38 protein-coding genes (2 of these 38 cut by a window edge) are annotated in these 57,671 nt (G+C 69.8%); 22 read left to right on the top strand and 16 right to left on the bottom strand.

The features are described 5' to 3' along the window. Together ACYVLP_RS12275 and ACYVLP_RS12270 are read left to right on the top strand one after the other, a co-directional pair. Nucleotides 1–318: the 3' portion of a DUF309 domain-containing protein gene (locus ACYVLP_RS12275; protein WP_460627629.1), read on the top strand. The gene continues 6 nt to the left of window position 1, outside the view; only the last 318 of its 324 coding nucleotides appear in the window; the start codon falls outside the window, past its left edge; it ends in the stop codon at nt 316–318. Between the two features lie 156 nt (nt 319–474). Then, on the top strand, nt 475–1,167 hold the full coding sequence (locus ACYVLP_RS12270) for a DUF899 domain-containing protein (protein ID WP_460627628.1): 693 nt from the start codon (nt 475–477) through the stop codon (nt 1,165–1,167). Nucleotides 1,168–1,340: 173 nt separating this feature from the next. On the opposite strand, the gene ACYVLP_RS12265 is transcribed toward ACYVLP_RS12270, so the two are convergent. The 5 genes from ACYVLP_RS12265 to ACYVLP_RS12245 form a co-directional block, all read right to left on the bottom strand. After that, nucleotides 1,341–1,916 (bottom strand): nitroreductase family deazaflavin-dependent oxidoreductase, encoded by a 576-nt coding sequence (locus ACYVLP_RS12265; protein ID WP_460627627.1) that lies wholly within the window; start codon nt 1,914–1,916, stop codon nt 1,341–1,343. Between the two features lie 525 nt (nt 1,917–2,441). Further along, nucleotides 2,442–3,221, bottom strand: coding sequence for a hypothetical protein (locus ACYVLP_RS12260; protein ID WP_460627626.1), 780 nt, complete (start codon nt 3,219–3,221; stop codon nt 2,442–2,444). A gap of 1,957 nt (nt 3,222–5,178) precedes the next feature. Next, a complete protein-coding gene (locus tag ACYVLP_RS12255) occupies nt 5,179–5,487 on the bottom strand; it encodes a hypothetical protein (protein WP_460627625.1) in 309 nt (102 codons plus the stop codon). Nucleotides 5,488–5,927: 440 nt separating this feature from the next. Further along, nucleotides 5,928–6,197 (bottom strand): ribbon-helix-helix protein, CopG family, encoded by a 270-nt coding sequence (locus ACYVLP_RS12250; RefSeq protein ID WP_460627624.1) that lies wholly within the window; start codon nt 6,195–6,197, stop codon nt 5,928–5,930. A 64-nt stretch (nt 6,198–6,261) separates the two neighbouring features. Beyond that, nucleotides 6,262–6,837, bottom strand: coding sequence for a tyrosine-type recombinase/integrase (locus tag ACYVLP_RS12245; protein WP_460627623.1), 576 nt, complete (start codon nt 6,835–6,837; stop codon nt 6,262–6,264). A gap of 647 nt (nt 6,838–7,484) precedes the next feature. Here ACYVLP_RS12245 and ACYVLP_RS12240 point away from each other — a divergent pair. Beyond that, on the top strand, nt 7,485–8,897 hold the full coding sequence (locus tag ACYVLP_RS12240; protein ID WP_460627622.1) for an IS110 family RNA-guided transposase: 1,413 nt from the start codon (nt 7,485–7,487) through the stop codon (nt 8,895–8,897). Between the two features lie 100 nt (nt 8,898–8,997). Here the strand turns inward: ACYVLP_RS12240 and ACYVLP_RS12235 are convergent, their stop codons facing one another. Next, a complete protein-coding gene (locus ACYVLP_RS12235) occupies nt 8,998–9,354 on the bottom strand; it encodes a nuclear transport factor 2 family protein (protein WP_460627621.1) in 357 nt (118 codons plus the stop codon). 828 nt (nt 9,355–10,182) lie between these two features. Here ACYVLP_RS12235 and ACYVLP_RS12230 point away from each other — a divergent pair. The 5 genes from ACYVLP_RS12230 to ACYVLP_RS12210 are packed head-to-tail and all read left to right on the top strand — an operon-like array spanning nt 10,183 to nt 14,632. After that, a complete protein-coding gene (locus ACYVLP_RS12230; RefSeq protein WP_460627620.1) occupies nt 10,183–11,316 on the top strand; it encodes a hypothetical protein in 1,134 nt (377 codons plus the stop codon). 11 nt (nt 11,317–11,327) lie between these two features. Beyond that, nucleotides 11,328–12,389, top strand: coding sequence for an SDR family oxidoreductase (locus ACYVLP_RS12225; protein ID WP_460627619.1), 1,062 nt, complete (start codon nt 11,328–11,330; stop codon nt 12,387–12,389). Continuing rightward, the gene (locus ACYVLP_RS12220; RefSeq protein WP_460627618.1) at nt 12,386–13,648 is read left to right on the top strand and encodes an aspartate aminotransferase family protein; all 1,263 of its coding nucleotides are present in this window, start codon (nt 12,386–12,388) and stop codon (nt 13,646–13,648) included. The genes ACYVLP_RS12225 and ACYVLP_RS12220 overlap by 4 nt, the downstream gene beginning before the upstream one ends. A 4-nt stretch (nt 13,649–13,652) precedes the next feature. Then, nucleotides 13,653–14,126, top strand: coding sequence for a type II toxin-antitoxin system RatA family toxin (locus ACYVLP_RS12215; RefSeq protein WP_460627617.1), 474 nt, complete (start codon nt 13,653–13,655; stop codon nt 14,124–14,126). Further along, nucleotides 14,126–14,632 (top strand): flavin reductase family protein, encoded by a 507-nt coding sequence (locus tag ACYVLP_RS12210; RefSeq protein ID WP_460627784.1) that lies wholly within the window; start codon nt 14,126–14,128, stop codon nt 14,630–14,632. The genes ACYVLP_RS12215 and ACYVLP_RS12210 overlap by 1 nt, the downstream gene beginning before the upstream one ends. 305 nt (nt 14,633–14,937) lie before the next feature. Here ACYVLP_RS12210 and ACYVLP_RS12205 read toward each other — a convergent pair whose 3' ends face one another. From ACYVLP_RS12205 to ACYVLP_RS12190, 4 genes are read right to left on the bottom strand one after another with little or no spacing between them, the layout of a single operon-like run. Continuing rightward, nucleotides 14,938–16,038 (bottom strand): hypothetical protein, encoded by a 1,101-nt coding sequence (locus tag ACYVLP_RS12205; RefSeq protein ID WP_460627616.1) that lies wholly within the window; start codon nt 16,036–16,038, stop codon nt 14,938–14,940. Continuing rightward, nucleotides 16,031–17,020 (bottom strand): hypothetical protein, encoded by a 990-nt coding sequence (locus tag ACYVLP_RS12200; RefSeq protein WP_460627615.1) that lies wholly within the window; start codon nt 17,018–17,020, stop codon nt 16,031–16,033. The genes ACYVLP_RS12205 and ACYVLP_RS12200 overlap by 8 nt, the downstream gene beginning before the upstream one ends. Beyond that, the gene (locus tag ACYVLP_RS12195) at nt 17,017–17,409 is read right to left on the bottom strand and encodes a hypothetical protein (RefSeq protein ID WP_460627614.1); all 393 of its coding nucleotides are present in this window, start codon (nt 17,407–17,409) and stop codon (nt 17,017–17,019) included. Before ACYVLP_RS12195 ends, ACYVLP_RS12200 begins: the two co-directional genes overlap by 4 nt. A 3-nt stretch (nt 17,410–17,412) precedes the next feature. Further along, nucleotides 17,413–22,197, bottom strand: coding sequence for a CHAT domain-containing protein (locus tag ACYVLP_RS12190; protein ID WP_460627613.1), 4,785 nt, complete (start codon nt 22,195–22,197; stop codon nt 17,413–17,415). A gap of 506 nt (nt 22,198–22,703) precedes the next feature. On the opposite strand from ACYVLP_RS12190, the gene ACYVLP_RS12185 reads away from it, so the two are divergent. From ACYVLP_RS12185 to ACYVLP_RS12150, 8 genes are all read left to right on the top strand, one after another. Beyond that, complete coding sequence (locus ACYVLP_RS12185; protein ID WP_460627612.1) at nt 22,704–24,884, top strand: phospholipase D-like domain-containing protein; 2,181 nt, start codon at nt 22,704–22,706, stop codon at nt 24,882–24,884. Continuing rightward, nucleotides 24,881–28,114 carry a DUF6603 domain-containing protein gene (locus ACYVLP_RS12180; protein ID WP_460627611.1) on the top strand — a complete coding sequence of 1,078 codons (3,234 nt, stop codon included), beginning with the start codon at nt 24,881–24,883 and terminating at the stop codon, nt 28,112–28,114. The genes ACYVLP_RS12185 and ACYVLP_RS12180 overlap by 4 nt, the downstream gene beginning before the upstream one ends. Continuing rightward, the gene (locus tag ACYVLP_RS12175) at nt 28,111–30,531 is read left to right on the top strand and encodes a hypothetical protein (RefSeq protein WP_460627610.1); all 2,421 of its coding nucleotides are present in this window, start codon (nt 28,111–28,113) and stop codon (nt 30,529–30,531) included. The genes ACYVLP_RS12180 and ACYVLP_RS12175 overlap by 4 nt, the downstream gene beginning before the upstream one ends. 16 nt (nt 30,532–30,547) lie before the next feature. After that, entirely contained in the window at nt 30,548–31,669 is a 1,122-nt protein-coding gene (locus ACYVLP_RS12170; RefSeq protein ID WP_460627609.1) for a hypothetical protein, read from the top strand. Continuing rightward, the gene (locus ACYVLP_RS12165; RefSeq protein ID WP_460627608.1) at nt 31,666–34,308 is read left to right on the top strand and encodes a hypothetical protein; all 2,643 of its coding nucleotides are present in this window, start codon (nt 31,666–31,668) and stop codon (nt 34,306–34,308) included. Before ACYVLP_RS12170 ends, ACYVLP_RS12165 begins: the two co-directional genes overlap by 4 nt. Before the next feature lie 11 nt (nt 34,309–34,319). Then, nucleotides 34,320–36,467 carry a hypothetical protein gene (locus tag ACYVLP_RS12160; RefSeq protein WP_460627607.1) on the top strand — a complete coding sequence of 716 codons (2,148 nt, stop codon included), beginning with the start codon at nt 34,320–34,322 and terminating at the stop codon, nt 36,465–36,467. Next, nucleotides 36,464–38,584 carry a hypothetical protein gene (locus tag ACYVLP_RS12155; RefSeq protein WP_460627606.1) on the top strand — a complete coding sequence of 707 codons (2,121 nt, stop codon included), beginning with the start codon at nt 36,464–36,466 and terminating at the stop codon, nt 38,582–38,584. The genes ACYVLP_RS12160 and ACYVLP_RS12155 overlap by 4 nt, the downstream gene beginning before the upstream one ends. Nucleotides 38,585–39,466: 882 nt before the next feature. Then, complete coding sequence (locus ACYVLP_RS12150; RefSeq protein WP_460627605.1) at nt 39,467–43,135, top strand: DUF11 domain-containing protein; 3,669 nt, start codon at nt 39,467–39,469, stop codon at nt 43,133–43,135. An 18-nt stretch (nt 43,136–43,153) separates the two neighbouring features. Here ACYVLP_RS12150 and ACYVLP_RS12145 read toward each other — a convergent pair whose 3' ends face one another. Beyond that, nucleotides 43,154–43,378, bottom strand: coding sequence for a hypothetical protein (locus ACYVLP_RS12145; protein WP_460627604.1), 225 nt, complete (start codon nt 43,376–43,378; stop codon nt 43,154–43,156). Nucleotides 43,379–43,773: 395 nt separating this feature from the next. Between ACYVLP_RS12145 and ACYVLP_RS12140 the strand changes: the two genes are divergently transcribed. Further along, nucleotides 43,774–43,968: a response regulator transcription factor gene (locus ACYVLP_RS12140; RefSeq protein ID WP_460627603.1), complete on the top strand. Its 195-nt coding sequence runs from the start codon at nt 43,774–43,776 to the stop codon at nt 43,966–43,968. Between the two features lie 78 nt (nt 43,969–44,046). Here ACYVLP_RS12140 and ACYVLP_RS12135 read toward each other — a convergent pair whose 3' ends face one another. Further along, nucleotides 44,047–45,132 (bottom strand): hypothetical protein, encoded by a 1,086-nt coding sequence (locus tag ACYVLP_RS12135; protein WP_460627602.1) that lies wholly within the window; start codon nt 45,130–45,132, stop codon nt 44,047–44,049. Nucleotides 45,133–45,518: 386 nt separating this feature from the next. Between ACYVLP_RS12135 and ACYVLP_RS12130 the strand changes: the two genes are divergently transcribed. Beyond that, nucleotides 45,519–47,909: a LuxR C-terminal-related transcriptional regulator gene (locus ACYVLP_RS12130; RefSeq protein WP_460627783.1), complete on the top strand. Its 2,391-nt coding sequence runs from the start codon at nt 45,519–45,521 to the stop codon at nt 47,907–47,909. Nucleotides 47,910–48,025: 116 nt separating this feature from the next. Here the strand turns inward: ACYVLP_RS12130 and ACYVLP_RS12125 are convergent, their stop codons facing one another. Then, nucleotides 48,026–48,886 carry an NAD(+)/NADH kinase gene (locus ACYVLP_RS12125; protein WP_460627601.1) on the bottom strand — a complete coding sequence of 287 codons (861 nt, stop codon included), beginning with the start codon at nt 48,884–48,886 and terminating at the stop codon, nt 48,026–48,028. 227 nt (nt 48,887–49,113) lie between these two features. Between ACYVLP_RS12125 and ACYVLP_RS12120 the strand changes: the two genes are divergently transcribed. Further along, entirely contained in the window at nt 49,114–50,019 is a 906-nt protein-coding gene (locus ACYVLP_RS12120) for a class I SAM-dependent methyltransferase (RefSeq protein WP_460627600.1), read from the top strand. Between the two features lie 104 nt (nt 50,020–50,123). Then, nucleotides 50,124–51,470: an NAD-dependent succinate-semialdehyde dehydrogenase gene (locus ACYVLP_RS12115; RefSeq protein ID WP_460627599.1), complete on the top strand. Its 1,347-nt coding sequence runs from the start codon at nt 50,124–50,126 to the stop codon at nt 51,468–51,470. A 24-nt stretch (nt 51,471–51,494) separates the two neighbouring features. Here the strand turns inward: ACYVLP_RS12115 and ACYVLP_RS12110 are convergent, their stop codons facing one another. The 3 genes from ACYVLP_RS12110 to ACYVLP_RS12100 all read right to left on the bottom strand — a co-directional run bounded on the left by ACYVLP_RS12110 (nt 51,495) and on the right by ACYVLP_RS12100 (nt 54,869). Next, nucleotides 51,495–51,878, bottom strand: coding sequence for a VOC family protein (locus ACYVLP_RS12110; protein ID WP_460627598.1), 384 nt, complete (start codon nt 51,876–51,878; stop codon nt 51,495–51,497). Between the two features lie 68 nt (nt 51,879–51,946). Next, nucleotides 51,947–53,566 (bottom strand): S53 family peptidase, encoded by a 1,620-nt coding sequence (locus ACYVLP_RS12105; protein WP_460627597.1) that lies wholly within the window; start codon nt 53,564–53,566, stop codon nt 51,947–51,949. 241 nt (nt 53,567–53,807) lie between these two features. Further along, a complete protein-coding gene (locus tag ACYVLP_RS12100) occupies nt 53,808–54,869 on the bottom strand; it encodes a LacI family DNA-binding transcriptional regulator (RefSeq protein WP_460627596.1) in 1,062 nt (353 codons plus the stop codon). A gap of 166 nt (nt 54,870–55,035) precedes the next feature. Here ACYVLP_RS12100 and ACYVLP_RS12095 point away from each other — a divergent pair, with 166 nt between their 5' ends. Then, nucleotides 55,036–56,457, top strand: a complete 1,422-nt coding sequence (locus ACYVLP_RS12095) for a purine-cytosine permease family protein (RefSeq protein WP_460627595.1) — start codon at nt 55,036–55,038, stop codon at nt 56,455–56,457. Beyond that, nucleotides 56,454–57,671: the 5' portion of an amidohydrolase gene (locus ACYVLP_RS12090; protein WP_460627594.1), read on the top strand. It continues 420 nt past the right edge of the window; only the first 1,218 of its 1,638 coding nucleotides appear in the window; it begins with the start codon at nt 56,454–56,456; the stop codon falls past the right edge of the window. Before ACYVLP_RS12095 ends, ACYVLP_RS12090 begins: the two co-directional genes overlap by 4 nt.

Raw genomic sequence — 57,671 nt, 5'->3', positions numbered from 1 at the left:
GAGGAGCCCTTGCCGCCGGCCGAGACACTCAGGGCAGCTCGAGAGCTCGTGGACAACGGACGTCCCTTCGCCGCGCACGAGGTCCTCGAGGCACGGTGGAAGGCCGGTCCGGCCGAGGAACGCGACCTGTGGCAGGGACTTGCGCAACTCTGCGTCGCCGTCACGCACGCGGCCCGCGGGAACCGGGTCGGGGCCGATCGACTCTTCGAGCGGGCCGCAGTGAGGTTGGCAACGTTTGCGGCCACGGGACGCAGGGCCTACGGCCTTGACCTGGACGCGATCGTGGAGCAGGCGCGACGTCACGTCGGGAAGTTCTAGTCTGGAGCGGAGCGTCGTGCTGAGCCGCGGGTGACGTGCAGTCGCGGGCCGGCCTCGCGAAGGCGGCCGGGGCAGACCGGCCGACCATGGCTCATCCAAGCCGCTCAGCCCCGACTGCCTCACGCGGTCACCGACAGGCTGAAGGAGGATCAGGCCATGAAGACACCTCCGATCGTCTCCCCGCAGGAGTGGCAAGAGGCTTGGGAGCGAATGCTGGTGAAGGAGAAGGAGTTCACGCGGGCGCGCGACGCCATGGCTGCCCAACGCCGGCGTATGCCGTGGATGGCCGTGGAGAAGGACTACCGCTTCGAAGGGCCGGACGGGCCGGTGAGCCTTCTCGAGCTGTTCGCGGGCCGCCGCCAGCTGATCGTCTACCGCGCCTTCTACGCCCCGGACATCACCACCTTCGCTGAGGGCGGCTCCTACCCGGACCGTGCCTGTGTCGGGTGCTCGCTCCTCGCCGACCAGGTAGCGCACCCGGCGCATCTGAATGTGCGCGACACCACTTTGGTGTTCGTCTCGCGGGCCCCGCAGGCGGACATCGATCACCTGAAGGCCCGCAACGGCTGGGAGCTCATCCCGTGGTACACCCTGACCGACGACTTCGATGCTGACTTCGGAGTCGATGAGTGGCACGGCACGAACGCCTTCATCCGCGACGGGGAGCGGGTGTTTCGCACCTATTTCCTCAACAACCGTGGTGACGAGGCCATGGGCAGCACCTGGAGCTATCTCGACATCACCGCGCTGGGTCGCCAGGAGTCGTGGGAGGACTCGCCCGGGGACTACCCGCAGACCCCGGCATACCAGTGGTGGAACTATCACGACGCGTACGGCCAGGACGCGTAGCAAGCCCGCCGAACCCCAGTTGGTCCGTCGCGAAAGCGACGAAGGCCCGAATCCTTCACCTGCCACCAGGCACGCAGAAGGGCCTCTGACCAGGACGTCGACGCTGTGGCCTGCCCACTGGGCCCCCTGTGTGGCGGGGGAGATCGTGAGGTGTCCGTGGCCGCCCTTGCCTGCTACGTCTGCACTGGTGTGAGGAGGAAGAAGCCGAGGTCGCGGCCGCCGGCGCGTTTCTCGTACTCGGCGTAGCCGGCGTAGTACGTCAGTGCCGCGCCGCGAAGCTGTTCGCGCTCATTCCCGTGAAGGCGCCGCGCAACTACCTCGTGGTCGACACCGTCGACGTCGAACCGTGCGTGCGGGTCGGCGGCGAGGTTGAAGTACCAGCCCGGTGGCTTTCGGCGCCCCCAGCTCGAGGCGACCACGCCCCATCCGCCCTCCATCGGGACCGCGAGCAGCGGCACGGTGCGCGGGGCGCCTGACTTCGCGCCGGTCGTGGTCAGCATTCCGATGGGCAGACCAGAGAGGATTTCGGCGGCTGTCCGATGCACGCCCGGCATGCGGTCGAGCAGAAGGTCGAGATGATGCAGTGTGCGCTTGAATACCCATGTGCCGGCCTTGCTCGCCGCAAAGGCTCTCATACCGCGCTGAAAGCGGTTCGCCCGGTCGTACGTCCGCGCTATCACCGACTCATCGTACGTCCGGCGAACGTCCAACCCGAGGAATGCGGGAACGACGGCGGCGGTCTCGGCCATGGCGTTGTCGTAATTATGCGAGCAGCTTGCACTGCCTTTGTCGAGACGACCTCGACAGTGCCGTCACATACCCTGAACTACGACACCGCGGCGGATCGCCTGCGGTGTTGCCTTTCATGCGTCGCGGTTGCCTCGTGGCGGTGCTGTGTATGTGGAGGGGACCCGCGACTGCGACCGGTTCCATTAGGTGAGGTGAAATCAGGGTGCATACGCCGAGGGGTATGCCGCGCAGCTCAGGGCTCGTCGCGCAGCGTCTCCACCATCTCCCGCCAGACATTCCGCAATCCGGCATCCCGATCTGCGCCCGACTTGTTCTGCTCTCTTAGCGAGTTGTAGCCACCGAACCCGTATCGGCCAGCTCGTCCTCGCACACCGGAACGGCGAAGAACATGACGACCAGATAGCTCACACACAGCATCACGAGGCCAGCCGAGACCAGGTCTTTCGCGGTTCGACTTGCCGGTCTGGCGTGGGTCAGCCGCCCCGAGGGGCGGTGGCCGCCCGGGGTGCCGTCTGCCGAGGAGCTCACGTCCCAGGGCCCGAAGGGATGGCCGTGGCCAAGGCCACGAGCCGCTGCATGACCTGCTCCGTCTTGGTCTTGGTGCCGGTCTCGTCCTCGGGCGCTTCGGGTGGCAGGTCCAGTCCCGCGATGAACGCCTCGAGCGCCTGCTGGGCGAGCACAGCCTTCTCGACCTCGGAGACGATCGACAGCTCTAGGAAGTCGAGAGGGGCGATCGTCCACCGTTCCGCCCGGACCTTGAGCTCGGAGCCTCCCGGCCCTGGAACGCGGAACGCGGGCCAGCGCATCGCAGTCAGGGGCGGCAGCAGCCGAAGGGTGCTGAGATTGAGCTTGGCCCCAGCGCACCGGGAGATGAGGCGTCGCTGGTCGCCCGTCAGCAGATCAGACACGTCGGCTGCTCCGGCGACAGTGCCCGTCGGGCGATCCGCGGTGAGGGAGATCGCAAGGGTGCGACGCGGACCGGCCCAGTCCTCCTCGATCTTGAGCTCCGTCTTGAGGCTGCCCTCGTGCGACTTCGTGAAGCTCAGCCAGGCGCCGCTGAGCTGGGACCGACGTCCAGGTCGGAACTTGACCGTGACGTCGTCGGGGTCGTCCGGCGGCTTTTCGCGGGCGCGGATGATCACGTTCAGGTCGAGCAGCGGCGTGCGCGACCCGAGTCCGGGAGTGACGTCCTCGGCGAAGTAGATCCGCCACGGCTCCACGTCCCCCAGATTGAGGGCCTGCACTGCGGCGGCCGTCTGTTCCCTGCCAAGGCCCACCTTGATCTCGACATCGTCAAGTCGCATCGCCGTTCTCCTTCGCTGTGGCCAGCGCGCCGAGCAGAACACGCTCAGATGGTGACGAGACAAGGGACTGATCTGATACACCCGGTCCAGTCAGCATGCGGACCTGTCCGTGCGAGCCGGCCGGGGCCGGCCGCGACCGTGCCGCCGTTCACTGGCGGGCCAGCTTCACGACGACGATCGGCCGGCACCAACAAGCACATGGCAGACCTGTAGGCGGATGGGGCTGATGCCCTGAACGCGGCCATGAGAGTGCGATGTCCGGCAAACTTCCGGCATGACGTAGACCCGCAGCGGGGAACAGGACCAGCCGAGTCGGCGAGTCGTCGAGCAGCGCGTCCGGAACCGCGTCATCGAGTACCGCGAACTCGCCTCGTCGTTCGAGGCACAACAGCAGTACGAGCGAACCGTTCCGATCGCACACGTCCCCTATGAGGTCATAAACCAGTGGGAGGACTGGGTCTACAAGAACCCGAGAGAAGACACAGACCTCTCGGACGTCTACTCCAAGGCCGAGATTGAAGCCATGGGCCACTTCCATCGGCGTGGGAAGACGCGGCTTCAGCAGTGCCCAACAACTACCCGCCGCTCTGCGAGGTCCAGCCGCTACCCGCGTGGCGACATCTCCTCGATGCGGCTGCGGCTGCGCTCTCGGTCTTCAAGAGGCGGGGCAAGAGTCTGAGGATTGCGAAGTCGACAACTGACGCACATCGGCACGAGCGACTCGCGCGCCCAGCGGCAGAGATGTCGCACGAGCGTAGCCGCCCAGCGGATGAGCGGACATGCACCGTGCGTGGCTGCGCCGGTCACGGGACGTGCGGTCGCTGGTGGCGTGCGGGAGGATGAGGTGTCGTCGAGGGCGCGATCCGGGAACAACGGTGAACGAGTGCCAAGAGAGGGGGCGCGGTCCGATGGCGAAGGGACTGGGTGCGGTTCGCGCCGGTGGCATGGCCGCGCTCATTCTTGCGTGGGTCGTGGCCGGTGAGGTGAAGTTGGGCGCGGTTGTCCTGCTGGGGGTGTTCGTCGTCCATCCGGTGGTCGCGCTGGCGGCCGGCTTCGTCGCCTACGCCCTTATCGAGCTGGCGTTTTGCACGTGGGTCGACCGGCACTGGGACAGCTGGGAAGCGAAGGCCGGTCCACGCATGCGCAAGAAGATCGACAAGTGGCGCAGTGGACGCGTCATGGGTCACGTTGCGGAGTGGATCACGGGTGGCACTGGGATCGTGTACGCATTGCCTCGCTCATTGCCATGTTCGTTACCGACGCCGTGGTGGTCGTCACAATTGCGCGCATGCTTGGCGGTCAGAGACTTGGCCGAGGGCGCGTTCTCTGGACGTGCCTGGCTGCGGCGACGGCGTTCACCATCTACGCCGCCATTGGGATCTACGGGATCCTCGGAATCGAGCAAGCAGTGGAGTAACCGCCGATCGTGGCCGCCGAGCTCGACAAGGACCCCTACCCCGTATGCCGTCCGTGGGCTCAGCCAAACCACACTGAGCACGACAATCCAACGCTCCCACTATTGCGCTGTCATCGGCATGAGGGGAACTTGTCGAACGTCACGACACGAAGGCACCTACGGGTGGCCGCCCTCCAGTCGCGCTGGGGCAGCATTTCGGCAACCGCGAACCCACGCGCGCGGCCCCGCCCTGTCGGCACGACAGGCGGTGGTCGACACAGCCTGCTCGAGGCGCTCGCGGGTGAGCTCAGCCTCTTCACGGGTCGTGTCCTGCGGGTCCTGGCGGTCGCCGGCGGTCATGGTGTCCCTGTCGATCTAGCCTCGGTGTCTACCGTGTGTCAGGTATCTCCCTTACATACTTTCGGTACGACGATCGGCCGGCACCAACAAGCACAAGGCAGACCTCTACGCGGATGGGGCTGATGCCCTCACGCTGATGGTCGGGGGTTCGCCCGCAGAGCCACAGATGCGGATGGCCGCGCCAGGGTCGTGACCGCGTGTTCAGGACGCGCCATGCACGAGCTCAGCGCCCTGGATGACCTCGCCAGCGCCGACCAGTCGTGACGGCTCAGTCATCAGCGGCTCCAACATCCGCCCAACGGCCGGGCCTACGACGGGAAGCGCCGAAGTCGCCTGCTTCTCGGACTCCCACAGGTTGACGATTACGGTCCGCCCGTCACCCAGGTCGACCACGAGGCTGCCGAGAAAGCCCGGCTGCTCGGAGTGGATCCGGTCGAACTCAGCGACATCATCGACCGCCGCAGCCCGCTTCGCATCGTCCCAGGCGTTGAGCCTCACCACTGCGTACATCAGCCGAACCTCCGTGCTGGACACTTCCTTGCCACAGTACCGACGGCAGCACCCCCACTGTTAGGAGCGAGCGGACCGGGGCATGGTCGGGCGTTCGCCTCACGCTGATGAGCGTGCGTGAGCGACGTGGGAGGTAGGGCTCACGTTCGTTTGACCCGGAGCGGGTTCGTCGGTGACGACCCACGTGCCTGGAGGTCACCCCCTAGGGCAGGAGGTCCAGGTACTTCCTGCGGGCCGGCATGGCGTGAATCACCATCTCGTCGGCACTGGCGAAGACCAAGACCACGGTTTCCAGGAGGCGGGCCTGGTGTCGAACCCCAGGCGTAACTCCCGCTTGGGCGGTCCGTCTTCATCCAGAGGCTCGATCCACAGTGGCCACTCTGCAGCCTGGATCGCGTCTTCGCAGGAGAGGCCGTGCTTGAGCGCGCTCGGGTGAACCCTCACGCGGCGAAGTGGGCCAACGCGGCCCGGATGGCCTCGGACCTGCTCAGGTGGTTCTTGGCTGCCGCCTGGTCGAGAGCCTCCAGCTCCTCGGCTGTCAGCCGGACCGCCACGACCTGCATAGGTTCGGCTCCACGTCCAGGTCGTCCACGGCCCCGGCGCTTCAACTCATCGACGTCGTAGCCTGCTTCGGCTTCGTCGGCCCACTGCTGGATCTGCTCGTCGCTCACCACGTGTTTATCGTATGACGAAATTTCGTCGAGAGCCATCGGATCATGGTGGCCCCAAATCTCGCGGCAGGGTGTGCGCGCGCATCGGCATGTCCCGACTCCGTCAGGTGCCGGAGGCCATATACGCGGCGAGGATGTAGTTAGGGTGCCGGTCTAGGTTCTTGCGGGCTCGGTCGTAGCGCATGGTGGTGCGGGGGTCGGCGTGGCGCGCTGCGATCTGGACGGCGCGAAGGTCGACGCCAGCGTCGAGCATGGTCGTAACGAAGGTGTGGCGCAGCATGTGTGGGTGCGTCCGCGCGGCATTGACGCCTGCCTCTGAGGCGAGCTGGTGAAGGCGTCGGGTGGCGCAGTGTCGATCCATCCAGGTGCCACGGCTGGTGCGCAGAACGGGCCCGGATGATCGGCTGTCCACGGCCCGGTCGATAGCACGCGCCACGGCTGGTGGCAGCGGGGTGAGCACGACCTTGCCACCTTTGCCGAGGACGCGTGGGACGCGGTGGCCGTGTTCCTCCCCGAGGTCCTCGATGTTGGCGCCGCAGGCTTCGAAGATGCGCAACCCAAGGAGGCCGAGCATCGCGACCATGGCGAAGTCGTTGAGGTTTGCCGAGGAGCGGGCGGTCGCGAGCATCGCCTCGAACTGCAGGTGGGTCAGCCCGAGGGTAGGTGATTCGGCGGGCACGTTCGGGCGCCGGACGTGCTCGGCCGGTGAGTGCGGCGGGACGGCGTCGATTGACGCAGGTGCGATAGAACCCGGCCATGACCGCGATGCGGCGGCTGACGGTCGACGGTTTGTACCGGTGTGCTTCTTGCATCCACCGGATGTAGAGCTCGATGTGCAGGCGCTGGGCTGCGAGCGGGTCGAGGGTCCGTTCCCGGCACCAGGTCAGGTAGGCGCGCACGTCGGACTCGGTGCGGACACATGACTGACCGGAGCAGCGGGCCAAGTAGGCCGCGGCCGCCAGCCGCAATGGCTCGGGCACTGGCAGCAGGATCGGGACCAATATGTTCGAATCAGCAGTCATCGATGAGCGTGACCCCTGCCGGCATTGGCGACAAGATCCGCACCCCACGTGCGGGATGGTCGGACGAACGTCCTCCGCGCGGCATTTAGGTTGGATGTGCTCCTGGTGGTGGTCTCAACACAAGCGGCTGAGACACCTTGTGATCTCTTGCTTTTGGGTGGCCATCGCCGGGGGCCTCTGATGACGGGCGGTGTCCCTGTTCGGGAACTTGGAGCCTTCAACGGGACTCCTACTTGCAGAATGTCTGGGCGGTGCCGACCCGGAATCGACGAGCCATGTTGTCGACGAGTAGGAGGCACCTGCCGTGGGATGGACACTCGGGATCGATCTGGCCTGCCGCGCCGCGCATGTCGCGTCGCTGGCCGGTCCGGACGGTTCGCTGGCCTGGACCGGGCGCACGTTCTTCACCCGCGCCCATGACCTGGAGCAGCTGTGGCGTGACGTCGACGTCGAGCCCGGCGAGTTGACCGTCGTGATGGAACCCACCCGCAACGCCTGGGCACCGGTCGCGGCCTGGTTCAAGCGCCGCGGGGCCAAGGTGGTGCTCGTTCCCACGACGCAGTCGGCGGACCTGCGCTCGTACTACTCCAAGCACACCAAGAACGACCGGCTCGACTCCGCGCTGCTGGCCCGGCTCCCGCTGCTACACCCCGAGGGCCTGCGCGCGCACACCGGGGACGGACCCGCCGACGCGCTGCGCCGCACCAGCAAGCAGCGCTCATCGATCATGAAACGCCGGACCGCGGTCTTCGCCCGGATCGATGCACTGCTGGAGCTGCTCGGCCCGGACTGGTACGAACAGCTCGGCACCGACTACGGCAACGCCAGCCTGCACCTGCTGGCCCGGTACGCCGACCCGCACGACCTGATCCGGTTAGGCCCAACCCGCCTGACACGGTTCCTGATTCGCTACTCCCACGGCCAGTGGCGCGAACCCAAAGCGGCCGCCCTGATCCACGCCGCCAGACAGTCACTGGCCCTGTGGGAACCGACCGGGCCGGCCGGAACCAATGGGATGGACTTCGCCGCACTGGCCGCCGACATCGCCATCGAGGCCGAGCAAGCCCTCATGCTCACCAGCCAGCTCGACCGGCTCAAGACCCACCTGAGCCTGCTGTACACCCAGGCCGACCCCGACCAGATCGTCACCACCGCACCCGGTGTCGGGCCCATCCTGGCCGCGACCATCACCGGCCGCCTCGGGGACCCGCGCCGGTTCACCAGCCTGGCCGCGATCCGTTCCTACTCCGGCCTGGTGCCCAAGGTCAGCCAATCCGGCCAGGCCGAGCACCACGGCGGGATCACCAAGGCCGGCGACCGCACCCTGCGCCAAGCCGCGTACATGGCCGCCGACATGGCCCGCCGCGCCGACCCCCAGCTCGCGGCCCACTACGTGCGACTGATGAACGCCGGACGCCACCACGACTCCGCGATCTGCCACATCGCCACGATCCTGCTGACCAGGATCGGCGCCTGCCTGCGCACCGGCCAGCCCTACATCATCCGCGACCTGGACGGCACCGTCATCACCGAAGCCCAAGGCCGACGCATCGTCACCCAGCACCACCAGGTCGACCCCGCCGTGCGCGCCAAGAACACCGGGACACGCAAACCACAACGGCTCAAACACAGGACGAGCCGGGTGCCACAGAAGTCGCTGAGCGCTTCAACATCCCGGCCCGCCAACCCCCAGCCTACGAACCCGACCGCGGCTTGACTTCGCTTAGGAACTCAATTCCGTGCGTTGTGCCCAGTCGTTAGGGGGATTGTGGCCCACCGAGACGGTCCTTCGCACCGGACCGATCATGAGCGAACGCCTATTCGTGCGCGGGCATGAACACGGCGATGTCACCGTACGCGCGCATCGCGGCGATCCGGTCACCGGCGAGGTCGTAGGCGACGCAATACGGGATCCGGGAACTTCCGTCCTTGCCGGCGCAGCTTCCTTCGATATATGCCGTGCCGTCCGCGACGGACAGTTGACGAGTCTTCACGCCGGTCATGCGAGCGTGCAGGCCCATGATGCCCGCTTCGACCGCTTCCGGCCCCAGGAGCTCTTCGTCGCTCTGGATCGTGGTCCAGGTGACATCGTCGGTGAGGAACTGTTGGAAGTGACCACTTCCCATCGCTGTGAAGTATGCCTCCATGACCTTCGCGGTGTCATCGGCCGACATGGGCTCCTCCGGTCTCGTGGTTGGGCCAGGCTTCAGTCCCCATTGTGGTTCCCGTGACGCCCAGCTGGCAGGCCTCGATGGCTACCGACGGCGTTATGACCTGGACTGCTTAATGCCGCCTTCGCAAGCCGTTCGTGGCGGAGCGTGGCGGAACGGAGGAACCGACCTGGGGACGGTGTGCGGCTCCCCATCCGCTCATCGGCTGAGGGTACGTTGTCGAACGTCGCGGTATGAAGCCACCTACGGGTGGCCGCCCTCGAGTCGCGCTGGGGGAGCGTTTCGGCAACCGCGAACCCACGCGCGCGGAGCCCGCCCCGTCGGGACGACAGCCGTGGTCGACACGGCCTGCTCGAGGCTCTCGCCTATCAGCTCGGCATCTTCACGGTCCGTGTCCTGCGGGTCCTGGCGGTCGCCGGCGGTCATGGTGTCCCTGTCGATCCAGGCTCGGTGTCTGTCGTGCGTCAGATGTCTCCCTTACATACCTTCGGTACGACGAAGGTGACCGCGAGGTTGAAGTCGACGATCGCCCACAGGCCCAGGACGACAGCGAAGCCGATCACGTTGCCGATCGTGGACGCGGCGTCTCACGCCTCGCGGGTCACGGAGGGCGCGGCCAGGCACCCGCCGCCGACGCCCATCTCGGCGTTGTCGACGACGTCGTCGACAACGTGGTGCAGGTCCAGCGGACGTGGTCCCCCTGGTGGACACCGAGCAGCCGGCCTCCGGCCAAATGCCCGCAGCGGCGGTCGTCATGACGGGAGGCTGCGATGTATCTATCGGGGCCCGGACGGCTCCTCTATGCACGATCTGCCGACCCGAGGATGCGCGATGACACTGTTGGCGAACGAGCGTGCAGCGCTGCGCTCGTATCTACCCGGGCTTGACGAGTTCCTGTGCGGCGAGATGCTCACGGACCTGGAGAGCGCGGAGAGCAAGGGCATCGCCGCCTTTCGTGAGCACGGGGGGCCGGCGCTGCTCGTGCCGGCAGAGCACTCCGGAAGCGGCGCGAGCGCGATCGACGCAATGCGGGTGCAGCTCGCAATCGGCTCGCGCTCGCCGTCCCTGGCCATCGCGACGACGATGCACCATTTCTCCGTCGCCAGCCTGGTCGCGCTCAGCGAGGTGTCCACTGGCATGGAGTGGATGATTCTCGAGGGCGTCGCGACCAACAACCTGCTGATCGCTTCTGGCTTCGCCGAGGGTCGCCCCGGGGGCGCGATCCTGCATCCCACGATGCTGGCCACGATGGTAGACGGCGGCGTGCGGGTCAGCGGCGTCAAACGGCCGTGTTCGCTCGCGCGTTCCATGGACCTGCTGACGGCCAGCGTCCAGGTGCCGCGTGTCGACGGCAACGGCACCCAGCTGGCGGTCGCGCTCATCCCGGCGGCTAGCGAGGGCGTCGAGATCACCCCGTTTTGGAGCACCTTCGCCCTCGCCGGCGCCGAGAGCGACCAGGTCAGCCTCACCGACGTTCTCGTGCCGAACGAGCTGTTGGTGCGGACTGAGCTGCAGCCCGGAGAGCGGCTGGACGATGTGCAGACGACAGGTTTCGTCTGGTTCGAGCTGCTGATGATGGCGTCCTACCTGGGCGCCACCGCGGCCCTGGTCGAGCGGGTCCTGGACAACGAGCGGGTGCCCGAGGCCGAGCGAGCCCGCGTCGTCACCGATCTGCTGGGAGCCGTCGCGGCCGTCGAGAACATCGCCCGGCAGATCCCGGAGCGGCAGCGTGACCGCGACCTGCTGGCCGAGTCGCTCTTCGTCCGCTACGCCGTCCAGGGCGCGATCGCCCGGACCGTCCCGCAGGCGGTCGAGCTGCTCGGCGGGCTCAGCTTCATCAGCTCCGACGACACCGGCTACCTTGCCGCCGCGGTCAACGGGCTCGGCTTCCACCCGCCCGCACGTACCAAGATGGCGGCCCCCCTGCTCGGGTACCTGGCCGGCGCACCTCTCGAGATCGCCTGAAGAGGCATTCCATGCGAACCGCGCATCCGACAGTCCTGCTCACCGGGGCCTCCGGCGTCGTCGGCCGGGCCCTGATCGACGAGCTCAGCCGAGACCACCGGATCGTCTGCCTGCGCCACCGTCGGGACCTCGCCGACCCGCGGGTCGACCAGGTCACCGGCTCTCTGGACGAGCCCCTGCTCGGGCTGACGCCGCACGACTACGACCGGCTGACTGCCGGGGTCGACCTGGTGGTCCACGGGGGCGCAGCAACGAACTGGAAAGCCAGCGCCGAGACGATCAGGCAGATCAATGTCACCGGCACCCGGGCGATGCTGGCGCTGGCCGAACGCGCGCAAGCGCCGATGATCTACGTCAGCACCGCGTTCGTCGCGAACCCTCCTGGCGGTGCCAACGGTGAGTTCGCCAGCGCACGCGCCTACATCGCCTCGAAGGCCGAGGCCGAGCAGGCCACCCGCGACAGCGCCGTTCAAACGGTCATCGTCCGGCCCTCGCTGGTGATCGGCGACTCGCAGGACGGCCACATGGCTGCCTTCCAAGGGCTGCACCGCGTGGCCGGGCTGATCGCCCAAGGCCTGGTCCCCCTGATCGCCTGCGACGAGGACGCACTGGTCGACGCCGTCCCCCAGGACGTCGTCGCCGCGGCGATCGGGGAGCTGATCCGCGAACGGCATACAGAAGGGGAGCTCTGGCTGACAGCCGGCTCGACCGCGATGACGGCGGGGGACATCGTGGCCAGCTCGCTTCGGCTCGGGCACGCGCTCGGGCTCAGCCCGTCGGCACCGCGCTTCATCCCCGCCGAGGCGGTGAACCGGCTGTTGCTGCCGCTGATGGCCGACGCGATCAGCCCCGAGCTGCGGCAGATGTTCGCCGAGCTCCTGGAGATGACCTGGCTCTTCCAGCTGCCGGCCGCACTGCCGACATCCCTGCCCGGGCTGGGGCTCGGCGCCGCGGTGACCCGACAGCGGCTCCACAGCGCCTTCGACCTCTCCCTGGGCTTCTGGGCCGACGTCAAGGGTCTGCGGCCCGCCCGCGCCGACGAGGACGCGGACTTGCCCGAGCTGGCGTCATGACCCTCACTTCGGGTCCTCCGATCGTGGACGTCAGCGGCGACCTGCTAGCCACGTACCGCCGTCACCTGGGCGCCGGCCGCGCCGCCGTCGGGCAGTTCCTCGGCGGGATGGTCGAGGTCGGGTCGTCCGGTGCCTGGATCGAGGTCGCGGACGGTCGACGGTATCTGGACTTCGGCGGCTACGGGGTCTTCATCCTCGGTCACCGGCACCCGGTCGTGGTCAGAGCCGTGCACGAGCAGCTCGACCGCCACCCACTGGCCAGCCGCACCTTCCTCGAACCGGTCACCGCCGCGGCCGCGGCCGCCCTCGCGGCGACGACCCCAGAGGGCCTGGACCTCGTTCACTTCGTCAACTCCGGAGCCGAGGCTACTGAGGCGGCGCTGAAGCTCGCCCGGATCCACGGCTGCAGGTCGGTCATCACAACGTCGTCCGGCTTCCACGGCAAGACCCTCGGTGCACTGAGTGTCACCGCGAACCCTGTCTACCAGCAGCCCTTCCGCCCGCTGCTCCCCGGAGTCACCGAAGTCGCCTACGGTGACGCCGGCCAGATGGATGCGGCGCTCGCGTCGGTGCCGGAACGGGCCGTCGTCATCCTCGAGCCGATCCAGGGCGAGGGCGGCGTGGTGATCCCGCCCCCCGGCTACCTCCGCGCAGTAGCCGAGCTCTGCCAGACGGCCGGCGCCCTCCTCGTCATCGACGAGATCCAGACCGGCATGGGCCGGCTCGGCACGTGGTGGGGGGTCGAACCCGAGCAGGTCGTGCCTGACATCCTGCTGGTGGGCAAGGGCCTGTCGGGCGGCGTCGTGCCGATCGCAGCCATGGTGGCCACGGAGCGGGCGTACGCACCGTTCGCGAAGGACCCGTACCTGCACACGTCCACGTTCGCCGGCTCGCCGCTGGCATGCTCCGCAGCGCTGGCGACCATCGCGGCCATCCACGACGAGGACATCGTGCGGCGCGCGGAACGGGTCGGCGCCGAGCTTCTGGAGGGCATCCGGGCGATCTGCCGGCGGCTGCGACCGGCCGACCTTGTCGAGGTCCGCGGGCGCGGGCTGCTCATTGGCGTCGAGTTCTCCAACCCTGGCTCGGTGGGCGAGCTGGCCCTGCTGCTGGTGGAGCGCGGCGTCATCTCATGCCACTCGCTCAATTCCTCGCGGGTGCTCCGCTTCACCCCTCCCGCAGTACTCGATCGGAGCGAGATGGGGCAGTTCCTCGCAGCCTTCGGCGCGGCAGTCGCTGCGCTCGGAACCGAAAGGTAGACCCATGCCCAACGTCGCGATCCACCTCCACGCCCCGGATGTCGACCATCGACAGGCCTACGCGCGGGTCAGCGATTTCGCCAGCTATCCGAGCCTGGTCGAGACGGTTCGACAGGTGGTCGTCGAGGAGCCCGAGGCCGACGGCTCCGTCGTGTCCAGCTGGACGGTCGCCTTCCGCAGCGGCCTGCTGCAGTGGACCGAACGCGATGTGCTCGACCGGGTCGCCAACACCATCACCTTCACTCAGCTCAAGGGCGACTTTCACAGCTTCCGGGGGCAGTGGCGGATCAGCCCGGCCGCGAACGGTGGCACGGTCGTCGTCTTCGAGGCAGCGTTCGACCTCGGTATCGTCAGTCTTGAGGCGATCCTCAACCCGATCGCGGAGAGCACGCTACGCAGCAACATCCGGCTGATCGTGCAGGGCCTGCTCGGCGAGGTCGCCGAGGTCGTGCCCGCCCCGGGCCTCTCGGGGCCGTGATGTGGGGCGCCGAGCTCGCGGACGAGGGCGGCCCCGGGCTGTCCAGATCGCTGGGCCTCTACCGACAACTGGCGGCGGGGGTGTGCGTGGTCACGGCCCGCGGTGACGGCCATGCCGCTGCGCTGACCGGGATGACCGCCTCGTCCATCACGTCAGTGTCGCTGCGGCCCGCCCTGCTGCTCGTGTCGGTGGCCAACAGGTCGCGGACGCTTGCGGCGATCCGCTCCCGGCGCGCTTTCGGCGTGCACCTACTTCGTGAGGACCAGCGCGACCTCGCCCGCCGGTTCGCCGCACACGATGACCGCCAGGTCAGCGACCGGGCCGTGCGAACCGTCCTTGGTGTCCCCGTCTTGACGGACGTGCTCGCCTGGTCGGTCTGCCTCCTCGAGGCGGAGCATGCCCACGGCGACCACACCCTGGTCATCGGTGCGGTCGCCGCCATGCACATCGGAGTCGGGCGGCCCTTGCTCTGGCACGACCAGGCGTTCGCCGAGCTGGCCGGCTAGCTCGGACAGCCGGCTCAGCCATCGCCCGGCTGCTCGCATTGAACCGAGCGGCAACTTGCATGAGCAACCACGGCCCGCACGGCAACCGGGCTTCGGGCGACGGCGCATCCCACACGCCAATGCTTGCTCGAACTTCCGATGTTCAGCCGACCGGGCGCCGAGCATCCTCGAGCCGCGCCGCCGGATCGACGTCCACAGGTCGACTGGCCCCCTGGCTGCATCCTGCGGCCGATGACCAATGCTCGGGTCGGGGAAAGATTCCACTGCTGCGGCCCGGGGCCGCTTCTGGTTGGCTCATCGGCTCGTCAGGGGTCGATGCCATAAGTGGCCAGCGCCTCCTTGGCATCCGCTACGTCGTCCTCGTCGCGGGCAAGCTCAAGGGCCAGCAGGAGGCTCCGCCTACCGCGTTCAAGGTCCCCCGCCGCGAAGAACAGCTGACCCGCGTTGTAGTGATAGCTGTGGGTGGGCTGATCGAGAGAGACCAGCCGCTCGACCTGCGCTGGGAGATCCTTCGCTCGCCCGCGGGCAAGAAGCCCAAAGCAGTACGCGAAACGCCACACCTCGTCGCGAGGGCTGTCATCAGCGAGCTGGCCGAGGTCGGCCAGTGCCGCATCCGCCAGCTCAGTGTCGCGTTCCTGAACCAGCCTGAACAGGTGGGCGGCAGCGGCGGTGGGGGTCCCCTGCGCCTTCTGTCTTGCCAGGAGCGCTGCCACGTCGTCAGGCAACGCATAGGCAGCGCCTGCTCGGATCGCCTCGTCCATACGGCCGTTCACCTCATCGAGAGCGGCCCGGTCATTGAGCTCCGCGGCGCAGAACATCAGCCCGACCAGCAGTCCGATGGAGTAGGGGTATCGCTTCGCGGCCGCGTCGAGCAGCCCCCTGATGCGGGCAACGCGGTCCGTGCTTGGCTCTGCCCTGATGAACTCTGGAAGCAGGGTGCCCACCGTCTCGAGGTCGACGAGGTCCGCGGTCCGCTCGGCTCGACTCAGCGCGTCCGTGAACTCCTGCCGATGGCGTTCGCGCGCCGCCGCGAAGGCAGCCTGCTCCTCGTCTAGTCGGCTCAACTGGTCCTTGCCGATCTCCCGGAGCTCATCGGAGGCGCCCTCGGCCGCGAGGTAGAGGAAGTGGTACCTGCTCAGGGCAGCGAACCCGAGCGTGTCGTAGGCGGTGCCCAGACTCATGCGCGCGATGTCCGCAATCGGCTCTCCAGACGCGAGGGCGAGCAGCTGCTCCCACACCGCGGCCGCTACGCGAGTCCGGCCGAGCTCCGCATAAGCGAGCGCCAACCGGTTGACGAGCGTCAGGTCACCGGACTCCTCCGCCGCGCGACGCAGCTCTTCCAGGATGTCCTCCCGCTCCGAGTCGGAGGCGTCGCGCAGCCGATCCGTGAGTTCGTCGTCACTCATCGTCGGACCCCGCGGCACTCGAAGTGGCTTCTGACGCAACGCTGTCCTGGTCGGCATAGCGTGCGTCGGGCTCGGCGTACCCATAGGCCAGGAAACGCGACAGTGCCTGCCCACACTCGATCTCGGACGTGGGGCTCTGAGGTAGCGGCCAGCGTGTCGCCTGGTACAGCAGCGTTCGGTACAGGTCGAACGCGGCCTCGACCATGTCCCCGTACGTGTCCGCCCGTGGGACGAGCAACCCACGGTGCAGGACCCACGCGACGAGGACTGCGGCCGGCAGCGCCCACCACGCCCAGATGACCCACACCGAGGAGACCACGGCCCACATCCAGGCCGCCACGGCGGCGTCCAACCGCCCCCGCGCGGCCGAGACTTCTCCCTGGGCCTGCGTCGGCAGCAAGAGCCACAGCCGCGTCCACAGACGCACAGGGTCGAGGCCGTACAGGTCGGCCGGCCTCGTCTCATGTGCTCTCAGCAGGTTGCCCAGCCGGGTCGGCATCATGAGCTCAGTTCGACTGGGTCGCTGAGCGATTCGCCTCAGCAAGACCAGTAGCTCTTCGTCGCTGTCGCCATCGCCCCCCTGCTCAGCCAGGACGGTGAGACGTTGGGCGTCTCGCTCGGCATGACCTTGCACGCGGCTGACGAGACGGCTGCGTAGCGGGTTGAGCCAGGCGGGCCAGTAGCCCTCCATGAGCCGGAGGACGGGCAGCACGAACGTTTCGGACAAGAAGCCGGAGAGCAGGACGGCAACGAGCGTGCCGGCCAGGATGACCAGTCGGGAGCTCGTGGTGCCCGCCTCCAGCCAGCTGCTGACGCGGTCCGGCACCCCGCTGATCCCGCCGTGCCCGTATGCCCAAGCCAGCAGGCCAACCGCGCCGAAAGCACCTGCCCCGGCCACTCCGATGCTCGTCACCCTGCTCGCCGCCTTCGAGGCGAGCTCGTCAGCGAAGGTGCCCACGCCGGGGATGTCGGTGAGGCTCATCGTGGCGCCGGTTCCAGAGTGACGCCGTGTTGGGGGCACGTCATGAGCTGGCTCGGTGCAGTCACGTACTGCACGTATGCGCCGTCGACCGGGCAGGCATAGCGCGGGGGCAGCAGCAGGGCGCCGAGGCCAGGGGGCGACTGGGCGCCGCCGCCCTTCTCCACGACGTCCGCCATAGCGGGGGGCCCTCCACGCGCAATGAACTCGGTCACCCAGGCGCCAACCTCTGGGTATGCCTGAACCAGGGCAACGATTCCGGCGCCGTCCTCGGCCGGATCCACCAGGAGGCGGGCGAGCGCCTCGTCGAGCTCGTGCCAGTCGCTGTCCACCAGCTCGGGCAACCAAGGCCGCACGGCCCGGGCCGCCTCGAACAGCTCATCCGAGTTCATCGCTCACGCTCCCACGTACGTCAGGGCCGCCCAGTCGCCGGGCCGGCGGAACGGCGCCGACGACTGCCACAACGACCGGGCAACTTCAGGGATCCTTGCTGGATCGAAGTCGGGGATCCCGGGATGGCGTTCATGCAGCTCTTCGTATCCCGCTTGCCGCGCCCACGACTGAGCAGCGCACAGGGCTGCCGCCCCGTCCTGCCCGGCGCCCGAGCGCCATCGTCGATAGAAGTCCTCCAGGACGACCGCGGTGGCAAGCTCCGGGACGGACCACAACGATGCGACGACTCCGGCAGCACCAGCCTCCAGGAATGCCGCAGGCAACCCGACGAGCTCATCGGGCAGCTCGGTGCCGACGAGACCGCTCTCGCAGGCAGAGAGAACGGCCAGCCGGGCCCGCAGCTTGCTGCTCATGACGACCTGTGCGGTGAGCCGGGCGTCGTCGGAAAGGTCCAGGCCGCTCATCAGTGGCGTGTCCGGATCCGCCTCTCCATGACAGCAGAAGTGCAGCACGCGTGCCGAAGGTGCCACCTCGAGCACCCGGTCCAACCGCGCCGTCGCCCCGACCAGGCGCCACACCGGACCGGGCGACACGTACCGGCTGGCGGCGGTCACCTCAAACTCCGCATTCGGCAGGCGGACGTGACCTGTGGGCTCCGGATCCTCGACGGCCAGCAGTCCGCCCGGGCCAGCGGTGTCCGCCCTGCGCCGCGCCTCTTCGAACGTTCGTGCGTTGGGCACATACCGGACCGCGCGGTCATCCACGACGTACCGGGGGATGCCGTCAACCCGTCGCCACGCCGCGTGCAGAGGGAGCACCCCGAGCAGCCCGTTCGCCACGAGCGCGACAGCCTGTCCCTCGGCCAGCCTGGCGTGCACGGGCTCCATGACCGCCTCCCAGAGCCACTGGGTCGTTCCGTCGACAGCTCGCCACCAGGCCTGCCGATCCGTGGATCGACCGAGGTATGCCGCTCTCCACTCGGAGGCATGCACGCGCAGGGCATCCAGCGTCAAGGCGGGAAGGCTCATGGCCTGCAGGTCGTCGTCTGAGCCGACGACGAACGCGACTCCGGCAGGTGTGCAGGCGCTCACGTAGACCAGGCACTCGTCCGGCGACGCGACGCGCAGATCCTCAGCAGTGGGTGTCGAGCCGAAGCGCTCGTGGCCCGGCACGGTCCGGACCTCGGCGACGGCGTTCTCCAGGTCCCGTCGCGCTTGTGCGATCCGACCGGGCAGGTCGACGCGTGCGAGCTCGCCTTCGTCTGCCCGAGTCAGCGCCAGCCAGCGCTCCGCCGCAGCGGCATACTGCAGTGCGATCTCAGCATGGCCAGCGCTCGTGAGTGCCTCGAGGTCGAGCCGGTTGCGCTCGAGAGCTTCGGTCAGGATCAGCGCCCGGCCCTGCTCCAGAGCGAGGACTCCGCCGACCTCGTCGCCGGACTCGTGCCGGGCCAGCGACGCACTGCTTGAAAGGCCTTGGGCGGTGCTGATCCAGTCCGCCTTGGCATCCCTGCGCAGCTGGGTCCGCACGACGGTGTCCAGCGCCGTCAACCCGCGGCCCGTCGCGTCGACCGCTTCCGCCCATGCTCCTCGCTCCAGAGCCCAGCTGCTCCAGTGCACGGCGCACGTGATCGCCAGGGTTGGCGCGGTCTCGACGGACGCGGCCAGAACCTCACGGAACTCCAACGCGGCTCCGACCCGGTCGTCCTCGCCGCCGTCTCGCGCCCACCGCGCGACCATCGCCCTTGCCAGGTCGGCCCGCACCTTCAGCTGTTCGCGCCGATCCGTGCCGCGAAGTGCCGCCTGCAGATCGTCGATCCCGCGGTCGAGGTCGTCGGGATCACCATTCCCCCGTCGGGCCCGTTCGACCCGTAGCTGTCCGAGCCCGGCGCGGGCCGCCGCACCGACCTTTCCCGTCCGGGAGGCAGCGGCACCGAAAAGCGCTTCGGCTTCGTCCGCGTCCCCTTCGGCACCGTGCAGCGCATACCGAGTCGCCAGGCTCCCGGCCAGATTCACCTGTCCGTATGCCGCCAGGTCCGTGTTGTCGCCAGCGGCTCGTACGCCGCCCCGGAGCAGCGAGATCGCGGTGTCCAACCCGGCCGGACCTTGGGTCGTGGTGATCGCGCCGGCGAGAACGGACAAGGCATGGATCGCGCCCGACTCCGGGCGTGGGTCGATGGCCAGCGACTCAGTCACGGCCTCTCGTGCGCTCTCGAGATCCTCCGGCATGCCGCGGCGCCGATATCTCTCGCTGAACGCGTTACCGATCCCGGTAAGGGCTCGCGCCCGGACGGTGACAGGGGCGGCCTTCGTATCGAGAGCGTCCTGATAGGCCGAGATCGCCTCTTCAAGCAGGCCCGCGTCGCCCTGAGTCACCGACAAATCCCTCAAGACATGCCCGAGCGCGGTGAGACAGAGAGCCCTTTCTGCGCTTTCTTCACGCGCTGCAGCCACCGCGCGCCTTTGCAGGGCTTCTGCACGGCGAAGGTCATCGAGGCTACCCGCATGCTCGGCGCGGTGCCGGAGAAAGACACCCAAGCCCGTCAGACGTCCGACGTGATACCGAGAGTCTGCCGGGGTCAACGCCAGGGCACGCTGACCCAGGACAACCGCTTCGCTCTGCCGCGCCGGGTCGTAGGGCTCGGACTCGTCGAGGATGTTCGCCAGGTTCCACATGGCCAGCGACCGGTCCGTGTCGTCATGCTTCATTTCGTCCAGCAGCGCCCTCAGGCTCTCCTCTGCTCTCCGGAGCTGACTGGCATCACCATGCCCCAGAACGTTGGACTGGTTGATCAACGCGTCGATCCGCTCCTGACTGCCCGCGGGCGCCAGCGCTACTGCCTCGGCAAGGAGCGAGTCAGCGGCGTCCATGTCCGATCGACTCGCTCGAGCCCGGGACCGTTGGGCGTAGGTCACACCAAGCTGGTTGGCCAGGGCCGCCCGATCACTCGGCGAGGCATTGGCCGATGCCGCATCCGCACGGACGGCCTCCCCGACCCGGACTGCCTCGTCGAGCAGGTCAGTGTCATCGGTGGTCTCCCATCGACCGAGCAGTGCTGCGACCTGAGCGGCGGCGGACTTGACGCGGTCGGGCGGAGTCGGTGGCACGAAACGGTCACCGACGCGCCACGACTCGAGGATGTCAGCGCGTTCGGTGGCCGCGCCGGCGTTGACGTCGTCGCCCTCGGCCCACATCACCTGCACCAGCTGATGGAGGTAGGCAATCGCAAGCGATGCCGACAGGCCAGGGTGGGCTGCGGTCATGCCTGCGAGCTCGCGGGGAGTTCTGGCGCCCAGCAGCTCGAAGAGCACTGCCCTGAGGCTCTGGTCGGCCGCCTCGAACTCCGCGACGGCCTGCCGGACGCCGATCTCGCGACAGCGCACGATGAACTCGCGACGACGATCCGTCAACGCCGCGGCGTTGGTGTCGCCGGAAAGGCGCGCCAAGCCTGCCATTTCGCGCAGATGCTGCTCGACGTCGGGGTCGAGCAGCCGAGGGTGCCGCGCAAGCAGTGCCGCCACCGAATCCCAGCTCTCGGTCGACAGCAGAAGAAGAAGCGGCTCCTGCACGTCGGCCGCGACACCTGTCGACGACCCCGAAGCCTCGGCTTGGTCGCCGTCCGCAAGCCGCGCTCGCAGACCCGAGGGCAGGCGGAGCAGGGCGAGCTTGTCCTCGTCGGATCCAGAGCGAGCACGTGTCGCTACAGCCGTGCCCAGCTCGATGGCGCGGCCTAAGGACTCCGGGTCGCCTTCCGTCTCATACCGATCGGCGAGCAGGGCGGCAAGGTCCGCGAGCCACCGGGCCTTGGTCGCCTGGGTGCCATCGAGAACCCGATCCAGGACGGCGATGGCACGGTCCCTGTCGGCGGCGTCGCCACGGAGTCGGAACCGCTCGCTGTAGACCTCGGCGAGTCCGGGAAGCAGGACGTCTGCCGACTCGGTGTCGAGATCGCCACGCTCCGCGGCTTCGCGCCAGAGCGGAACCGCCCGGTCGAGATCCGTTGCGTCGTGAGACTGCTGGTACCGCAAGGTCGAGGCCATCCCCGCCTGGAAGAGCACGAACGTCGGCACGCGGCGGTCCCGCTCGGCACTGCGACTCAGCAAGCTGTCCCAAGCGGCAATGCAGGCGTCCCACGCGGACAGGTCGCCCCGCTCGACGCATGCGGCCGTCTGCTCCACGGCCTGCCTGACATCTGCGGCCAGCTCGTCAAGCCAGATACCGGCTTGCTGCCGGTCCGCCTCGACTACCGCCCCGAACTCTGCGAACGCCGCTTCGACCCCGATCTGCCGGCTGCGCCTCACGAGGCCGAGCGCAGTCTGTGCCGCATCAATCCCACGGAGGTCGCCTCCCTCACGAACAAAAGCGACGGCCTCTTCGAGCGCATCGAGTCCGTCGTCCGACAGAAGTTCGGGGTGTTGCGTGACGAGTGTCCTGAGGTCATCCGGTGATCCGCTGAACAATGCCGCTGCCGCAAGCTGGAGCGCCGGGCCCTGCTGGGGCTCCTTCGACCGAGGAGCGACATCTGCCAAGGCTGCATCAACGCCCCGCGCCAGGCACGCCTCGATCACACCGAGGTGACGTTCGACCATGAGCGCCATGAGGGGTTGGCCCTCCTGATTGCAGCGCTCGACCAGATCCCGCATGGCCCGGACTCCGGCTTCGCTCACCAGCTGCGGGTGTCTGTCCAACACCTGTCTGGCCTCGGACCAGGTCGGGGCCCTGACGAAGTCCACTCCCGCGATCATCAGATCGAGGTGCTCGCTCACAGTCTTCTGACGTTTGCGGCGCATGGTCGCTCTTCCCTGTCCGCCCAGCCAAACGCGATCGAGGGCGCCCGGCGAAGGTGACTACCCACCACCAACTGTCCCGTGGTTTTCGGGTGATGTCACCCGAAGGGCCCAATTACCGTCAGGCGAGACAATGCGCGTCATTGGTCGCCCGATACGCTCCCGCCGTCCTACAGACATTCGCCGCAGTTAGCGGGAGTTCGCGCGAATCCAATCGATGAGGAAAGCGTCACCCTAGCCCCCGGTCGATCGGTTCTGACGTACGAACCTGACAGCGAGGTGCCCACGCAAGAAGTGAGCAACGTGCGATTTTCCTGATTCGTCCACCGGGGCGACGGGGCCGACTCTACAGTCGGAACATCCGGATATGCCCCCGTGCCCGATCTGGACCGGAGCGGCAGGTCGCCGGATGTCTGGGTTCGCGCTGTACAGCACGAGTGGGGGGACGACATGGGTGCATTCCGGGGGCGGTCCATACCGGCGATCTGCTTGATGCGCGGTGGCTCGCGATGACCGACGCCGCCACGTGGTTCGTCCCGTTCGCCGAGCCGGGGAGGTCGGCGCCCGCTGATCTGGCCGGCCTGCCGTGGGGCTCCGGCACGGAGTACGCAGCGCGGGTCAAGCCCACGACGCCGGTGCCGATGGACACCGGCTGCGCTGTGGAGGCGATCAACGGGGGCTACTGGGCCATGTCGGCGATCCGCGACTCGCTCGTCGCCTGCCTCAGCGCCGCCCGGAAGAAGGCGGCGGACCCGCCGCCGACCAAGCACGGCGAGCGCGGCCTCGTCTACATCGCCGGGTGGAGGTGCAACCCACTGCGAGACCTCTCGTCGGGCAACTCCTGGGAGACCAGCCCATGGATGAGCGGCAACGCCCCGATCGGGCAGGCGAACGGGCGCGACGAGACCGTGCTCGGACTCCTGCTCGCCTGCATCGCCGCCGGTGTGACCGTGCGCGTCATGGTCTGGATGCCGACCCAGTCCATGCCCGACGCCGCGCATCCACGCGACCACCTCTACCTCGCTGATGCGATCGCCACGGGCAACGAGCTGGCCAAGGCTCACCTCGGATCCAGCCTCGACCTCGGGGTGGTCTGCCTCGACGCGCGGGTGAGCGGCTTCGCCGGCTCACACCACCAGAAGATGTGCGTCATACGGTGCTGTGACGCGACGCCGCCGGTCGCTTATGCCGGCGGTGTCGACCTGGCGTGGACGCGCCGCGACGCACCCATGGTCCCCAGCCAGCACCCCAAGGGCGAGCTGCCCACGAAGTTCTACGCCGGGGACTGGCAGTCCGCCCCGAGCCGAGCTGCCACGCCTGGCTCGCCACCGGGCGGCATACCGTGGGCGGTCGACGGGTGGCCCTTCGGCGACGGCGACATGCCCGACTGGATGTGGGACGTCCGCACGATCCCCTGCCCGCCGACGGACGTGCGGCCGGACACCGACCTGTATTCCGGCGTGTACGGGGGTGGGCGACAGAAATGGCACGACCAGCACCTGCGCCTCAGCGGCCCGGTCGTGGCGACGATCGAGCATCAGTTCCGCGAGCGATGGGGCGACAGCGGCCTCTTCTCCGTGCTGGACCACAAGGCGGACTTCGGCTGGCTCGCCTCGGGCGGCCATGCGTACTTCACCGCTGCCTCGGCTATCACCACCAGCCACCCCAGGAACCCTGACCAGAACACCGCTGTGCTGCCGGACCCGTTGCCCGTTGCGCAGGTCGCGGGCGGCACGAGCTCGGTGCAGCTGTGGCGGACGATCCCGTACCGCTCCCGGGGTCGCAACCCCGGGCGGTTCGCGCGCGGCGAGTTCACCGTCCTGCGCGGCTACGCGAGAGCGATGTCGACAGCGCGCAATCTCATCTTCATCTGCGACCAGTACTTCTGGAGCCTGCCGGCGGCCCGCTTGCTGAACCAGCGGCTGCGGGCGATGCAGTCGCTGGCGGTGGTCGTCGTGCTCCCGCCCCACGCCGACTCGGGGTACGGCGCCGTGAACGTCGCCGAGTCGACCCACGTGGCGCGCCGCAGCGCGATCGCGGCGCTCGTCGCCGGGCTCGACGCGCAGGCCCTCGGCCGGGTCGCCGTGTTCAACGCCTGGGACCCGCCGCAGCAGGTGGGTGGTGTCGAGGTCGCGAACCGTGGCGTCTACGTCCACGCCAAGGCTCACGTGTACGACGGCGAGCTGCTCGTCTGCGGATCGGCGAACATCAACCGCCGCTCCCTCACCGGCGACACGGAGCTCGCGCTCGCCGTTCACGACCCCACGGTCGCCACGTCGCACCTGCACAACGTCTGGACCCTGCTGACGGGCGGGGAGCCGTGGCCGCTCGTCGACGGAGCGCCCTTCGACCCGAAGACGATGCCAGGGAGGCCGTTCGTGACAGCTATGCGTGGAGCGGCGCACCCGAACCTCATCATCGACCCCCACTTCGCGAACCCGACGGCGGAGACCGTCGCGCTCCCCCTGGGGAGCCGGAGCACCGCGACGCAGGGTCAGTTCGGCCAGGTCTACAACCAGCTCATGGAGAACTGCTCGATGCACAACTCCTTCATCGAGACGCTGACGAGCACTCTGCAGCAGGTCTCGGACCAGGTCGAGGACCCAGCGGGCTTCTGGTTCATGTCACGCGCCACGGCCCAGGACCGCCCGCCCGAGCCGCCGATGCCGCCGATGGTGATCATGCCATGACCGACTCCGACGCCGCCGTCCTGGCACTCGCGCGCGATCTCGCCTCCGCGGTCACTGACCTGTCGAACTACCTGTCCGGTCCGGTCGGTCTGAGGCTGCTGCTCTCCGATGTGGGGCACGCGGTGCCCGACGGGGTCGACCTGAGCAGCGGGCTGGCGAAGGTGTCGCCACTCGTCGACAGCATCGGTGCCCTGGTTCGTGCCCTGGCCGCGTTCGACCCGCAGCATCCCGAGGTCGGCGGGGAGGCCCTGCTGTCGGCGCTGCTGGACGTGTCTCGGGAGGTGGCCGAGCTGACGTCAAGCGCGCCGCCCGCGGCCCTGCCGCCGCCCTGGAACCAGCCAGAGGCGTGGGGCGAGCTGGCAGCGTCCGTGCTCGGTCATGTCGTGTACGACGCGATGGAGCTGAGGATCCCCGGATTCCTGAGCGCCCTCAACGTCCTCGGAGTCGCCCGGCCACGAGTGGTCGACCAGACCGGCGCGAGCGTCGTCTCACCGAGCCGCATCATGTGGGACAAGATCCCTGCTCTCGTGTCAGACCCTGTGGGCCACCTCGTGGAGACCTACGGCTGGGACTCGACACCCAACGTGCCCCTCCTCGTCGACTCCGCCATGCGCATCGCCATCGCGCTGGGTCTGCCGGTGACGCTCTACCTGGACGAGACGGCACTGGGCATGTTCTGGGACCTCGGCAACGTCGATCCCGCGAGGACCATCACCGGAATCGCGACGGCATACCGGTTCACGCAGGGCACCGGCCCGCTCGCGTCCTCGCAGACGCTCAGTCTTGCCCTCTTCGGCATCCCGGACGACACACGGCGGGGGCAGGTCAAGGGGTTCGCGCTCGCCGCGCAGGCATCGGGCGCCGTCTCCGCCGCCATCACCATCACCGACTCGGTGACGCTGACCCTCGCCGGCGGCCTCCAGGCGGGCGTCGCGATCGCCTTCCGCCCCGGGAAGGTCGGGCTGACCACCTCCACCGGCGGCTCCCTCGCCGGAAACCTGAGCGCGTCACTGCTGGCCCGGCCGGCCGCGCCCTGGGCGTTCGGCGACCCGCAAGGAACGCGGATCGAGACCTCGCGGCTGGCCGCGGTCGTCAAGGCAGCGGCCTCCACCTCCACCGGGAGCGAGCCCGAGCTGACCGTGAGTGTGGACGGCGACTTCACGGCATACCTCGACCTGTCTGGCGGCGACAGCTTCGTGACCGCCCTGCTCGGAGACGAGACGCACGAGCTGCCGTTCACCGCCGGGGTGGTCTGGTCGTCCCGGACCGGGCTGCACTTCGTCGGCGGTCCACCCGGCGGTCCCGGTGCCTCCGGGATGTCCACGACGATCCCCCTGAACCTCGACCTGGCGGGCGTGCTGCACCTGAGCGGACTCACGCTCGACGTCGGGCCCGCGGAGTCCGGAGCGGCCATCGAGGCGCTCGCGACCGGCCATCTGTCCCTTGGCCCGTTCACCGTGACGTTCAAGGGCCTCGGGCTGTCGAGCGTGCTGGACGCCCCCGCCGACGGCACGGGCAACCTCGGGCCGCTCGACCTCCGACTGGGACTGGCCGGCCCCGAGGCGATCGGCCTGTCGATCAACGCCACCGCGGTGACGGGCGGCGGCTACCTCGACGCGGACCACGACGCCGGCACGTACATCGGCGTGGCCGAGCTGACGATCGCCGGCACCGTGTCCGTCAAGGCCATCGGCATCATCACGACCCGGATGCCCGACGGGAGAGACGGGTTCGCGCTGCTGCTGCTCATCACGGCCGAGGGGTTCACCCCGGTCCAGCTGGGGCTGGGGTTCACCCTCACCGGCATCGGCGGCCTCATCGCCCTCAACCGCACCGTCGACGCCGATGCGGTCCGCGGTGGGCTCAAGGACGGCATCCTCGACTCGATCCTCTTCGTCAAGGACCCGGTCAAGAACGCCGACCGCGTCGTCGCCTCGCTCGACACCGTGTTCCCGCTCGCCCGTGACCGCCTCGTCGTCGGACCACTGGCAGAGATCTCGTGGGGCACCCCGGCGATCGTGCACCTGCGCCTCGCCCTGCTGCTGGACCTGCCCATGCCGGTCCGGGCCATCCTGCTCGCAGCCCTCTCGGTGACGCTGCCGAAGCCCGAGGCGCCCGTCGTGGAGATCCACGTCGACGCCATCGGCGTGCTCGACCTCGGCAAGGGGCAGCTCGCGCTGGACGCGTCCCTGCACGACTCGAGGATCATCCAGTACACCCTCACGGGCGACATGTCGCTCCGGATGGACTGGGGCACCCAGCCCGGGTTCCTGCTGTCGATCGGCGGTTTCCACCCACGGTTCAAGCCGCCGCCCGGGATCCGCCCGCTCAGCCGGCTCGCCCTGCAGATCACCTCGGGTAGCAACCCGATGGTCCGCTTCGAGGCCTACCTCGCGATCACGTCCAACACCCTCCAGATGGGGGCTCGGGCAACGGTCAAGCTCACCGCCGGAGCCTTCGGCGTGGACGGCGGCGGCAGTTTCGACACGCTCATCCAGTGGTCGCCGTTCCATCTCGAGGTCGATGTCGCGGCCTGGGTGCGGATCACCGCGGGCACCACGACGATCCTGTCGCTCAACCTGGCCCTATCGGTGACCGGGCCGGCGCCCTGGCACCTGACGGGCACCGCCGAGTTCCACGTGCTGTTCCTCAGCGCGACCGTCCACGTCGACCTCACTCTCGGCGCCTCGTCCACCGCCACGGCCGCCGTCGCGACCGTGGATCTTCCCGGCCTCGTCTGGAACCAGGTGAGCAGCGCCGCGTCGTGGGAGGCCGCCCTGCCGGCATCCGCGACGCCAGGAGCGCTCATCGGCGTCACCGCTTCGGACCCGAGCCGGGTGCTGGCCCACCCGCTGGCAACGGTCTCGGTCCGGCAGAAGGTTGCACCCCTGGGGCTTCGGATCAGCCACGTCGGGGCGAACCTGCCGGCCGCCGGACCCGCCACCCTGGCGCTGAGCCTCACCGCCCCGGCCGGGACCGTCGCCCAGCCGGTCAACGACCTGTTCGCCCGGGCGCAGTACGCCGACGTCCCCGCCGAGCAGAAGCTGTCCGCACCGTCGTTCGAGTCGTTCGGCAGCGGCATACGCCTCCAGCCGGCCGCGGCCGCGAGCGCCGGGCCGTCCACCCCCTGCCTGGCGGTGGTGGACACCCTCGACCTGACCTCGTTCGACGGACCGGTGACGCCGGGCGCGCCCGCGGCGGCCGTCGTCGACAGCGGAAGCGGGCGATGACGATGCCGAACTCGCGGACATTCTGGTCGTGGCACCGCGTGGGGCTCGCGAGCGCCGTCGCGGGCGCCCCTGCGTCCGGCGGCCGCGCACGGCTCCCGGCTCGCATCAGCCTGGACGCTACCCACAGCGCCGACGTGCCGGTCGACCTGCTCGGGCCCGGCGACGTGACGGGTCTGGACCCGGCGGAGATCGTTCGCTGTGAGCCCGCCGACGGCAGCACGGACTTCGCGCCGTCCGAGTTTCCCTACGTCGAGCTGCGCCACGCCGACCTGCCGTGGCGGTTCACACCGGTCGGGCCCGTGACCGGGACCATCCCCGACCCGGAGCACCCGGCCGGGCCGGCGGTCGCGCAGAACCGCCTCCAACCGTGGATCGCGCTCGTCGTTGTTCCGGCGGAGGCGTCCGATCTGACCCGGGGGGCAGATGGGCGAGCCAGGCTCGAGTGTGCCGCGACCCTGCTGCCCGACGTGCGCGAGGCCTGGGCCTGGGCCCACGTGCAGCTGGCCGGCACGGTGGTCGGTGACCCGCTGGCCGCGCTCGGGGACCCCGAGCAGGCGTTCGCTCGTCTGCTCTGCCCGATCCGGCTCGCACCCAACACCCGCTACGTGTCCGCCATAGTGCCGACGTATGCCGCCGGGCTGGCCGCCGCCGGCCTGCCCCTGCCCGGGTCGGTCCCGCCACTGGACCCGGCCTGGGGCGCGACCGGTGACGTCCGGCTCCCGGCATACCACTCGACGACCTTCACCACGGGGGAAGCGGGCAGCTTCGAGAGCCTGGCCAGAGCGCTGCGCCCGCGTCCGGCTCCGGCATCGGCCAACGGCGTGTCTCTGCGCATCGACGCTGCCGGCTGGGGTGCGACTGCTCCGAGCGGACGCACCGTACTCGTGCAGGGCGTACTCCGGCCCCTGACAGGGGCGACCGGCGACGCCCCTGCCGACGCGACCTTCGCGACCTCGCTGGCCTCGGCCGTGAGCTCGGCAGCAGGGGTCGTCCAGCTGCGACCGCCGCTCTATGGACAGGACCATGCCCGCGGCGCGACGAGCGTCGTCGGCGGCGCAGCGGGCTGGTTCAGCCAGCTCAACACCGATGCCCGACGCAGGTTCGCGGCAGGGCTCGGCAGCTGGGCCGTGGCCGTGGACCAGGAAGACCTCTGCGACCGGGCCTGGCAGCAGCTCGCCGACGCGGGAGTGCCCGCCACGGGCACGGCCTCCGCCGACATGGCCTCGGCCGTCCTCGGAGCGCTCGCGGACCGGCATGCAACCACCGCAGGAGCGGGGCCGGCGGCGGCCGCAGGTCTCGCGGCGCCGGCCGCAGGTCTCGCGGTGGCGGCGGCAGGTCTCGCCGGGCTCGCGGATGCCGCGGGCCCCGGCACGGAGGCCGTCGCGGACTACCGCCCGGCCATGCCGGCGCCCCTGTCGCCCGCCTCTGTCCTGGCGCGGATGCTTCGACCTGGCGGCTCGCTCGCCCGGGTCGGGTTCGGTGCGACGACCTCCCTCGCGTCGGCGCCGAGCGAGACCGAGGCCGTGGCCGGCTCCGCGGTGAAGGCTCGGTCGGCAGCCATGACGGCGCAGCCGCCGAGCCGGTTCTGCCCCACCTTCGACGACGACGGCCTCCAGCGCCTGCAGTCGACCGCGCCCGAGTGGGTGCTGCCGGGGCTCGACGACCTGCCCGAGGACTCCGTCGTCCTCATGCGCACCAACCCGGCGTTCGTCGAGGCATTCCTCGTCGGGCTCAACCACGCCATGGCACGTGAGCTGCAGTGGAGGCGCTACCCGCTGGACCCCGACGGCACCATGTTCGCCCGGTTCTGGCCGGCCATGACGGCGACCGTGCCGGACATGACGCCGATGGCCTCGTGGAACGCCTCGAGCGACCTCGGCAGCCATGTCAGTGGCGGCGGCAACGTCGTCATGGTCGTCCGGGGTGGTCTGCTGCGGCGGTTCCCCACGGCGAGGATCTACCTGTCGGGCCGGGTCGGCACGGGGGCTGAGACCGTGGTCACCCCGACGATCACCGCGTATGCCGGGACCGACACGACGATGGTCGGCTTCCCGATGACCGCCGACCAGCTCCTGCACCCGACGACGCCTGGTCAGGTCTGGTCGGTCGTCCTGCAGGAGTCCGTGCAGCACGTGAGGTTCGGCATCGACGACGCTCCAGCGAGCGGGGCGACGGCCACCCTCCGGACCTGGCAGGACCTCGACTGGGCTCACCCGCACGTCGCCGGGTCGACCGTTGTCCGCGTGGCCGGACCGTTGGCCGGGGTCGGTCGGCAGACCGGTCCCACGACGACCCTCGGAGCCCCACCGGTCTCCAGCTGGGCCGCGAACAGCTCGGCCATGGCGGCCGCCCTGACCCGGGCTCCGGTGCGAGTCCGCATCCCCGCATCACTCTGGCTCACGCCCACGGCGTCCTGACCGGTAGGAGACCTCGTTGTACGACTACGCACGATCCGGACTCCAGGCGACGCTCGCCGCTCGCCAGCAGGCCCAGTCGGCCGCTCACCAGACCGTCTTGACCGCTCAGGGCACGGTGAGCACGGCCAACAACAACCTCGCTGCCGCGAACAACGTGCTCAACGTCGCGCGGGCCGGGGTCCCTCCAGCACAGTCGAATCTGACTGCGGCGCAGGCGAATGCGGCCCAAGCCGCCCAGACCGCGGCCAACGCCCAGGCGGCGGTGGTGGCGTGGGAGGCCCAGATGCCCGACCCCTACATCGGCGGGGAGACGCCGTTCGCCCCGAACCTTCCGCTCAGCGGCTCCGCCGAGCGTGACCCGAGCCGCGCGCTGCCCGGCGGCGGCTACCCGCGCCCCAACCCGGCATACGCCACCTGGCTGCAGCAGTACAACGTGCTCAAGGCCGCACGGGACTCGGCCAACGCGGCGCTCGCCACCGCCAACAACAACGTGGCGGCAGCCCAGTCCGCCCTCAACAGCGCCAACAACCAGGTGACGGCTGCGCAGAACGCCGTCACCGCCAGGACGCAGGAGCTCGCCGCCGCCAACGCCCAGCTCACGTCGGCCCAGAACGCCGAGTCGGCCGCTGCCGCCGCGGTCACCGCCGTCCAGGCCCAGATCGCCGCCCTCGACGCCCGGGCGGCCCGGTTCGTGGCCGTGCCGCTCGACCGAACCGGGATCACCGCGCTCGCCGACGAAGAGCAGGCCGAGGTCTCGCGGCTGCGGCCGCTCCGGGCGACGGCCCGCGCCAACCGCCTGACGGCCAACACGACCCGGGCGACGCTGCTCGCCGCGCACGACGCCTCCATCGCCAGCCTCGTGCCCCTGTCGACAGCGCTGCGCTCGTGGGTCGATGCCACGTACCCGGATCCGCCGAACGTCGCGACGATGCTCGACGCAGTGGTCGCCTCGGCGACGGGCCAGGCAGCCTCCAACCCGCGCAACGACGACCTCGCCGCACTCACCAGCCAGGCCCAGGCCGCGCTGACCCGACTGCAGACGACCGTCGACGCCGCAGTGCGCGACCGGGACGCGAAGTACCAGACTCTGCAGGCCGCGCGCGACGCGGTCGCCTCGGTTGTGGCGGACCAGCCATGATGCCCTACACCGATGGCGAGGACCCGTACGCCTGGCGCATTGCGTACAACGCCTGGAAGACCCGGGTCACCAACGCCACCAACGCGCAGAACGCGGCGCTCGCGGCATACAACACCGCCTTGAACAAGGCCAACCAGCTCGTCGCGTGGCGCGACCAGCTCGCCCGGGTGGTCGCCGACATGAACTCCCGGGTCGCGGGGTACGCGACGGTCAACGGGACCCTCGCCTCGCTCGCCACCCAGCTTGCCGACCTCGAGGGTCAGCTCAACGACCACCTCGGCGCCAGGGACACCGCGACCGGCCGGCTGCTGACCGCACCGCCGACGACCCAGCCGGTCGTGCTGCTCCCGGTCCGCGTGCACACGGCCTGGACCAGCAGCTCGTCGCTCGCGGTCCGGATCTTCCCGAGCGAGGTGAGCGTCGACCGGCACGACCCGCGCCTGTCCCCGATGGAGTCGACGCTGGCACAGGCGTACTGGGCGACCCGCAACCGGGCCGGTACCGGCCAGGCCGACCAGGCCTGGGCGGACCTCACCCGACGGGTCACCCCGCAGCGAGCCGCGTGGATCGTCAAGGCCACCAGCCCCGGTGCCCCGGCCGTGCAGTCCCGCGGCGACCTCGACACGGCCGTCACGGTGCGTCTGCTGCCCGACCGGTTCGCCGTCGTGCTGCTCTCGAGGGGGGAGCCGGTCAACGTCTCGGGGACGACGCCGACCTACGTCACGTGGGGTCAGCAGATCGCCCCGGACGTGCCCGTGCCGCTGCTGCAGACGCCCGGAAGCGCAACGTGGCTGACCGACCTCCAGACGGCCGTCACGGCCGGGCTCGCCGTGCGGATCACCATCCCGGCGGGCGCACCGACGATCGACGAGCTCGTCGTCATCGGCCTGCGCGGTGCGTCCGGGCCTAACGACCTGGCCGACCTGCTCGAGCGGCACATCTACGGCGGCGGCATCGAGTTCCTGCCCGACGGCGCCACGACGAACAACGGCCCAGCCACCCGCACCCTGCGCAACGCCGACCGCGACGCCGCGGTGCTCGGCGCACTCGTCCAGACTCCGCCGTCGACGACCCTCGCAGCGGCCTCCGGAGGCCACCAGGCAGCCGTCCTGCTCGGCCTCACCGACGCGCGCGTCGCCGTGATCCCCGGTGCGCCAGCACTGCGCGGCACCGTGTCCGACGCCGTGTCGGTGCTCGTCCGAACCGGGGCCACCGGCACGCTGACGCGCCGCTACGGGATCGCCGCCTCGGACGTACCGACGCTGAACCCCGCCGGTGCCGCGCCGGCACTGCGCGTCGGCCAGCAGCCCTTCGGCATCCTGCCTGCCGTGGACTCCGGTCGGTGGCAGCCCGCGGACACCTACGATGCGCGGTTCCTCGGCCCGATGAGAGACAGCTCGGTCGGGCACCTGGCTCCCCTCGACGTGGACCCGGCAGTGCCGTCGGGCCCGGCTCTGCCGCCACGTCAGGTGACCCGCGACGACGACTCGGCCGTCCCGACGATCCTCGTCGAGGGCGCGTCGTCGATGGCCTGGTCCTCACCCGGGGGCACGTGGAGCGGGGTCGACGCGGTCGTCGGTCCCGGCACCGGTCCGAGGTCCCCGGCCGTGTACCTCGACCAGCTCGCCCGAGGAGTGCGCACGACCGACGTCCTCGACGCGGCACGGGAGTCGGTGCTCGGTGCGGTCGCCGTGGGGGCCGGCTCCGCGACGGGGGTGGCCGCCGCACTGGCCAGCCTCGCCACGGCAGCCGCGACGGACGACGGACGAGCGACGATCGCGGCCGCGCTCGGGCAGCACCTCGACTCGCTGTCGCACCGGGTCGACGCCTGGGTGACCGCGGCCGCTGCGCGCCGGCGGACCTCCGGCCTGACGGGTCCGCCCGTCATCGGGGCGTACGGCTATGTCACGAACGTCATCCCGCGACCGGCCTCGCGGCCGCGGTCGTTCGGCCATGTCCTCGCGCCGTCGCTCGCCCACGCGGCGACCGCCGCCGTGCTGCGGTCCGGGTACCTCGGGCAGCGGCGGGCGGCGTGGGCGGCGCGGCTCGCCGACGCGAACAGGCGTGGCGACCTGACGGCGGCACAGGCCGCACGTACGGGCCTGGCGAACCTCGCGCCGCTCGATGCCGCGGCGGAGTCGCGGCTGCCGATGGCCATCGACCTGTCGTCGCGGCGGATCAGGCGGGCCCAGTGGATCCTCGGTGCGGTGCGCAACGGACAGCCGCTGGCGGCGGTCCTCGGCCAGCAGTTCGAGCGAGGCCTCGTCGACGGTGGGCTCCAGCGCTACCTCGCGGCGTTCCGCAAGCTGACGCGTTTCTCCACCGGGACCGAGCTCGCCAGCCTCGAGGCGGCGCGCCGCGCGGCGTCGGACGCCGTGGCCACGGCCCGGGCCAATGCGCTGGTGGCCCACGCCAGCGCCGATGCCACGGCCGGACCCCTCGCCGCCGCCCAGACCGCACTGGCCTCGGCGACCGCCGCCCGAAACGCCGCGACCGCGGCCTGGGCGCCGTACCAGACCCAGGTCGACGCGAGGGCCGCCGCGCTCGCGCAGGCGCAGGCGGCCCAGAACACCCTGAACGCGCTCTTGGCCTCGCCTCCGGCCACGACGACCCACACCCGCACCGTGCTCGTGCCCTGAGGGGAGACGCCATGCTGTCCGAGAACGTCATCGTCCCCGATCCCGTCGACTACGCCGCGATCACCGCTTGGAACAACGCGGTCGCGGCGGCGCGCGCCCAGGTGGCCCTGTACACGGCCAACGCCGCGAGCATCGCCGCGAACCTGCGCCTCGACCTGCCGACGAGCCCGGCGAGCCTGGCCCAGACGGCCGTCGCCACGACGGCGACAGCACTGGCCTCGGCCAACAGCGCGTTCGCCTCCGCCCAGCAGGCACAGACCCAGGCGCAGAACGCCGCCACCACGGCCGACGCCGCGGTGCTCACCGCCCTCGCCGCCGAGGCTGCCGCGACGAAGCGGGTCAGCGACGCGCTGGCCGCCCGGATGGCGGCGGCCACGACATCGGCGGCCCTGTCCTCGACGGTCGACGGACTGGCCTTGCGCGAGCGCTACCGCGCCGGCGGCGCTGCGACTCCTCCGGTGTGGGATCTCGCGACGATCCCGTTCCGGGCCACTGCCGCCGAGCAGCCCCTGGACCCCCAGGTCAGCCTGCCCGTGGTCGGCGACGCGGACCACACCGCACTCGTCAAGATCCTCGACGACCTCGACGACGGCGTCGACGCCATCGCCGATCTCGTTGCCGCAGAAGGGATCCACCAGCTGGCGAGCGGCAACCTCGTCCGGTCTGGCGCCGCTCTGGAGATCGCCCAGACGGGCACGGTGCCGGACGACCTCGAGGTGATCACGACGCCAGTGCGCGGGTACGACGTCACGCACCGCGTGCTCGTCGTGGGCGATGCCGCACCCTCTCCGCCGTGGACGGCGACCGGTCCCAGCGTGATCGGCACGGTCGACCCGGCGTATGCCGCCTGGCTGGCCGGGCTTCTCCCCGACCCGTCCCGCGTGCGCTTCCGGGCTACGGCCCTCGACGACGCCGGATCGCTCGTCGTCGCCATGGACTTCTCGGCGAGCGAGCTCGGCCTCGACGCGCCCGGCTGGCTGCGGGTCGCCGCCGACCGGGGAGAGCTGGCGGCGAGGGCCGCCCGCGCGGCCCGGCCGATCCTGGCCAGCTCGGTCGAGGTGCCCGTCACCGGCCTTATCCGGATCGACCCGCCGAGTCAGCTTCCCCCGGGAACCCTGCCGCTCCAGGCACTCCTGAGGGCGGCGGACGCCGCCCGTGCACTGGTTTCCGGAGCGCGGGCACTGGTGGCGGGCGACCTGGCCGCCGCGGGCGAGGTGGTGGCCCCGCCGGCGGCCGCGGTCGTCACGGCGGCCGTCACCGCCGTGACCGCGGCCCAGCAGGCGCTGTCGGCACTGGACACCGACCTCGCCGCCGCCCCGAGCACGTCGGGCACCGCCCTGTTGGACCTGCTCTTCCGCGCTGCCGCCGTGGGCCTCGCCGAGGCGACCCCGCCGCTCGCCGCGGGCGTTGTCGGCGACAGCGCGCTCCGGAGCCTCGCCGCCGCGGCGCGCAGACGCCTGGCGCCACGGCTGGCACGGCCCCCCTTCGCGGCCCTTCCAGCGGGGCCGGATGCCACCCTCGACGCAGCCCGGGACCTGCTGCCGAGCCTGCTCGGTGCGCCGGTGCCGCTCCTGCTCCCCGTGCCCCTGACGTCGGCGACTCTCGTGCGCTCCGACCTGCAGGAGGGTGCGGCGTCGATCGCCACCCCGGCCGTCGTGCGCGAGTGGCTCATCGACCACGGGCGGGTGCGGCCGGCGGTCGCCACCCTGCTCGACGCGTACGACACGGCCGAGGCGCTCGGGGCCGCCGCGAGCCTCCGGGTCCGCGCCACCCAGCTGCCGAGGCAGGCCAACGCGGTCTGGGCCGGCACCGACGCCCGCCCCGCCACGGGCCTCGTCGACGCCGTCGTCGTGCGGTTCGGAGGGGTCACCGTGCCGGCCACGGTGTCCGGGCTGGCCGTCGACGCGTGGATCCAGACGGTGCCCGACGCGGCTCACGACGCCGCCCTGGCCTTCCACTACGACGAACCCGACGCCGACCCGCCGCAGGCGATCCTCGTCGCGGTGCCGCCGTCACTGTCGCAGACCCGCATCCCCGCGACCTGGGACCTCGGCAGCCTCGTGGGCGTCATCACCTCGACGATGGCCCAGGCCGCCGACCGTGCAGTTGCCTCGGACCTCGTGGGCGGCGTCTCCGTGACGATCACGGGTGCGCCGTGACCAAGGTGACGGGCGCGTTGAAGCCCGCCTCCACCGCGACCACGGACGAGCAGCGGCTGTCCGCCGTCATGGCGCCGGTCCGTGACCCGCTCTGGTTCCTGAGCCGACAGCTGCAGACCCGTGGTTTCCTCGCCGACGACGGCGGCTCCCCGGTGACCGTGACCGTGGCGCGTTCGACAACGCCGCTGACCGTCGACGGCGTGCTGGTCACGGCCCCGCTGGAGCCCGTCGTCGAGGCGGAGCCACCCACCCCGCGCGACCGGGTCGACACCGCGACGCGGATCAGGCTCACGAGCGAGCTCTTCCGCCGAGTCGCCGAGGCCGGCGTCCCGGCGGCAACCGTCACGACCCTGCGGGCGGGCCTCGCGGCGGCATACCCGATGCGGCCCGTGCTGGCCGGCAACCGGGCCGATCCGGTCGCGCGCGTCCTGCCCGACGCCATCACCCTCTATGCCGTCTGGTCCGCGGCGGTCGGCCCCGGCGGGACGACCGGGACGATGCCCTCGCTGCCGGGCTCGGGAGCGAGCCGCACGGCGATCGAGGCCGCGGCGCGCGCCTGGGTCGGCTGGATGACCCCGCGGCTGGGATCCGTGGGCGGACCGACCGCGCCCCCGAAGTGGGACGGCACGTCGGTCGCGTACCAGTTCTCCGCGGCGACGACGATCGGCGCTGCGACGATGACCTTCCCCGCGCCGGACTACGACGGTGAGGGAATCGACTGGTACTCCTTCGACCGCACCGCCCTCGCGACCCCGCCCCCGGCCAGTCCCGCCGTGACGGTGCGCCCCTCGCCGGTGACCTATCCCGGCATGCCGGAGCGGGGCTACTGGACCATGGAGGACGGCACGGTCAACCTCGACGTGCTCGCCGGCCAGGATGCGTCGCGGCAGTTGCTCGTCGCCTTCGCCCACGCCTTCGCGAACGACTGGTTCGTCGTGCCGCTGTCGCTCGACTCCGGGGCGACGCTCATCACGTCGCTCACCGTCACGGACTCATTCGGGACGGTCACGACGGTGAGTGCCGCTGCAGCTCTCGACGGTCCACAGGCCCGGTTCCGGCTGTGGGAGCTCACCGCCCCGTCGGCGACCACGGACGTCGGAGTCGGCACGCGGGTCATGCTCCCCGGCTCGCCACCGGCGCTGCATGGCCCACCGACGGAGGAGGTCCTGCTGGCTCGGGACGAGATGGCGAACCTCGGATGGCTTGTCGAGCTGGGCACCACCGACGAGGACGGCACGAAGGTCGACCGCTACCGGCGGTGGCTGTCGATGCGCACCGAGCCCGACCCGGCGTTCACCCCCCAGGCGGCCGGGGCCGCCCTCTACTACCGGCTCGGCACGAGCCTGCCGGACTACTGGTACCCGCTCGTGTCGTCGGGTGCCGCGCTGGCACTTGCCTCGGTCCCCCAAGGGGCCACGGACGTCTCCTCCGAGGGAGTCGCCGGCACGATCGTCCCGCACGTCTCGGGCACGAGGATCAACGACGAGGAGGTGCCTCGGACCGGCACGGCTGTCAGCCGGGTCTACCGGCTGATCCAGACCGCGTCCGGGCGCCGGGTCTGGAGGGCGCGGCGGCGAGGGGCAGGCAGCGGTGAGGCGTCGAGCGGTCTGCGTTTCGACACGCTCGGAGCGCCTGCGGTCGGTGCGAACCTCCTCGTGAACCCGGCGTTCGCGCTCGCCTCGCGGACGGTCACGAAGGCCACGGTGAGCAGCGCGGGCCGCTCGCCGAGCCTCGGACGTGACTGGCAGGTGGTCAACACCAAGGGCGGGCGCACGGAGGCCAGGCTCGAGCCTGCGGCTCGGGCAGCGCACGGCTGGCAGCTTCACGTCGTCGCGGACAAACCGCGCAGTGGGGTCGCGCAGACGTTCGCGAGCAAGGGCGACGCGCCGAGCGCCGCCGAGGCATCGGCGTGGGTCTACGTGGTCTCGGGTCAGGTGTCGCTGGCCGCCGGGCCCGGTGGGTCGATGAAGCCAGGAGCGCTGTCGACGACGATCGGCCGGTGGGAGCTGCTCGCGGCCGCAGCCTCCAAGGCTCCCGTGACCCAGCTCGTCGTCCTGTCGCACGGCGGCCCGGCCGAGTTCATCGTCGACGGGGGCGCGGTCCGGGCGAGCTCATAAGGCTCGAGCCGTGCCCGAGAGGCCTTTCCAGGGTTCACCCACCCGCGCGCCGCTGAAGGTGCTGCAGATGGGGGAGTCCGGAGAAGGACGGAAATGATGGGGGGGTGGGTTCGTGACCTCCTGCCACCGCGGTGACAGGACAGATCGTGATCGACAGTGGCGCCCTTGTGTTGTCCCGAAGAGAGATCGCCGCCAAAGCGGGCTGGGTTATCCGGTGACAACCGGCGCATCCCGCTCGCCTGGGACACAGCCTTCTCCCTTCAAGCCGGCCAGCCGGACGACGAACGGATACTTTCGCCTGGCCTGAACGACCTCGAGCCAGCAACCGAGAAGGAGGCAGTTACCAGCCTGGATTCGCTGGTGTTCACCTGGCACCAGTGCGAGTCGTTCGAACGCCTATTTCACCGCCGTTGCCAAGACTCTCGAGTTCCGCAACGACCGCCTGGTGGGGCTCGAGCAATTCACGGACGGCCTGCGGACTCAATGTGTCGAACCGCCAGACAGCATCACTCTTCAAGATGACTACGCGCCCCCGATCGCCGCTGGGGCTCATCACGGCGGCTGTGGCCCAGAGCACCTGACCAGCAGCCAGTCGCGTTGCCATTGCAATTGGCAATGCCAATATGACGCCCACCGGGCGGACTACGGTACGAATGCGGACGTCCTCCTGGCGACGGTTTCCTTTGGACGTACATGCGCGGGAGCGAAGGCCGGGTTCTCAGCGGGCTCAGGTGGCGCTCTGTCACCAATGGCACCGTGCCTAACGCTCTGATCGAGGCCCCTGGATGCTAGTTGTGCCAATTCCCTTGATTCGCCTGCGGTTGTCACCTGCGCACGGCAACACTGAAAGGTCGAAAGTTCCAATACGGGGAAGGAACAGTCATGACAAACCGTGCCGTGCCACGTGTGCTCGCGGTGACTTTGGTGGCGGCATTGCTGCCCATCACCTCGGCACAGGCCCTCACCAGTAGTCCTGAAGGGACGGTGACGGGCGCTGGCAGACACGCAAGCCCCTTCGTCAGCGCCCCCTTCAAAGCGGGGAAGACGAGCAAGCCACTCAAGGCGATGAGCCACAAGCCGAGCGCCACGCGCACCGACCCGGGGGAAGGCCTGGGTCGCGGACGGATGACCGCAACGACGACGACCAAGGGCCCGAAAGACCCGGCGCTCCAGACCTCCGCCATACCGTCGGGGACGGGGTCGCGGACGAGCGGGGAGGCAGCCCAGGAGCTCACCTCACCGCTCGTGTCCTTCGCCGGGCAGACCAGCCCGTTCTCGCCGCCGGACCCCAACGGGGACGTGGGTCCCAACCATTACGTCCAGACGGTCAACGCCCAGATCCAGATCTGGGACAAGCAGGGCAACTCACTGGCCGGACCGACGAACTTGAACCAGCTGTGGATCAACGGCACGACGGCGGGCACGGGCTTCGACCAGTGCCGCACCCAGAACGCGGGCGACCCGATCGTCCTGTACGACCAGCAGGCCGACCGGTTCATGGTTAGCCAGTTCACCAACCCGAACTCCGCGACGGGGCCGGGCGGCACGTTCCCGATGTGCATCGCCTACTCACAGACCGGTGACCCGACACAGAACTGGTTCCTCTACCAGTTCAACCTGCCGCGGTCCCACGACTACATGAAGTACGGCATCTGGCCGGACGGCCTCTATATGTCGACCTACGAGGGCGGCGCCGTCGGCGCCTACGTGTTTGACCGCGCACAGATGCTGTCCGGCTCGCCGGCGACCTTCCAGTCGTTCTCCGTCCCGGTCGGCGGCGGCGTCGACGGACGCGAGCGGCGCATCGTCCCGGCCGACTGGGACGGCGCGGACCCACCACCGGCGGGAGCGCCGAATCCGTTCGCCATGTCCTTCGACGGCGCCTTCGACGGCGGGAACGATCGCATCGAGATCCGGTCCTTCCACGTCGACTGGGCGACGCCCGCAAACACCACGTTCACCTTGACCGACACGTTGGACACCGCCGCGTTCGACACGGACTTGTCCTGTTCGCCCACGTTCCGCGACTGCATCCCGCAACGCGGGACCACGCAGAAGGTGGACGGCATCACGAACCGCCTGATGGCGCGGCTGCAGTACCGCAACTTCGCCGACCACCAGTCGATGGTGATCAACCAGACGGTCGACGCGGACGGCAACAACCGGGCCGGCGTGCGGTGGTACGAGCTGCGGAACACCGGCTCCGGCTGGTCGATCTTCCAGCAGGGCACCTACGCCCCGGTCGACGGCGTGCACCGCTGGATGGCGGCAGCAGCCATGGACGGCCGAGGCGACATCGCCCTCGGATACTCGGCCTCGGACGGGACGAACACCTTCCCGTCCCTGCGCTACACAGCCCGCAACGTCAACGACGCCGCCGGGTCGATGCCGCAGGGCGAACAGACCCTCACCTCGGGCACGACGTCCCAGACCGGTTCCAACCGGTGGGGCGACTACTCGGGCTTGGTCGTCGACCCGGTCGACGACTGCACCTTCTGGCTCACCGGCATGCACGACAACGGCCTGACCACCATCGGCTCGTTCCGGCTCCCGTCATGCCTGCAGAGCGACCTGCGAATCACCAAGGCCGACGCACCCGATCCGGTCATCGCCGGGCAGGACCTCACCTACACCCTGACCGTCACCAACGACGGACCGGCAACCGCCCAGAACGTCAGCGTCACCGACGTCCTGCCCGCCGGAACGACGCTCGTGAGCGCCCCCGGATGCACGAACGCCGCCGGCACGCTGACCTGCGCCGTGGGCACGGTGCTGTCGGCGCAGAGCGTGGTCATCGCCATCCAGATCCACCTGCCGTCGGGGTTCCTCGGCAACGCGGCGTCCGGGCTGATCACCAACACGGCCTCGGTCGCTGCGGCGAACCAGGCCGACCCGACGCCGGGCAACAACACGGCAACCGCCACGACGACGGTCGTCGCCCGAGCGGACCTGGCCGTCACGAAGGTGTGCAAACCGGACGGGTCGGCGCCGGCTGGGACGACCGCGTTCTGCGACATCCACGTCGACAACCTCGGGCCGTCCGACGCGGTGGGCGTCACGCTCACCGACGTACTCACGTCGGCGACTCCGTTCACGGTCACGGGAGTGACGGTCACGCCTTCCGGAACGTGCCTCCCGACCTCGGGTGGGCCTGCGACGTCCTTCACGACGACGTGCGACCTCGGGGTCGAGCCCTCGGGCGGGCGCACGACGATCCGGGTATCGGTCACGGCATCCGACGTCGCCGAGGTCAACGACGTCGCTACGGTGACAAGCGCCACGCCGGACCCGAACACGGCCAACAACCAGGCCACCGGCAGGCTGGTCTTTACCGGTTCGGCCGACCTTGCCGTGACCAAGACCGGTCCCGCCTCGGTCGTAGCCGGCATGCCCATCCAGTACGTCCTCACGGTGACGAACAACGGTCCCTCACAAGCGGTTTCGGCCGTCGTCACCGACCGTCTGCCCGCCGTGGTCACCTTCGTGTCTGTGTCGCCCAGCGTCGGGACGTGCACCTTCGGCCAGCCGACCGCACACGACCTGACCTGCAACCTGGGCAACCTGGCTGCCGGCGCGGTCGTCACGGTGACGGTCAACGGCACCGTCGCCCCGGATGTGGCCCCGGGCACGATCATCGTCAACGAGGCGGTCGTCTCCAGCGCCACGGCAGACCCGAACAACGCCGACAACCGGGTCAGCGTCCCGACGAACGTCACAGCGCAGGCCGACTTGCGGGTGACCAAGGCCGACTCGCCCGACCCGGTGCTGGCCGGCAACCTCCTGACGTGGACCATCACGGCCACCAACGGTGGTCCCTCGACGGCGACCTCGGTCCTGCTCACCGACACCCTGCCGGCGGGCGTGACCTTCGTCGCAGGAGTCAACAACAACGGCCAGACCGTGTGCACCCTCGTCCAGACGGGCACCGTCGAGTGCGCCGCAGGCACCCTGCAACCCGGCCAGACAGCGGTCGTGCAGCTCACGGTCCGGGTCGCCGCGTCCGTCCCGCAGGGGACGGTACTTCACAACTCCGTCACGGTGAGCTCCGCAACGCCGGATCCGGCGCCGGGCAACAACACCGCGACCCAGGACACCACCGTCAACACGCAGGCCGACGTGTGGCTCGACAAGCAGGCCACCAAGCGGTCCGGAAACCCGTCGCCGACGTTGGTCTACACCCTCGTCGTGCACAACGACACCGGATGTGAGACCGATGCCCAGTCGACGCAGACCCCCACCTGTGGCACGGGTGGGCCGTCCGACGCACGCAACATCGTCGTCACCGACGCCCTGCCGCTGACGAACAAGAAGCTCGTCGTGCAGTTCGTCTCACCGCAGTGCGTCTACACCAGCTCGACGCACACAGTGCGCTGCACCTCAGCCAACGTGCCCGCCGGCGCCACGGTGACGTTCGTCATCGAGGCACAGGTGTCCGGCAGCGTCGGCACCGTCCTCAACACCGCATCGGTGACCAGCTCGACCCCGGACCCGGTGACGGCGAACAACACCAACGCCGCCTCCATCGTCATGAAGGGAGGCACCGGCAAGTAGACCCCCACCCGAATCGCCTTACTGCATGGACGATTCATAGAGCAGGGTGACCGTCGGCACCGGACCGGAGCCGACGGTCACCTGCGTCGGCCGCGGCGTCACGCGCGGTGGGGCCGCCGGCGACGCCGTGAGCGTCACCGTGCCGGTAGGCAGATCGAGAACGGCGCGGCCGGACGAGTCCGTATGCCGCCTGGCCACGACCGTGCCGCCCTGCGCGGTCGCGACGACCTCGACGCCGGCCACCGGCTCATCCGCGCAGCCGGGGGCGGTGGGCTGAGGGGTCCGCGGCTGGGGGCCGCATACCGGGCGGTAGACAGCAACCACCTCCACCGGTGACAGGGAGGAGGCGAAACCACCGCCTCCGCCGGCTCCAGTGCCGGAACTGCCGGCATTCGAGCTGGAGCCGGTGCCACTCGGGCCCTGCACCGGGTCATCGGGCGCCGAACAGCAGGCGAGCGCCACCGAGCTCATCACCACGCACGCCAGGAGTGACCGCATACCTGATTCTGCGCCTGATCCGGGCGCCGCTCACCCCGATCCTCGGCCACCGCGCATCCGCTTGGCGCGGGCCTGTCACTGCCCAGTGGCCAACCTCACGGTGCTGTTCAGCGACATCGAGGGCTCGATCTCGATGCTCCATGCGCGGGGCCGGGCTCGTCGCCGACGGGCTGAGCAATCGCCAGATCGCCCAGGAGCTCGTCATCTCCGAACGCACCGTCCACGGCCACATCCGCAACATCCTGACCAACCTCGACGCCACCTCCCGCGCCAAGATCGCCAGCTGGTACGTCCAACAGACAGAAGCCGGTGCCGGACAGAACGCAAACGCCTGAGCGCCGAGGGCTTCTGAAAGCCGGGATGTCGTGCCTAGGGCTCGTTTCTCCTCGAGAGCTGGCCGCCCTGGTTGCGGCTCAGCAGGTGTAGGTGAGCGTTACGGAGCCAGGCGCGCCCTGGCCACCGTTGGGGTTGTTGGCAGTCACCCCTGAGGTGGCCGTGACGCTGGGGTCGGCGAAACTCGAACCGCCACCGCCGCTGCCTGCGGCGGTAACGAAGGGGTGTCCGTTGCTGTCGAGCGTGGTCCAGTAGAAGAGGCTCCCTCCGGCGCCGCCGGCATACCCACCGCCGCCACCGCCACCACCGGCGGCGAGGAAGTTTCCGAATGGATCGGGGGAGAACGGTATGGCTCCTGCGCCGCCGTTGCCGCCGCTCGTGGTGTGATTGCCACCCGCGGTGCCCGTTCTGGTGCCCGTCCCGGTGGTGCCCGGCTGCACCGTGGCAGTGGACGGCGTACCGCCACTGGCGCCACTGGCGCCGCCCGCAGACCCGGTGACCCCTTCGTTCGTTTGGGGGCCGGGAATATTCGGCTGGTACCAGCCGGTGAGGCTTCGGCCCGACAGCGCCGCACCGCCGACCGGTCCTGCGTTGGAGACACTCGCCGCCCCGTCCGGAGTGATACCGGTCTTCCAGGTCGACGGGTTGACGTTTCCGCTGGCGTTGCTGGGCCACGTGCCGCCGCCGCCACCGGCCACGACGAGAGGGGTGCCGGTCAGGGTGTTGCCGACGAGGATCGCGCTGCCACCCCCGCCCCCACCGGCACTGGCGCCGGTTTGCCAGTTTTGGATGGTCGTGTTGCCGCCGTTGCCGTACCCCGTCCCGCCGTCCAGGGTCGTTGACGTGCCGCCGGGGAACTGATCGCCCCCTTGCCCGCCACCACCCGCGATCAGGGTCAACACGGAGGGCCCGCCCAGAGCGGGCCCGTTGAAGGTCCCCGTGATCGACGCGCCCTGGCCGTTCACACTGTGCCACCCGCCACCGCCGCCGCCGACGACCGTGTACGTGACCGTCCTGACGTTCGCCGGGACGGTGATGCCGACCATACTGGCCAGGGGTCCGCCGTTGACGTTCACGGACGTGGCCGTGACCGACGTGCCCGGTGTGCTGCAGGTGGCCGCCTGGGCCGTCGGGGCCAGCACGATCGCGGGAACGGACCACGCCACTGACGCCGCGATGGTCCGCCGCGAGATCTTCGGCGCCCGGCCCCGTGCACCACCTGGCTCAGACGGGGGCGCGACTTCCGGATTCGACTGCTCGGACATGATCCTCCAACTCAACCTGGCAACTCAAAGCGTGACGACCGAACAAGGGCACACCGGCTAACCCACCGGCCCCTCACCAAGAAAGACGCAGCAGACCCACGACTGTGACGACCACACCGACAGCCCCCGCCGTGTTCCAGCCCCGTGACCACCCCCGTGACGAGGCCCGTGACCAGCCCCGTGACCAGCCATCGGACGGCCCCTCGGAACATTTCGCCCATTTGGGCCTGCGTTGGTTGTATTGGGTCGGGATTCGCTGTCGGGCCTGTCACGATTGTCCGGTGGGCATGGGCTCCGCGTTCGGGACCCGGTTCGTCGGTAGGGAGCGAGAGCTCGGGGACCTTCGCGACCTCCTGGCGGTCAACCGGGTGGTCACGCTGGCCGGTTTCGGCGGTGTCGGAAAGACCCGGCTGGCCGCGAGGGTGGCCGACGAGATCGGCCCGGGGCTCGCCGACGGCGCCTGTCACGTGGCCTTGGCGGACCTGACGGATCCTGCACTGCTCGGCCACACCGTCGCAGGCGCCTTGGGGCTGCAGGTGTCTGGCACGGAATGGAACGCGGCGGTGCTGACCGACTTCCTGCGCGACCGTCAGGTGCTGCTGTGGCTGGACAACTGTGAGCATCTGGTCGCGTCGGTGGCGCCGCTCGTCGCAGACCTGATGCGTGAGTGCCCGGGTGTCGCCGTCATCGGCACCAGCCGTATGCCGTTGGGGCTTGCGGGCGAGGTGGTGTACGACGTGCCCCCTATGCAGGTGCCGCCGCTGGGGCACCCGGGCGCCCACGGGTGGTCTCTCGAGGACCTGATGGCGTTCGATGCGGTGGCCCTGTTCGTGGACCGGGCCCGCCTGGCCTCGGAATCGTTCCGTCTGGTCCCGGACAACGCGCCGGCCGTGGCCGAGCTGGTCGGGGAGATGGACGGCATACCGTTGGCGGTCGAGCTGGCAGCCGCCCGGATCCGGAGCGCGGCGCCGCAGGTGATGGTGCGGCGCATGCACGAGCTGAGGCTGGCGGACGGCAGGCTGGTCGGCGCTCCGGCACGGCACCAGTCGATGGCGGCGTCGATGGAGTGGAGCTACCGGTTCTGCACGCCCGAGGAGCAGGCGGTGTGGCGGTGCCTCAGCGTGTTCGTCGGCGGGTTCGACATCGACGCCGCCGAGGTCGTCTGCGCGGCCGGGACGATCACCTCGGCGGACGTCCTCGGGCTGCTCTTGTCGCTGGCGGACAAGTCGTTGATCTTCGCGGACCCCGACGTGCCGGGTCGCTACCGGATGCTCGAGCCGATGCGCCAGTACGGCGCACGGCAGGCGAATGACGCCGATGACCTGGCGACCTCGCGGGATGCACACCTGGCGTGGTCCGAGTCATTGACGGCGGAGATGGTCGCCCACTGGTCCGGACCCGACCAGCCCCGATGGATGGCCCGGCTGCGCCGCGAACACGCCAACCTGCGGGCCGCGCTGGAGCATGCCGTGTCCGACCCGGCCACATCGCCGGTCGCGCTTCGGATGTGTCGGGACCTCGAACCGTTCTGGACCACTGAGGGCGCCTTTGACGAGGCTCGGCACTGGGCCGATCTCGCGCTGGCGCAGCCCACCGGCAGCCCGGCCGAGCGCGCCCGGACAGCGTCCATGGCTGGGTGGCTGTCCGCGCCACAGCTCGACCTGGAGTACTCACGAGCCAGGCTCGCAGAGGCCGCAGGCCTCATCGCCATCGTGGATGAGCGCGCGGACGGCGACCGGCACACCCACCGCAGTACTGACGGGTGGGCGCCAGAGTGCCTTGTCGGGACCGACCATCTTTTCGGGTTGGGCACTCTCGCGCTCTACAGCGGGGCGCCCGGCGAGGCTGGCGACTACTACACAGCGGTGGTGACCGAGCTCGACCGGACCGGACACGCCGATGGGTACGGTTACTTGCAGGCCATGCTGGTGATCGGCTTCGCGCGCCTGGCGGCCGGTGACCTCGCCGAGACGACAAAGGTATGCCACCAGACGCTGGCGCTGAGCGAGACCCGCGGTGAGCTGGTCAACCGCGCGACGAGCGAGTGGGTCCTGGGTCTGGGTGACCTCAACGCTGGGGACCTCGCCACAGCCGAGCACCACGAGCTCCAGGCTCTGCGATGTGCCCGGGAGCTCGACGACCGCTTCCAGACGGCGCAGTCCACCGAGAGTCTCGGCTGGGTTCAGGCAGCGCTGGGTCGTGGGGTCGCCGCGGCGACGCTGCTCGGTGCCGCCGACGGCTTGTGGCGCTTCATCCACATGCCTCCCGACGCGACACCCTTCGCCGCGTACCGGGCTGCCGCCGTCGCCCAGGCCACCGCAGCCGCCGGTCCCGAGGCGTATGCCGCCGCGTTCGCCCGCGGACTGGCCATGGACGCGTCCGCCGCGGCGGCGTTCGGTGAGCAGGCCGTCGCAGCCGGGCAGGGCGCCGCGGCCGCCCCGACCCCCGACGGTGCGGCATACGACCCGCTCACTCCGCGTGAGGCCGACGTTGCGGGGCTTGTTGCCGACGGGCTGAGCAACCGCCAGATCGCCGAGAAGCTGGTCATCTCCGAACGCACCGTCCACGGCCACATCCGCAACATCCTGACCAAGCTCGACGCCACGTCACGCGCCAAGATCGCCAGCTGGTATGTCCAGCAGGCAAGAGGCGGTGCTGCACCGAATGCAAACACCTAGCCCCAGCCGCACAGCTGATTGATTCCCGCCCTGGGGGGTTGCCCGGCCGGTCTTGAGCTCGATGACCACCACCCGGCCTGGCCGAGATCCCGCACGCACGGGCAGAAGGCGCAGGCTCAGTCGACTTCGGCGCTGCCTTCGACGCGCAGCTTGCGCCTGGCCCGCTCATAGAACGTCGTCCGGCCGAGACGCACGACCCGGGCCGCGGAACGCGCAGAGGCGATCGGGAGCGTGTCACCGGCGGAAACGTGCCCGGCCACGATCCCGTCGACCTCTACCGCCAGGGGGCCGCTCACCGGGAGGACCCGCAAGGTGAGCTCCTCGTCCGGGGAGAGCATCAGCGCGCGGTTGAACGACGAGTGCGCCGCAGCCGCGGCCACAAGGACGCCCTGCACGTTCGGCGACACGATCGGCCCTCCCGCCGAGAAGCTGTATGCGGTGGAGCCGGTCGGTGTCGAGACGATGACGGCGTCCGCCGCATACCGCACGAACGGGCAGCCCTGCACGGAGATCTCGACAGCGGCGAGGCGGTGCCCGGGCACTCGCACGACGGCGATGTCGTTGAATGCCCGCACAGCGGTCCCGTCCGGCAAGGTTGTACTGACCGCCGCGCGGTCCTCCACCGTGAACCGGTCCGCATCTATGGCCGACAGCGCGGCCTGCAGCTCGGCCACATCGACCTCCGCGAGAAAGCCGAGCCGGCCGAGGTTGACCCCGAGGACCGGCGTGGCCCGACGGTCGAGCAACCGCATGGCGCGAAGCATCGTGCCGTCTCCGCCGAGACTGACCAGCAGCGACGCGCGCTCGACCAGCTCGGCCGGATCCACCCCCACGGCCCGGCACTCGATGCGGCCGATCTCGTCGCGGAGTCCGAGCACAGTGACCCGATCGCTCGCCCAGCCGCAGATCGTGTCCACCGCCGACCTGGCGTCCCGGTCCGGATGTAGCACCAGTCCGACCGTGTGAACCATGCCCATCACGTCAATGTACGGGGAGACCTGGCGGTGCGCTGCGGTCGGCAGCGCGATCCGGTGAGTGCCTCACGCTGCGGCGGCGATCAAGGCCGTCACGTGCAGCCCGCCCAACCGTCTCCTAAGCAGGGAGCTGGGCGGCGGGCCCATCGAAGTACATCGACCGCCACGAGAGAGCCCGGGATCGGTGGTCCGCGTTGGAGCGGGCTTGGGAAGACAAGGGAGTGCGGACAATGGCAGGGTTGCAGGCTAGCCGGACGGCGGTATGGGTGTGCCAGGGCCGGGCGGTGGCGCACGGGCGTCTGGCGCCGGGGCGGTTCAGTGATCCGGTGGCCCAACGGTTGCTGCGCCCCGATGAGCAGGCCGATGTCGACCTGGCCCTGGGCCCGGTGCCGGATGGCCCGGAACGCCGGGTCTACGACCTGCTCTGGTCGACCGCGGCGGTCTTCGCAACCAGGACGGTCGCGATCGACGACGCGTTGGGCCCCAGACCCGGGACCCAGGTCGTCGTCCTCGGGGCAGGTCTTGATGGCAGGGCGTGGCGCATGCCGCAGCTGGCGGACACGACCGTCTTCGAAGTCGACCAGCCGGCCTCCCAGGCGGACAAGAAGGCCCGCACGGACGGACTTGCCTCTGCTGCCAAGGGCGTGGTGTTCGTCCCGGTGGAGCTCGGCAAAGACAGGCTGCTCCATTCGCTTGTCCGAGCAGGCTACGACCCGAGAACCCCGACCACCTGGATCCTGGAGGGTGTGCTGGACTACTTGACCGGGGCCCAGGTCCACGCCACTCTCACCGGCATCTGTGGTGCCTCGGCCCCCGGGTCTCGGCTCGTGGCCACGTACACGGTCTGCAGCGACGCCAGCGGCAACCACCCGCTCGACATGCAGAGTCTTGAGGCCCTGTTCACAGCTGCGGGCAGGCCCAACCTGTTCGAGCACGAACCGATGATCTCCGCATGGACTCCGGAACAGATGCACACCTTGCTCGCCACGCACGCACTCTCCGTTGTCAACGACATCGAACATCTCGCCCTCGCCCGTGAGCTCGGCCTGGACACCCAGTTCTCCGACATGCAGAAACTGGCCCGGGTCGTCGTTGCCACCATCGGGTCCGCGTCACCGGGACCACCGAGCGGGTGAGCGTGGATCGGATCGCCACCGACGCCTAGGTCCCAGCTGTTGACGGGTGAGAGCTCTATGGAGCAGCGTGAAGCTCGCGATCATCGGCAGACAAGGAGATCCACGTGAGCCTCTATGCGGTCACCGACCCGGCTACGGGCGAGGTCCTCCAGCAGTTTCCAACCGCGACGGATGCTGACATCGAGGCGGCCATCGCCGCCGCGGCGACCGCCAGCCAGGGTTGGGCCCGAACGACGACGGTCGCCGAGCGTGCCGCCCTGGTGAGGCGGGTCGCCGAGCTGCACAGCGAGCGCAAGGACGAGCTCGGCGCCATCATCGTGCGCGAGATGGGCAAGCCGCTCGGGGACGCGGTCGGCGAGGTGGAGTTCAGTGCAGCGATCTACGAGTACTACGCAGACAACGCTGAGAAGCTGCTCGCGGACGAGCCGATCGAGCTGCTCCAGGGCGAGGGCTCGGCGCTGATCCGCCGGTCGCCGTACGGCGTCCTCCTCGGGATCATGCCCTGGAACTTCCCGTACTACCAGGTCGCCCGGTTCGCCGGTCCGAACCTGTGCATCGGCAACACGATCATCCTCAAGCACGCGCCCCAGTGCCCTGAGTCCGCCGCCGCGATCATGCAGGTCTTCGACGACGCGGGCTTCCCGCCGGGCGCCTACGTCAACGTATACGCCACCAACGAGCAGGTTGCCACGATCATCGAGGACCCGCGCGTGCACGGCGTCTCGCTGACCGGCTCGGAGCGGGCGGGTGCGGCCGTCGCCGAGATCGCGGGGCGCAACCTCAAGAAGGTCGTCCTCGAGCTGGGCGGCTCCGACCCGTTCATCCTGCTCTCGACCGACGACCTCGACGCGACCGTCGAGGCCGCCGTCAGCGCCCGCCTCGACAACACCGGCCAGGCCTGCAACGCGGCCAAGCGGTTCATCGTCACCGAGGACCTCTACGACCCGTTCGTCGAGAAGTTCACCGCGGCAGTCAAGGCCGGCGCAGAGGGCATCAGCCCGCTGTCCTCGGTCGCTGCCGCCGACCGGCTCCAGCAGCAGGTCGACGCCGCCGTCGGGCAGGGCGCCCGCCTCGAGTCCGCGGGCGAGCGCAACGGCGCGTTCTTCCCGACCGGCGTTCTCACCGGTGTCACCCCGGACAACGACGTCTACCGTCAGGAGCTCTTCGGCCCTGTCGCCATGGTCTTCAAGGCCGCCACGGAGGATGAGGCGGTGCAGATCGCCAACGACATCCCGTTCGGTCTCGGCTCCTACCTCTTCACCACGGACCAGAAGCAGGCCGAGCGCGTCGCCGACAAGATCGAGGCCGGCATGGTCTTCGTCAACGGTGTCCTGCTCGACGGGGCGGAGCTGCCCTTCGGCGGCATCAAGCGCTCCGGCTTCGGCCGCGAGCTGGGTCGCTACGGCATCGACGAGTTCGTCAACAAGAAGCTCATCCGCGTCCTGAAGTAGCGCGCCCGTCGCGGGCGCCGCGTCTCAGTCGCGCGGCGGGCAGAGGCAGAACGGGTGCCCGTCGGGGTCGATCATGACCCGCCACGTCGCGCCCTCCGGCTGCTCGGGCGCCACCGTTGCACCGAGCGCCCGGGCGTGCTCCATCGCAGCATCGAGGTCCGAGACCCGGAAGTCGAGGTGGAACTGTTGCGGATGGGTCTGGCTCGGCCACTCGGGCCTCGAGTAGTCCGCGACCGTCTGGAAGTTGAGGGCCGAGCCGAGCACGGACGCCGAGGCGTAGCCGTATTCGGGATAGTCGCCGGTGACATCGCCGCCGGTGAGGTCGGAGTAGAAGCGGGCCAGCGCGCTCGCGTCAGGGGTGTCGATCGTGAACGCGAGCAGCTCGGTGATCGCAGAGGAAGAAGTCATGAGGGACAGGATCGCACCGGCCACCGACACTGGTCCTCAGCAAGTCACTGCGGAGGAGCCCACCCCCTTCAGGTGAGCTTGGCTATCAGGTTGCCCACGTGAGGTGACCCGAGGCCCGTGACCCGGTCGTAGCCGGCGGACGCCTGGTACGCGCCGTTGGAACCTGAGGTGACGTCACGGAAGCAGTTCGTCCCGGAGAGCGGGTAGAGCAGCGGCGCCAGATAGCCGTGCGCAGGCTTGCCGGCCGCGACTCGCGACTCGTTGAGCAGCGCGCAGATGCCCGCCCAGACCGGGGCGCTCCAGCTCGTGCCGCCGATCTGGTTGTCCTTGCCGTGCAGGATGACGAGCGCGCCGGTGTTTGGGTCCGCAGCCGCGCTGACGTCGGGGACGAGGCGCTTGTTGCCAGTGGGGACGCCCGGTCCGGTCTGCCATGGTGGGCGACCGAAGAACGCACTCACGCCGCCTCCGCTGCCGGCCCAGGCGGTCTCGCTCGTGACGGCGCCTGCGGAGTCCAGGTCGAGCGTCGTGCCGCCGACGCCGATGACCACGGGGTCAGAGGCCTCGTACTCGACCTGGAGCGGACCGCTCGAGCTGTGCCCTGACCCGTCCGGGTTGGACCCGGCATCGCCGCTGGAGACGAAGACGTTGACCCCGGCCGCTGCGAGCTTGAGGAACTTCTGATGCTGGGCGGCCACCTCGCCACCAGGGCCGCCGAGGAAGGTCTCGCCGAGCCCCAGGCTGATCGAGAGCTGACGCATGCCCGGATAGCGCGGTAGGTCGGCGATGATCCGGTCGAGGGCCCGGTCAAGGTCGACGAAGCGCAGCGACCCCGACGCATACACTCTGATCTTCGCGTCTGGCGCAATGCCGCTGGACCACTCGACGTCGAGAGTCTCCTCGCCTTCGGCGGGCGGCAGGGTGGTGCCCCCCACGTTGATCCGCTTCACCCGCTTCGTGCTGGCGGACGTGCCGGTCATGCCGTTGCGAGCCCAGAACGCCTTGAGATCCTTGCCCGATGGCACGGTGTCGATGAGGATCGCGATGATCTGGCCGGCACCGGTCACAGCAAGATCCTGGGCGCCGTAGGCACTGCGCAGGTCGTCCACGAGATAGGGCGGGGTCCCTGTGGCCGCAGCTGCGGCGGCCGCCATCATCTCGCGCGATCCCGTGGCGGCGGGTGGTGCGACGTACTTGCGAAAGTGCTTGTTCAGCTGCCGGTAGGGCTGAAGGCCGAGGATGGCCTGCACGCCCTCACCGACATCGGAGGGAAGGCTGGGCGCTGTGCGCGCCGCAGAGTAGGTCACGCCGTCCTGGGTGACCTTGGCGATCTCGACCTGCAGCTGCTCAGCGATGTTCGAGACTGTCGATCTCGCATACACCGAGGTTCCGTCTGCAGAAGGCTTGTCAACCGAAAAGCCATGAGCCTCAAGCCAACTCGTCAGCTTCGTGCGAGCCGCGTCCGGGGCCGTCGCCGCAGCGATCTCTTCGGGCGTGGCGACCTCGCCGGCCGCCACCTTGCTCTCGAGCGCTGCTGTGGCTTCAGGGTCCGGTGCGAGCGTGAACAGCACCTCCATGGTGTCATCGAGCTGTCGCTGAGTGGCAGCCTGAACGATCGCGCCATGCGAGGCGAGGCCGTCGGGCTGGGGCAGTGGAACGACACTGTCGGAGAAGATCTTGCGGGCAGCCATGCCCTCACCACCTTTGGATGGCCACGGGCGCTGCGGGCCTGAACACCTGATCACACATGTCGGCCCCGACCCATGGGATGCGAACAATTTGGACGAACCTTGATTGTTCGGCGACCTCTCCACGGTCGCACGGATCGCAGCTCCCGACGTGCCGAACGGCCAGAACGAGGTTCAGGGGCTGAAGGCCAAGCTTGGCGTGCTCCGCGCGACGTGTGGTGGTCGCCCGGGGTGTGTGATGCCCTCAGTGGCGGGTCGGCCCGGGCGCACGCCCCTCGGGATGAGCGGACCCGAATGCCGGACCGCTCGTCCCACGCACCATGATGCGGCCGTGGTCCGGTACTGGCGGTTCAGGGCGATCGACCCCGTCGATGCGGGTCAGCAGCCGGGTCACCGCCTGCCAGGCCAGGGCCTCCGGCTGAAGGTCGACAGCCGAGATCGGAGGCGTCCCGGCCCGGACGGCTTCGGCATCGGAGCCGCACACCAGCGGGACGTGCGACAGGCCGCGCTCGACGAGCACCTGCTGGACCCCGACCGCGTGCTCCGGGATGAGGACGTAGACGCCGTCGAGACGCGGGTCCACGTCGAGCGCCTCCGTGATCGCTTCTCGCCCTCCTTCGACGTCCGAGAGCTCGGGTCGGCGCACGACGACCGCCTCGAGACCACGCTCTCGAACCCATGAGCAGTAGCGGGTCTCGGTGTCGATGTTCCAGGCGTTCTGATCGGTGCCGACCACTGTCGCGATGCGGGACGCGCCCGACTCGACCAGGTGCTCGAGCACGCGGTCGGTGATGAGATCGGTTGCGATGTCCACCACGGTGTCGGGCTCGTCGAGACGCGGGTCGCGTCCGACAGAAAGATACGGAATGCCGTGGCGGGCAAGGGTTTTCAGCAAAGGGTCGTCGGCGACTGGCTCAGTGACCAGGAAGCCGTCGCAGGCGAATGCCGCCCCCGGCGACTCGTCGCCAGAAGGGTCCGAGACGAACATCAGCGCGTACCCCTGGTCGAAAGCCGCAAGCGCCGCGGCACCGGCGAAGCGCAGGAAGTAGTCGATGCCCAGGACGGCGTGGGCCTCCAGCTCCGTGAGGGATCGTTCGACGAGGGCGATGACGCCGAGCCGGCTGCTGCGCAGTCCCCGCGCCAGGGCATCAGGCCGGTACCCCAGCTCGGTGGCGGCCGCGCGCACGCGCTGCTGTGTCGTGGTCGCCACCACGCCGTGCCCGGTGAACGTGTGCGAGACCGTCGTCGCCGACACGCCTGCGCGCCGTGCCACGTCGTGGATCGTCACATGCCGCCTGCGGGTCACGCCTCGACGCTAGCCGCGAGACCACCCGTTGTCCAAATCGATTTGGGTCCCTACGCTCCGACTCGCCCGGCAACCGAAAGCACCCGCACCCGACAGCACCCGCACCCGACAGCACCCGGCATCAGAGCCGCCACCGACGCTCAGGTCAACGACGACTGGAGGACCCATGACGACAACCGACTGGACGCAGGAGCGGACCGCGCCCGACACATCGCTCGAGATCGAGTCCCACGGCATCGACGTCATCCCCGAGTCCGAGCGGCGTGGACGACCGCGTCAGCTCTTCGCCGTGTGGGCTGCGGCCAACGTGAACTTCCTCGGCTTCATCGTCGGCACCGTGCTCATCCTCATGGGCCTGAGCGTGTGGCAGGCGCTCGGCGTGATCGTCGTCGGGAACCTCTTCGCGGTGTTCACCGGCATCGTCGCCGGCAGCGGACCGGCAGCCGGCACGCCGAGCGAGGTCATCACTCGGGCGATGTTCGGCGTGACCGGCAACCGCGTCAACGTCGCGATCGCCGGCTGGCTCGTGAGCGTCTGCTACCTCGCGCTCAACTGGGCAGCGGCGGCATACGTCGCCTTCAGCCTCGTCGAGCGGATCGGCATCCCCGTCACGACTCCGGTCGAGGTGGCGATCATCGTCCTGATCGCTGGGGTCACCCTCGTCATCAGCGTCTACGGTCACGGCTTCATCCTGCGCTTCTACCAGCCGCTGGCGATCGTGCTGGCAGTGGTGTTCGCGGTCATGGCGGTCTTCGTCATCAGGGGCGCGAACTGGGGGTTCACGCCCGCCACCCCGATCGACGGGATCGACCTGTGGGCGGCTGTCGCTGCCGGAACGGCGCTCGTGGCCTCCGGGCCGCTCTCGTACACCAACAGCGCCGACTTCGCCCGCTACCTGCCGAGCACGACCCGCGTGCGTGAGGTGGCCCTCTGGACGGCGCTCGGCTCGATGGTGCCCGGCATCATCATCTCCTCGGTGGGCGCACTCGCGGCGACCGCGGTCGACGCGAGTGACGCACGGGCGGCGGCAGAGAGCCTGTTGCCCGGGTGGTTCACGCCCGTCTTCCTCGTCGCGGTCATTGTCGGAACCATCGCGAACAACGCCATGACGGCATACAGCTCGGGCCTGGCCCTCCAGTCCATCGGAGTGCGCCTGCCGCGCTCCCGGAGCGTCCTGCTCGACGGCGCGGTCGGAACGGCCATGACGCTCTACGCCCTGCTCGTATGGAACTTCCTGGACAGCGTCTCCAACGCGATGCAGCTCGTCGTGACGGTCCTGGCGCCGGTGATGGCCGTCTACTCCGCCGACATGTGGTGGCGGCGGAACCGCTATGACGGCCGCGCCCTGAGCGACCAGAGCAAGACCAGTCGGTACTGGTACACCAACGGGGTCAACGTGGCCGGCGCTACGGCGCTGCTGGTCGGTGTCACCCTGGCCCTCATGAGTGCGTCGACGCCGGTCTTCACCGGCCCCATCGCCGGCGCCCTCGGCAACGTCGACCTCTCGTTGGTCGTGGGTCTCGTCGTCCCTGGCCTGCTCTACCTCCTGCTCATGAGCACGTATGCCGCCCCGCGGGAGTCCCGATGAGTCGCGTGCACTACCGCGGTGGCCGGGTCTTCACCGCCAGCGAGACCGCCTGGGCCGAGTCGATCGTCGTCGACGGCGAACGGATCGCCTTCGTGGGCGCCACCGAGGAGGCCGATCGACTCGATGACATCGTCCGCACCATCGACCTCGATGGGGCGTTCGTCGCGCCCGGCTTCGTCGACGCGCACACGCACCTCGTCAGCCTCGGCGAGTCGCTGTCGCAGGTCGACCTGTTCGGCGCCCTCGACCTGGCGGACATCCAGGGCCGACTGGCAGCCGCCGCGGCGAACGACCCGGGAGCGGAGCGCCTGCGCGGGCGCAGCTGGCTCTTCTCCGCCCTACACGGACAGCAACCGCACCGATCGATGATCGACGACGTGATCAACGACCGGCCTGTCTATCTCACCGCGGCCGACCACCACTCCGCCTGGGTCAACTCGGCTGCGTTGCGCGAGCTGGGAATCCATCGAGACACGCCTGACCCGATCGGAGGGCATATCGCCCGCGATGCCGACGGAGAGGCCACCGGGATGCTGTTCGAGAACGCCGCACTCGTCCTCATGCGCGGGGTGCTCGACCGACTGTCCACCGACGCGGATCGCCTTGCGGCACAGCAGGATGCGTTCGCCTGTTACCTTGCCGCCGGAGTGACCTCCGCGATCGACATGGGACTCGCGGACGAGGAGCTCACCGCACTGGACGACGCGTTGGCTGCCGGCGGGGGACGGCTGCCGTTGCGGGTTGCCGGACACTGGGTCGTGAACCGCACCGGCACGACCGAGGGCGACCTCGCGCAGGTGGCGCGGGCAGTCGAGCTCCACCGCACTCGAACAGGCCCGTGGTTCCGGGTCACCGGCATCAAGATCTTCGTCGACGGCGTGGTCGACAGCTGCACCGCCGCGATGGTCGCCCCGTTCGCCGACGGCAGCCACCCTGACGCGCTGTGGGACGACGAGTCCCTGGCTACCGTCGTCGCAGCCGCCGACGCTGCCGGGCTGCAGGTGGCCATGCACGCGATCGGCGACCGTGCCTCCGGCATCGCGCTGCGCGCCCTCGAGCGCGCCGTCGAGGTCAACGGTCCCCGACCCCGCCGGCACCGGATCGAGCACCTCGAGACCGTCACCGAGGACACCGTGCGGCGGCTGGGCGAGCTCGGCGTCATCGCGTCGGTCCAGCCCGTTCACGCCGACCCGGCCATCCAGGACAACTGGCGC

This window comes from Intrasporangium mesophilum (assembly GCF_054783095.1).
Note: the sequence above shows the minus strand (reverse complement) of the source record. Positions and strands in the feature narration are given on the sequence as shown.

Coding starts and splice junctions, on each gene's coding strand:
- ACYVLP_RS12200 (WP_460627615.1), bottom strand. CDS start 17,020: ATGAGCCTCACCGACATCCCCGGCGTGGGCACCTTCGCTGACGAGCTC.
- ACYVLP_RS12095 (WP_460627595.1), top strand. CDS start 55,036: ATGACGACAACCGACTGGACGCAGGAGCGGACCGCGCCCGACACATCG.
- ACYVLP_RS12265 (WP_460627627.1), bottom strand. CDS start 1,916: ATGGCCGAGACCGCCGCCGTCGTTCCCGCATTCCTCGGGTTGGACGTT.
- ACYVLP_RS12210 (WP_460627784.1), top strand. CDS start 14,126: ATGTGGGGCGCCGAGCTCGCGGACGAGGGCGGCCCCGGGCTGTCCAGA.
- ACYVLP_RS12270 (WP_460627628.1), top strand. CDS start 475: ATGAAGACACCTCCGATCGTCTCCCCGCAGGAGTGGCAAGAGGCTTGG.
- ACYVLP_RS12140 (WP_460627603.1), top strand. CDS start 43,774: ATGCGCGGGGCCGGGCTCGTCGCCGACGGGCTGAGCAATCGCCAGATC.
- ACYVLP_RS12230 (WP_460627620.1), top strand. CDS start 10,183: ATGACACTGTTGGCGAACGAGCGTGCAGCGCTGCGCTCGTATCTACCC.
- ACYVLP_RS12120 (WP_460627600.1), top strand. CDS start 49,114: ATGGCAGGGTTGCAGGCTAGCCGGACGGCGGTATGGGTGTGCCAGGGC.
- ACYVLP_RS12185 (WP_460627612.1), top strand. CDS start 22,704: ATGACCGACGCCGCCACGTGGTTCGTCCCGTTCGCCGAGCCGGGGAGG.
- ACYVLP_RS12130 (WP_460627783.1), top strand. CDS start 45,519: ATGGGCTCCGCGTTCGGGACCCGGTTCGTCGGTAGGGAGCGAGAGCTC.
- ACYVLP_RS12110 (WP_460627598.1), bottom strand. CDS start 51,878: ATGACTTCTTCCTCTGCGATCACCGAGCTGCTCGCGTTCACGATCGAC.
- ACYVLP_RS12250 (WP_460627624.1), bottom strand. CDS start 6,197: ATGGCTCTCGACGAAATTTCGTCATACGATAAACACGTGGTGAGCGAC.
- ACYVLP_RS12160 (WP_460627607.1), top strand. CDS start 34,320: ATGCTGTCCGAGAACGTCATCGTCCCCGATCCCGTCGACTACGCCGCG.
- ACYVLP_RS12255 (WP_460627625.1), bottom strand. CDS start 5,487: ATGTACGCAGTGGTGAGGCTCAACGCCTGGGACGATGCGAAGCGGGCT.
- ACYVLP_RS12235 (WP_460627621.1), bottom strand. CDS start 9,354: ATGTCGGCCGATGACACCGCGAAGGTCATGGAGGCATACTTCACAGCG.
- ACYVLP_RS12190 (WP_460627613.1), bottom strand. CDS start 22,197: ATGCGCCGCAAACGTCAGAAGACTGTGAGCGAGCACCTCGATCTGATG.
- ACYVLP_RS12195 (WP_460627614.1), bottom strand. CDS start 17,409: ATGAACTCGGATGAGCTGTTCGAGGCGGCCCGGGCCGTGCGGCCTTGG.
- ACYVLP_RS12220 (WP_460627618.1), top strand. CDS start 12,386: ATGACCCTCACTTCGGGTCCTCCGATCGTGGACGTCAGCGGCGACCTG.
- ACYVLP_RS12175 (WP_460627610.1), top strand. CDS start 28,111: ATGACGATGCCGAACTCGCGGACATTCTGGTCGTGGCACCGCGTGGGG.
- ACYVLP_RS12225 (WP_460627619.1), top strand. CDS start 11,328: ATGCGAACCGCGCATCCGACAGTCCTGCTCACCGGGGCCTCCGGCGTC.
- ACYVLP_RS12125 (WP_460627601.1), bottom strand. CDS start 48,886: ATGGGCATGGTTCACACGGTCGGACTGGTGCTACATCCGGACCGGGAC.
- ACYVLP_RS12165 (WP_460627608.1), top strand. CDS start 31,666: ATGATGCCCTACACCGATGGCGAGGACCCGTACGCCTGGCGCATTGCG.
- ACYVLP_RS12180 (WP_460627611.1), top strand. CDS start 24,881: ATGACCGACTCCGACGCCGCCGTCCTGGCACTCGCGCGCGATCTCGCC.
- ACYVLP_RS12215 (WP_460627617.1), top strand. CDS start 13,653: ATGCCCAACGTCGCGATCCACCTCCACGCCCCGGATGTCGACCATCGA.
- ACYVLP_RS12205 (WP_460627616.1), bottom strand. CDS start 16,038: ATGAGTGACGACGAACTCACGGATCGGCTGCGCGACGCCTCCGACTCG.
- ACYVLP_RS12150 (WP_460627605.1), top strand. CDS start 39,467: ATGACAAACCGTGCCGTGCCACGTGTGCTCGCGGTGACTTTGGTGGCG.
- ACYVLP_RS12260 (WP_460627626.1), bottom strand. CDS start 3,221: ATGCGACTTGACGATGTCGAGATCAAGGTGGGCCTTGGCAGGGAACAG.
- ACYVLP_RS12105 (WP_460627597.1), bottom strand. CDS start 53,566: ATGGCTGCCCGCAAGATCTTCTCCGACAGTGTCGTTCCACTGCCCCAG.